Below are 46,326 nucleotides of genomic sequence, written 5' to 3' on the forward strand. Positions count from 1 at the left end.
TCGGCCCGGAATACTGCGGCTCGGGCGGCTGCAACCTCCTGATCCTCCGGCCCGAGGGGGATAGCTTCACCGTCCTCGGCGACGTGACGATCACCCGGGCGCCCGTGCGTGTCCTGACCAGCCGCACCAACGGCCTCCCCGACATCGCCGTCCAGGTCTCCGGCGGCGGCGCCGAGCCGCATGAGGCCCTCCTGCCCTTCGACGGCGCCCGCTACGCTTCCAACCCCACCGTCGCGCCCGCCCGCCGCACCGAAGGGGCCCCGGGCATGGTCGTCATCGCCGAGGATCAGGAAAGCACAGAGCTGAAGCCCGCGCCCTGAGCCGGAACCGCCACGCCTTGACTTCCCTCCCCGTCCGTCCGACCTCCGTCCGATGACGACGCCCGCCGAATCCGAGGACCGCGAAGGCCTGCGCCCGCTGCTGGCGCGGATCTGGCGCGACTATCTCTCGCATCACAAGGCGGCCCTGTTCCTGTCGATGCTGTGTGCGGCCGTCGCGGGCGGCCTCTCGGCACTGACGCTGAAGCTGCTGGAGCCGGCCATAAACGGCCTGTTCCTCAACCAGTCGGCCCCGATGAAACTGTGGGGCGTCTTAGACATCGCCCCGGGTCAGGCTCTGGTCGTCATTCCCCTGGCCATCGTCGGGGTCGCCTTCGTCTGGACCCTGGCCTCGCTCGGTCAGGCGGCGCTGGTGAACCGCCTCGGCCACGGCATCGTCGGCGACATCCAGATCCGTCTGTTCGGCGCCATGATCCGCGCCGACCTGGCCCGCCTGCGCAGCCGACACTCCGGATCTTTCGTCTCCGAGGTCCTGTTCGACGCCAATCTGGTGCGCGAGGCCTTCACCAACGGGGTGGTCAACTACACCCAGCACAGCCTGACCCTGATCGCGGTCCTGGCCGCCATGGCCTTCATCGACTGGCGACTGACGGCCATCGTCCTGCTGGGCGTGCCCCTCATCACCCTTGTCCTGCGTCGCTTCTCCAGGCGAACGAAGAAGGCCACCACCGGGGCCATGAAGGAGACCGAGACCCTCTCCACCGCCCTGATGGAGAACCTCGACGGCGTCCGCCTCATCAAGATCGAGAACCGCGAGGCCGCCGAGGAGGCCCGCGTGGGCGAGGTCGTCGCCCGCCGCCAGCGTCACGTCATCAAGTCCGCCGACAGCCGCGCCTTCGCCGGTCCCTTCAGCAATCTGGTGGCCATGATCGTGGTCGCCGCCGTCATGGCCTACGCCGGATGGCGCGCCCGCGACGGCGGCATGAGCGTGGGCGCCTTCGCCGCCTTCATCGGCCTGCTGATGGCCGCCGGCCAGTCCCTGCGTCAGGTCACCAACCTCCAGACCGTGATGACCGAGGGGCTGACGGCGGCGCGTCGCCTGTTCGCCTCCCTCGACATCCAGCCCGAGATCCGAGAGGCGGCCGCCCCCGCCCCTGTGCCTTCCGGCGCACTCACCATCGCCCTCGACCACGTCAGCTTCGCCTACGCCCCCGCAGCCGAGGGCGGCGCCCCGACCCTGTCGGACGTCTCCCTCACCGTCGCGCCCGGAGAAACCGTGGCCCTGGTCGGCCCCTCCGGCGGCGGCAAGTCCACCATCCTCAGCCTCCTGCCGCGCTTCTACGACGTGACCTCGGGCGCCGTGACCCTGAACGGCCAGGACATCCGCGGCCTTCGCCTGCACGACCTGCGCGACCGCATCGCCCTGGTCACCCAGGAGCCCTTCCTGTTCGACGACACCATCGCCGCCAACATCGCCTATGGCCGCCCCGGGGCCACCCCGTCCCAGATCGAGGCCGCCGCCGCCGCCGCTGCCGCCCACGACTTCATCACCGCCCTGCCCGAGGGCTACGCTGCCCGCGCCGGCGAGGCCGGTCTGCGCCTGTCCGGCGGCCAGCGCCAGCGTATCGCCATCGCCCGCGCCTTCCTCAACGACGCCCCCATCCTTCTGCTCGACGAGGCCACCTCGGCTCTCGACACCGAGAGCGAGGCCCAGGTCCAGGCCGCGCTTGAACGGCTGATGCAGGGGCGCGCCACCCTGATGATCGCCCACCGCCTGTCCACCGTCATGAACGCCGACCGCATCTATGTGATCGAGGCCGGGCGCGTGGTCGAAACCGGCCGCCACGCCGACCTCGTCGCCCGGGGCGGCCTCTACGCCCGCCTGGCGAAGCAGCAGTCGCTGGACGGCGACCCCGTCACGGTCACGACCGTCGCATGAGGCCCCTGCGTTCATGAGACCTCTGCGCAATCCGGTCATCCAGACCCTCATGGCCAATCTTCTGGCCGTCTGGATGCGTTTCTGCGTCGCCACCATCCGCTGGACGCATGAGAACGAGAACGTCGCCGAACAGGTCTGGGCCGACGGCGGCCCGGTCATCTGCGCCTTCTGGCATTCCCGCATCAGCCTGACCCCGGCCTGCTGGCCGCAGGAGCGCGCCCAGAAGGTTCGCGCCATCGTCTCCCTGTCGCCCGACGGCCAGTTCATCGCCCGCGCCATGGACAAGGTCGGCTTCCCGTCCATCCGGGGCTCCTCCGCCAACAAGGACAAGGCTGATCGCGCCAAGGGCGGAACCGCCGCCCTGCGTGACGCCCTGCGCCAGCTCAAGACGGCCGGTGTCGCCGTCACCCCCGACGGCCCCCGCGGCCCCATGCGCCAGATGGGCGACGGCGTGGCGGTCATGGCCAAACTGTCGGGCGCGCCGGTCCTGTTCATCGGCCTGTCCTGCAATCCGGCGGTCCGGCTGGGCAGCTGGGACCGCGCCGTCCTGCCCCTGCCCTTCGGACGCGGCGCCATCGTCTGGGACCTCGACCGCTACCCCGAGGGTCTCTCGACCGATGAGGCCACCGCCCGCTGGACCGAACGCCTGACCGCCGTCGAGGCCCGCGCCGACGAACTGACCGGGCTGGAACGGATTTGAGCGTCCGATGCTGAGCCCCGCCCTCGCCCTCTATCAGCTCGCCACCCGGCTGCTGGAACCGCTGGCCCCGCGCCTGCTCGACCGCCGCGCGGCCCAGGGCAAGGAGGACCCGGCCCGCGTCGACGAACGGCTGGGCCTCGCGGGCCTCGAGCGTCCCGAGGGCGACCTCGTCTGGCTGCACGGCGTCAGCGTCGGCGAGACCCTGTCCCTGCTGCCTCTGGTGGAACGCTTCCGCCGCAACCGCCCCGACCTGACCGTCCTCGTTACCTCGGGCACCGTCACCTCAGCCGAGCTTCTTGCCCGCCGCCTGCCGCCGGGCGTCATCCACCAATATGCGCCGGTTGATGGCCCGGCCGCCGTCGCCGCCTTCCTCGACCACTGGCGGCCGTCTCTGGGCGTCTTCGTCGAGAGCGAACTCTGGCCCAACCTCTTGACGGCGGCCCGGGCGCGCGACGTCCCCCTGGCCCTGGTCAGCGCCCGCATCACGGAAAAGACCGCGTCCGGCTGGTCCCGGGCGCCCGGAATGGCCCGACGGCTTCTGGCCTGCTTCGATCTGGTCCTGCCCCAGGATCCCGCATCGGCCGACCGACTGATCGCTCTGGGCAGCCGGGTGGACGGTCTGGTCAACCTCAAGCTGTCCGGCGAACCCCTGCCCCATGACGCCGCCGCCTTCAGCCGCCTCAGCGCCGCCATCGGCGACACCCCCGTGATCGTCGCCGCCAGCACCCATGAGGGCGAGGAGATCGCCCTGACCCGCGCCCTCGACGTCCTGCCGACCCACGGCCTGCTGATCCTCGTCCCCCGCCATCCCGAACGCGGTCCCGCCATCGCGGCGGCGCTCGAACAGGCAGGCTATCGCCTTGGCCTGCGCTCGCGCGGCGACGCCCTGACCGAGGACACCGGCGTCTATGTCGCCGACACCCTGGGTGAACTCGGCCTGTTCCTCAGACTGGCCGACGTGGTCGTCATGGGCGGCAGCTTCGCCCCGGCCCTCGGCCTCGACCCTGTCGGCGGCCACAACCCGCTGGAGCCCGCGCGTCTGGGCAAGCCCGCCATCACCGGCCCCGACGCCTCCAACTGGCAGGCCGTCGCGGCCCTGCTGCACGACTCAGGCGGGCTTGTCGTGGTCCAGACGCCCTCAGACCTGCCCGCTGTCGTCGCCCCCCTGCTGGCCGATCCCGCCGCCGCCCAGGCCATGGGCGACCGCGCCCGCCGCGCCGCCGTCGACGCCGGCGCCGGCCTCGACCGGCTGTGGGAGGGTCTGACGCCGTTGTTGCCCGTCCCGGCGGCCCGCCGATGAAACTCAACACCCCCCGCTGGTGGTATGAGCGCGACAGCAACCACGCCCGCGTCACCCGCATCCTGCTCAAGCCCGCTTCCTGGCTCTGGGCCGCCGTCACCGCCCGGCGCATCGCCCGCGCCACGCCCTTCGATCCGGGCGTCCCCGTCATCTCGATCGGCAACCTGACCATGGGCGGCTCGGGCAAGACCCCGGTCGCGCGCGAGGTCCTGCGCCTGCTGCACGGCGCCGGCGTCTCCGCCCACGCCCTGTCGCGCGGCTATGGCGGGCGGCTGGAAGGGCCCATCCGCGTCGATCCCGCCGCCCACACTGCCGCCGACGTCGGCGACGAGCCCCTGATGCTGGCTCAACAGGCGCACGCCTGGATCGCCCGCGACCGCGCCGCCGGGGCCCGCGCCGCCGTCGCGAACGGCGCAGCGGCCCTCGTCCTCGACGACGCCCATCAGAACACGGCCCTGAAGAAGACCCTCAGCCTCGTCGTCGTGGACGGTGAGACCCGTAGCGACGAATGGCCCTTCGGCGACGGCGCCGTCTTTCCCTCCGGCCCCATGCGCGAGCCGCTGAAGGCCGGTCTGGCCCGCGCCGATGCGGTCGTCATCCTGCTGCCGAGCGACCTCGACGCCGCCGATCCCGAACTGGTCGCGACCTTCGGCGACCTGCCCGTCTTCATCGCCCGCCTGACCCCCGACGGCCCGCCGCCACCCGGCCCCCTGGTCGGCTTCGCCGGCATCGCCAAGCCGTGGAAGGTCGAACGCAGCCTCATCGCCGCCGGCGCCGACCTGAAGGATTTCATCCCCTTCCCCGACCACGCCGAACTGAAACCCGCCGACATCGCCTTCCTGACCGACCGCGCCGCCCTCCACGGCGCCGCCTTGGTCACCACGGAAAAGGACTGGGTCCGGCTCCCGCCCGAATGGCGCGCGCGCGTGACCTCATGGCCGGTGACGGCGCGGTTTGAGGATGAAGGCAGGTTCGCGGTTTTCCTGGGCCGCGCCTGAATCCCACCTGTGCCTTCGCGCAAACGAACGGCAAAGACGGAAATCCTCATGCGCCAGCAACGGGCTCAACGCCGAAGGCTCTTATGATCTGCTGGTCATCCAAGCCCCGCCTACGCGACCAATCGATCAAATATTCGGCTTCGTGCCAATCCAGCGCCTTGTCGGGATGAAGTAAGCCGACCAAGAGACGGAAGGCGTATTTTCGATCATCGTAACCCGCATCGATCTTCGCCCATAAATCTCGAAGAGCGTCCCTCCGATTCGCATCGCCTGTGCCCTCCGTGGACGACAACACCAAATCTTCTTCCACCGCTATGTCGGTCAGTTGGGAGAATATGGCGCGAATGACGTCATGGCTGCGCGGATGGATTTGACCGTCTTCGATGGATTCGATCAATCGGTCGGCGTCACGAGAGGCTTCCATGCTCATCGCCTAGCTTGTCGTCCGGCCCCTCAATCCGGCCGCACCACCTGCCCGCCCTTCATCACGAACTTCACCCGTTCCAGCTCGGTCACGTCCGTCAGCGGATCGCCCGACACCGCGATCAGATCGGCGGGCATCCCGACCGCCAGCCGACCGGCCTCGTCCGACAGCCGCAAATGGCTCGCCGCATTGACCGTGGCGGTCTGGATGGCCTCCAGCGGCGTCAGCCCGGCCCGGACCAACAGGGCGAACTCCCCGGCGTTGTCGCCATGGGCCGAGACGCCGCTGTCGGTGCCGAAGGCGATGCGGACGCCGCCCTCATGCGCCCGGCGCGCCATGTCCAGCATCTTGGGCCCGGCTTCGAGGGCCTTGGCCGTCTGGGCCGGTGTGAAGAAGTTGTTCGGCCCCGAGGCGATCCGGTAGACGAAGTCCCCCGCCATCAGGGTCGGCACCAGCCAGACGCCCTCGCGCCGCATCAGCCGGATCGACTCGTCGTCCAGATAGGTGCCGTGCTCGATCGAATCGCCCCCGGCCCTCAGGAAGCTGTTGATGCCGTCGGCGCCATGGGCGTGGGCGGTGACCTGACGGCCCATCTTGTGCGCCGCCTCGACGATCCCGGCCAGTTCGGCGTCCGAGAACTGCTGGCCCAGACCCGCCGCCGTGTTCGACAGCACCCCGCCCGTGGCCGTGATCTTGATGATGTCCGCGCCCGATCGCACCGACAGCCGCACCGCCCGCATGCAGTCCTCCGGCCCCGAGCAGATGTTCTGTCCCGAGAACAGGTGCATCACGTCCTCGCGGTAGCCGTTGACGTCGCCGTGCCCCCCATGGATCGACACCCCGTCGCCCGCCGCGATGATCCTCGGTCCCGGCACGTCGCCGCGCCGGATCGCGTCGCGCAGGGCGAAGATCGATTCCCCCGTCGCCCCCAGATCGGCCACGGTGGTGAAGCCGGCGTTCAGCGTCTTCCTCGCGTTCCGCGCCCCGATGAAGGCCTGATCCGCATTGGACTGCGTGACCCCGTCCAGCCGCGAGTTCGGGCTCTGCTCGCCGGTCAGATGCACATGGCTGTCGATCAGTCCCGGCAGGACGAAGGCGGTCCTCAGATCGACGACATCCCCCTCTCCAACGAAGCCGTCGCGCACTTCGACGATCCGGTTCCCCTGGATCACGAGAGTTTTATCGCGTTGCACCCGGCCGGTGGACGGATCGTCCAGAAGCCGCCCCACTTGCACGAACGTGGTTCCCGTCTCGGCCGAAACCGGCGCACCCGCCGGGCTTTGCGCCGATACCGCTCCGGCGAAGCTCAGCCCCGCCAGCGCCCCAATCCATGCCCAAGCCTTCATCGTCAGCCCCCTGTTTGCTCCGCTGCACCATAGCCGACAATCGCCCCGCGCCTAGCGGAGGTTGAAACCCGCGTTCCGATCAGGGACAACCGGACCACGGGGACAACGGCAGTAAAGGCACGGCATGCGGCTTTCGACGGACGCGCTCTCGCGGCGAGGACTCATCCTCGGCGGCTCGGCCCTTCTGGCCGGCTGCGCGACAGGTGGAGCGGCCACGCCGCCGACGGCCCTTCTCGCCGAAACCTCGCCCGTCGCCGCTCCGGCCGCGCCTCCGCCCCCTCCGCGCATCCAGACCGCCCAGACCTTCGCCCCGCCGCCGCTGGATCCCTATCGCCAGGTCCGCCCCGAGCTCATGCAGCGCGCCATGGCCGCCCTCGACATCCATCATCGCCGTGTGCCCCTGCGCGACCGGATGTACATCGTCGACTTCCAGAAATTCTCCGGCGAGGAGCGGCTGTTCGAGGTCGATCTCATCAGCGGCCAGGTCATGGCCTTCCGGACCAGTCACGGCCGCGGTTCGGACCCCCAGCATTCCGGCTACGCCCGCAACTTCTCCAACACGCCGGACAGCTACATGTCGTCGCTGGGCGCCTACGCCACCGCCGGCGCCGGCTGGGGTTCGCAACAGGGGCCGAACGTCCTGCTGGACGGCCTCGACTATTCCAACGACAAGGCGCGCGACCGCGCCATCATCGTCCACGGCGCCGACTACGCCGACCCCGCCTTCCTGGCCCGCGAAGGCAAGCTCGGCCGCAGCTACGGCTGCTTCTCCACCGCCCACACCGACCTGCCGATGCTGCGCGAACGCATGGGCGAAGGCCGCCTGCTGTTCGCCTACACCTGAGGCCGCGCGCCGACCGCGCTCAGCGGTTCAGGGCTCGCCAACCAATGTCCGACCGGCAGAACCCGCCCGGCCAGTCGATCCCAGCGATCGCCGCATAGGCCCGCTCCCGCGCATGTTCGATGTCGTCGCCCTCGGCGCAGACGCTCAGCACCCGACCGCCCGCCGCCGCCAGCTGACCGTCGTCGCGACGCTTCGTCCCGGCGTGGAACACCTGGACATGCGGGCCGAAATCCTGCTCCGCCCCCCGGATGATCGACCCCTCCAGCGGGCTGTCGGGATAGCCCTTGGCGGCGAAGACCACGCAGATCACCGTCTGCGGCTTGAACACCGGCGGCGGCAGGTGGCTGACGTCCCCCCGCGCACAGGCCAGCAGATAGGGGACGATGTCCCCGTCCAGCCGCATCATCAGCACCTGGCATTCCGGGTCGCCGAAGCGGGCGTTGAACTCCACCACCTTCGGCCCCTCGGCCGTCATCATCAGCCCGGCGTAGAGCACCCCGCGATAGGGCGCGCCCTCGGCCGCCATCCCCGCCAGCGTCGGCCGGATCACCGTGGCCTCGGCCGTCGCCACCACGGCGTCCGACAGCACGGGCGCGGGCGAATAGGCGCCCATGCCGCCGGTATTCGGCCCGGTGTCTCCGTCGAAGGCCCGCTTGTGGTCCTGGGCCCCGCCGATCAGCACGGCCTCCTTGCCGTCGCACAGGGCGAACAGGGAGCCCTCCTCCCCGTCCATGAACTCCTCGATCACCACCCGCGCCCCGGCCTGGCCGAAGCGCCCACCCAGCATCCGCTCGATCTCGGCCTCGGCGTCCTGACGGTCCGGGCTGATCGCCACCCCCTTGCCCGCCGCCAGACCGTCGGCCTTGATGACATAGGGGGGCTGGAACGACGCCAGCGCCGCCTTGGCCGAGGCCACGTCCTCATGCACGCCGTATCCGGCCGTCGGAATGCCGTGCCGCTGCAGGAAGGCCTTGGAAAAAGCCTTGGAGGTCTCCAGTTGCGCCGCCTTGGCCGTCGGCCCGAAACAGGGAATCCCCATCTCCGCCAGCCGGTCCGCCAGACCCGCCGCCAGGGCCAGCTCCGGCCCCACGACGACCAGATCGGCGTGGATCTCCCGCGCTAGGGCCGCCAGCCCCTCGGCGTCGTCCGCCTTGACCGGGCGCAGCTCGCCCAGCTTTTCCATGCCCGGGTTTCCGGGCGCGATGACCAGCCGTCGCTTCAACGGCGACTGGGCGATCTTCCAGGCCAGGGCGTGTTCGCGGCCGCCGGAACCGACAAGCAGGATGTTCATGCCCGCCGAATGGCCGTGCGACGCCCGCCGGTCAAGCCGCCGAACTCACAGCAGGGCGGAAACCACATAGACCAGCACCCCCAGCATCGCGATCACGCCGATCACCAGCCACGGACTGATCGCGGGCCCGTCGGCGCGCCGTTGCAGGTCGCGTTCTCTTGGATCGCGGTCGGCGGGGTCGGTGTCGGGCGGATCGGCCATGACATCGCAACGGGCCGTGACGCCCACTGTTCCCTTCGCATCCGCGTCACTTTGGCCCTAGATGGGGGGAATGAGCGACGACTCCTACATCTTCGAGGGCGATACCCCTTCCGAGCCTGCGCGCGACAACAACCCGCCCCAGTCCGTCTCCGAACTGGCCTTCGCCCTCAAGCGCACGCTCGAGGACCGCTTCGGCCACGTCCGGCTGCGGGGCGAGATCTCCAAGGTTAATCACCACGCCTCGGGCCACGTCTATCTGACTCTGAAGGACGACAAGGCCGCCATCGACGGCGTGGTCTGGAAGGGCTCGGTGCGCGGCCTGGGCGTGCGACCCGAGGCCGGGCTCGAGGTCATCGTTACCGGCAAGATTACCTCCTACCCCGCCCGCTCCTCCTATCAGATCGTCATCGAATCCATGGAGGCCGCCGGCGCCGGAGCCCTGCTGGCCCAACTGGAACGGCTCAAGGCCAAACTGCACGGCGAGGGCCTGTTCGACCCGGCGAAGAAGAAGCCCATCCCCGCCTTCCCCGCCACTATCGGCGTCATCACCAGCCCGACCGGCGCCGTCATCCGCGACATCCTGCACCGCATCGCCGAACGCTGGCCCTGCCGGGTCATCGTCTGGCCCGTGGTGGTCCAGGGCGACGCGGCGGCGGGTCAGGTCGCCAACGCCATTCGCGGGTTCGACGCCCTGCCAGAAAGCAAGACTGGGGGTTCAGGCCCCATCCCCCGCCCCGACCTGCTGATCGTTGCGCGAGGGGGCGGCTCGGTCGAGGATCTCTGGTGCTTCAATGACGAGGCCCTGGCCCGCACGGTCGCGGCGGAGCGCATCCCGATCATATCCGCCGTGGGGCACGAGACCGATACCACTCTGATCGACTTCGTCTCCGACCGCCGCGCCCCGACACCGACCGGCGCCGCCGAGATCGCCACCCCGGTGCTTTCCGACCTCAGGTTCGCCGTTTCGGACCTCGACCGCCGCCTCGACCGCGCCGGCGCCCGGCTGCTCGACGACCGCCGCACCCGGCTTCGCGCCGTCGCGCGCGGCCTGCCCGCCCGGCCGGAAGAACTGGTCGCCATGGCCCAGCAGCGGCTGGATCACGCCTCCAGCCGACTGGCGTCCGGCCTGCACCGCAACACCGCCCTGCACGAGCGGCGGCTGGCGACCGTCGGTGGGCGGTTCTCGAAGGGCTTGCTGGACCGGGCCGTCGAACGGCGCGGCGACCGGCTGTCCGCGGTCGGCGCCCGGCTGGCCCCGCCCCTGCTGTCCCGCCTGAACCGGGCCGAGGACCGGCTTTCAGGTCTGGCGCGCGCGCTCAACAGCCTCAATCCAAAGACGCCCAAGCCCGGCTTCGCCCGCATCGACGACGCCGAGGGCCGGATGATCACCTCCGCCGCCGCCCTCGCGCCGGGCCAGACGGTCAGCCTGGTCTTCCCCGACGGCGCGCGCGGCGCCCGGATCGACGGCGGCGCAAACCTGACAATCGCAGGTTCAAATCCTGCTCCCACACCCAAACCCATGCCGAAGCCCAAACCCGCGCCGCTGGATCAGGGCGACCTCTTCTGACCCCTCGCCCGGACGGCGCCGCCGCGCTATCCTCGGGCCATGACCCTGACCCCTCCCGTCGGCCAGCCCGCAACGCTCCACTTCGGCGACGGCGAGTTCGTCGTGCTCCGGCCCGGCGACCATGTGGTCTGCGCCGTCTCCGGCCGCCGAATCCCCCTGACCGCGCTGCGCTACTGGTCCGCCGAGCGTCAGGAGGCCTATGCCGGGCCGTCCGAGTTCCTCAGCCGGGCGTCGGACGCGGCATGAGCCTGACCCGGCGCGGGCTGTTGGCGGCGGCCGCCGCCTGGCCGGCTTCGGCGATGGCGCGTACGGAGGCCGACCTCAGCCTCAGCGGCCGCTGGGTCCAGGGCGGTTTCATCCTTGGGCGCACGACGCCCCGCGCCGAGGTCCTGGTCGATGGAACCCCGATGACCGCCGCCTCGGACCATGGCCTGTTCGTCGTCGGCCTGGATCGCGACGCCGCGGCGTCCACCGAGATCGCCGTCCGTTCGGGCGGCGCCACGACCCGGCGCACCGTGAACGTCGCCGCCGGAACCTTCCCCTCGACCCGGGTGGACGGCCTGCCGCCGTCCACCATCGCCCCGTCCGATCCCGCCCTGCTGGCCCGCATCCAGCGTGAGGCCGCACTGAAAACCGCCGCCTTCGCCAGTCGCGACCCCGGCGACGCCTTTTCCTCCGGCTTTATATGGCCGCTGGAGACTTATCGCATCTCCAGCGCCTGGGGGGCGCAGCGGGTGCTGAACGGCACGCCCGCCCGGCCCCATTACGGCATCGACCTGGCTGCGCCGCGCGGGACGGCGATTCGCGCCCCCGCCGCCGGCCTGGTGGTCCTGGCCGAGCCCGACCTGCATTTCGAGGGCGGCCTGACCCTGATCGACCACGGCCAGGGCCTGGTCAGCGCCTATCTGCACCAGTCCGCCCTGGCGGTGTCTGACGGACAGCGGGTGCGCCAGGGCGAGACCATCGGCCGTGTCGGCTCGACCGGCCGCGCCACAGGCCCGCATCTGTGCTGGCGGATGAAGTGGCGCGACCGCAATCTCGACCCTTCATTGATGGTCGCAACCCCGATTCCGGCCTGAATTCGGGCCGCCGGGCCGCCGGCTTGGTGTGAAGTTGAGCGGGACGCCTATGCGCGTCTAAGCTGTTCTGATACTTCGCTTATCGCTAACGCTGGATTCAAGCTCCCCCCATGGCAGGCCTCCATTCCGTCAACGTGCTGCTGGTCGATGACAACCAGCACATGCGGGCCATCACCTCTGCGATCCTGCAGTCGGCGGGCATGCGCAATATTCGCGAGGTCGCCGACGGCGCCGCCGCGCTCGAAAGCCTGCGCGAGCACCCCGTCGACCTGGCCATCGTCGATTTCAACATGTTCCCGCTGGACGGGGTGGAGTTCACCCGCCTGGTCCGCAACAGCCCGGACAGCGCCAACCCCTATCTGCCGATCATCATGATGACCGGCCATTCCGAGCGAAGCCGCGTCACCGAGGCGCGCGACGCCGGCGTGACCGAGTTCGTCGCCAAGCCGATCACGGCCAAGGCCGTCTTCGACCGCATCAAGGCGGTGATCCTCCGGCCCCGCCCCTTCATCAAGGCCGACACCTACTTCGGCCCGGACCGACGACGACTGAAGGTGCAGGGCTACAGGGGCCCCTTCCGTCGCGCCGATGATCCCAGGCCCGAACCGGCCGCTCAGCCGGCCGAGGTCTCGACCGGCCCGGACTCCATCACCATCTGATAGACCCGGTCGGGCCATCGCTTGTGGACCCAGAACCAGTCCACCGGATGCTCGCGCACCCGATCCTCCACGAAGCGGTTGGCGGCCTGGATTCCCGCCAGCACCGCCTCCGTCTTGTCTTCCCCCTCGACCTCGATCGGTTCATGGGCCGTGACGCGGAACCGCACCCCCGGCAGACGCACCACCGACAGGGGCTGCATCACCGTGCCGAACTTCAGCGCCAGTCGCGCCGCGCCCGGCGAGGCGTTGACCGGCTGGCCGAAAAACTCGACCTCCGGCCCCTGGTTGTACTTCTGGTCCACCAGCAGGGCGATGGAATCGCCGCGCTTCATCCCGGCCATCAACTCCCGCGTGCCGTCGCCCTTGGGCGCGAACAGACGGATGCCGTAGCGCTCCCGGCTCCTGCGGATCAGGGCGTCGACATGGGGGTTGTTGGCCGCGCGATAAGTCACCTGGCACGGCACCCCCGCCGCCATGATGACCGCCGCCATCACCTCGAAATTGGCCAGATGGCCCGAGATCAGCACGACCGGCTTGCCGCTGTCGCGGATGGCGTGCAGCCGCTCCATGCCGACCACGTCCACCCGGCCGCCCTCGGGCGTCAGCCGGTCCATCACCGCCAGCTCGGCGAAGGTCCGCCCCGTCTGGTCCCACTGGTCGATCGCCAGCCGCTCCCTCTCGGCCGGATCCATGTCGGGGAAGGCGATCATCAGGTTGCGCCGCACCGTCCTGTGCGTCCCCGTCAGCGGCCCCAACGCCTTCAGCAGCCCCCCGCCGAAGGCCGAGGCCCGCTCGACCCCCAGCAGGCGCAGAAAGGCGAACAGGGCCGAAAACGCGACAGCCTCGATCCGCCAGACGATCCTCTGGCCGACCGAAACCGCCGGCTTGTCGCCCTCACCAAGCAATCGTCAGCCCGCCGTCGACCACCAGGGTCTGGCCGTTCACATAGGAGCCGGCCTTCGAGACCAGATAGACGGCCGTCCCCGCGATCTCGTCCGGCTGCCCGATACGCTTCATGGGATTGGGCTCCACGGTGACCTTCAGCACCTCCTCATTCTCCCACAGATAGCGGGCGAAATCCGTCTGGATCAGGCCGGGCGCGATGCAGTTGACCCGCACGTTCGACGGTCCCCACTCCACCGCCAGGTTGCGCGCCAGTTGCATGTCCGCCGCCTTGGAAACGTTGTAGGCGCCGATCAAGCTATTGCCCCTCAGGCCCCCGATCGACGAGATCACGACGATGGCCCCGTCCTTCCGCTCCACCATCTGCGGCCCGACCATCTGGCACAGCCAGTGGTTGGCCAGGACGTTGTTGTGGAAGATCTTCTCGAACTGCTCGTCGGCGATCCCGCCCATCGGTCCGGCATAGGGATTGGTCGCGGCGTTGCAGACCAGAATGTCGATCTGGCCCCATTTGGCGTTGGTCTCGTCCACCAGCCGCTGCAGGTCGTCCTTCGACGCGATATTGGCCGGAATCGCCATGGCGCGGCCCTCGCCGTACTTGGCATTGATCGCCTCGGCCACTTCATCGCACGGCCCGGCCTTGCGCGACGAGATCACCACCTTGGCCCCATGCTCGGCCAGTCGTTCGGCGATCGCCTTGCCGATGCCCTTGGACGAGCCCGTGACGATCGCGACCTTGCCGCTCAGATCGAACAGTTCCATGCCTTCTCTCCCCAGATAGAATCCCTGAACCGGACCCATGCCCGGCGTCTGATTTTTTGCGTTGCACCCAAATAAGCCCGAGCGGGGCGTCAGGACAACGCTGACGCCGCGTCAATGGCGGCTTTTCATCCCCGACCGCCCGTCGGTCCGGCCAGATAGGCCCTAGCCGAAGCCCAAGGATCAGCCGATACTCGGCCGATTCCACAGGGGCGGTCGGCGCCGCCCCTTCCCCCGGAGCGACATGAGACAGCTCACCACCGGCCTGCTGTTCTTCGGCTACCTCTTCCTTGCGATGACGGTGGGCGCCTTCGTCTGGCGTCTGGGTCTGGGCCTGGGCGCCGGCTTCGCCTCGACCCTGGGGGCGCTGGGCGTCATCGGCGTGGTCCATGCGATGCTGAGCCAGTCCAGCCAGCGCCAGGCCCTGCGCGCCGAGATCGGCGCCGTGCGTCAGGCCCACCGCCTCCTGGCCGACGCCATGGAGCAGCAGCAGGTCACCCTGGGCGAACTGGCCGAGGCCATCCAGAACGGCGCCCTGAACACCACCGAGGAGCTGACCGGCGAGGTCCGCATTCTGGAGGGGCTGATCCAGCAGATGAGCGAGTCGATCGACGAGCGGCTGCGCATCGTTCCCATGGCCGCCCCCGACAGCGTCGAAAGCCGCCACCGTCAGCAGTCGAACCTGCTGCTCCAGACCGTCCACGACGCCCTGACCGACAACCGCGTCGACCTCTATCTCCAGCCGGTCATGTCCCTGCCCCAGCGGCGGACCGTCTTCTACGAAAGCTTCACCCGCCTGCGCGACGAGACCGACCGGGTCATGATGCCGGCCGAATACCTGTCCGCCGCCGAAAGCGAGGGTCTGGTCCCGGCCATCGACAACCTGCTGCTGTTCCGCTGCGCCCAGATCGTGCGCCGTCTGGCGCGTCAGGATCGCAAGGTCGGGGTCTTCTGCAACGTGGCCCTGTCGTCGCTCGGCGACGAGACCTTCTTCCCCCAGTTTCTGGATTTCCTCAGCCAGAACCGCGACCTGAACCAGGCCCTGATCTTCGAACTGGGCCAGGCGACGTTCGACGCGCGCGGCGCGGTCGAGGCCCGCAACATGGCCAAGCTGGCCGACCTCGGCTTCCGTTTCTCGATCGACAAGGTCCAGACCCTCGACCTCGACTTCGCCGACCTGCAACGGTCCGACGTCCGCTTCGTCAAGGTGGCCGCCGACCTCCTGATCGAACAGCTGCTCGACATCGACGGCGCCGCCCCCCTGCCCTCCCTGCCCGACATCCAGGCCGCCGACTTCGCCGGCCTGACCCGCCGCTACGGCATCGAGGTCATCGCCGAAAAGGTCGAGAGCGAACGCCAGATCGTCGACATCCTCGAACTCGACGTCGCTCTGGGCCAGGGCCACCTCTTCGGCGAACCCCGCGCCATCAAGGAACAGGTCCTGGCCGAAACCGACCCCCCGGCGGACTTCATCCGCTCCACCCTGCGCAGCGCGGATCAGCGCCGCCGGTTCGGGTAGGGGCGTCGGGTTTCGACCGGCAGGGCAAGGACTGCTATCGACCCAAAGCGGACTTCCTTCAGATGATCTGGCGCTACGCCTTTTGGGTTCCGATTTCGGCCAGCCAGTCGCTCAACAGATCGTGCCGAATGGGCCCCTCGGAAAGAGCGATCTCTGGCTCAATGTCGGCAGGAGGCACATCTGAGGGCGGATAGCCGTAGCGCTCCCGGAACAGGCGATTGAAGTGGCCCATAGATGTGAAACCGTAGCTCCACGCGACCTCGGCGATAGAGAGTTGCATATCCCGGCGCCGCCTCAATCCGTCGCGAGCGTGGTGCAGGCGACGATCTTGGATGTAGCGGTTTACCCCTCCGATCCCCTCGAACGACCGGTACAATGTCGCGCGAGATACGCCGGCGGCTACGGCGGTTTCCGCCGCGCCGAACGTGACCTCCTTGGCCCTCACCCGGGCCTCGATGAAATCTACGGCTAAGCGACGCACCGATCCATATACGGTCGAGATCTCGGGGGCGCCGATTGGCGTTTCTATGCCCGCTACCCGCCCGACTACCAGCAGCAGAGACTGGATCGCGGAGTCGAGCGCAGCCTCCGTCAGCTGATCTGCTTCCTCGATCAGAACCTGCATCAGACCCTTCACCAGGCGAACGCCGGGCAGGTCCGGCGACAGGATCCGGCCATGCATATCCGGACCGAGTAGCGGAGGCGGCGCGAGGTTGCGTGGAACCATGATCGACATCAGGTCGACGGCCTCGAGCCGTGTGGAGGACAGCCGCCCGAAATCCCGGAATTGAAGCGCCCCCGGCTCCGCCCGGGCCTCTCGCCCATCGTATTCCCCCACTGTCGCTGCCCGGTTGATGACAAGGTTCAGACCGTCGATCTGGGATTTCTTAAGCAGGGCGGAGCCCCGGCTCAGGGTCTGACGGACCGAGCGGCCCGTCCCTACGCCGCCTACCGCGCTTAGAATGCTACGGGTGTGGTTGAAAAAGTTCGCCTGATCCTCGTCGCTGATGCCGGACACTTCGTAGATGTCGGCCATGCCGATCATGTAGCGTTCGAGCGCGTCCGGCAGAGTGGCGGTGGAAACATCCCAGGCAATCATGCGGGGGTACAGCAAGCGAACTCCGGGATCACTGGACTGAAGCGTGAGCCGTCGGCGTAAGTGCGACATTGGCGACACGATTGCAAACAGCGTGACCGTCAGCGCCCAAAGCCACAGCCTTCGTCTCACGCTGTTGAGACGCAGAGAAGTTCCCTGCCTGCGAGGCGGATGGCATCCGCACAATTCGGGGCACGAGGTCGGCGGCAGGTCGGCTCGCTCGCTATTTGAAGGTTTGGAATGTTGAGGAAAGCAGCCCTTTCGCTGGCGGCGGCGATACTTGTTGGATCGGCTCTGCCGGCGGCGGCTCAGAACGTGGTGCTGAACCCCAGCTTCGAAGCGCCCGTGCTGGCGGATGGTACTGTTCAGCAGAACTTTGTCGCCGGATGGTCCGGGACAGTCTCAGGCGCCAATAACTACGGGATCTTGCGGAATCCCTCGCTGATTGTCGCTCAGGACGGATCCAACCTCGCCTTTATCAATGTGGATCCCGGTCAAACGAAGGGCCTCGTTCAGACCCTCGGCGCCGTGTCGGCCGGCGAGCGCTACGACGCCAGCGCATGGTTCGGCTGGCGCACTGACAACGCGAACGTCGCCAACGTCGCTATTCAGCTATGGCTCGGCGGCTCCGTGGTTGGGGGCGATATTTCGGGCGGCGTGTTGGTCGCTTCCAATGCGCCGAGCCTGGTTCAGGGAGCCTGGGTACAGGGAACGACGACCTACACCGCTTCGCCGGCGCAAGCGGGTCAGGTTCTGCGCATCCGTTTGGCCACGACGAGCGCGGGCGGCGCCCAAACCAACTTCGACGACGTCAGAGTCGCCCGGACAGCGCCTGCACCGGTCCCCACGATGACCGAGTGGGCGTTGATCCTGTTCGGAACGATCATGGCGGGTGGTGCTGCGCTTTACATCCAGCGTCGTCGTCAGTGCGTCTAGTCGACGTATTCTCACGATCCGACGGCCTCGCCAGCGATGGCGGGGCCGTTTGCATGTCTGCTTTCCACCCTTAGCCGACCCTTGGAACGTCTGCTCCCACCCCACACGCTCCACCCCCTCCACATCCCGCCCCACACCCGCTACACCCGCCCCCATGACCCTCCCCCACGCCCTGACCGGCCTCGGCGAGATCGCCGGGGACTATGACATCCTGCTCTGCGACGTCTGGGGCGTGATCCACAACGGGCGCGAGAGCTGGCCCGAGGCGTGCGAGGCCCTGACCCGGTTCAACCGGGATCATGGTCATGTCGTCCTGATCTCCAACTCCCCCCGCCCGGCCGCCGACGTGGTGGCGCAGCTGGACGCTCTGGGCGTGCCGCGCGACAGCTGGCGGGCCTTCGTCACCTCGGGCGACGCCACCCGGATGGAGCTGGAACGCCGCGCCCCCGGCCCGGCCTGGATCATCGGCCCCGACCGCGACGCCCCCCTCTACGCCGGCCTGCCGCTCCAGCGGGCGACGGGCGCCGCCGACGCCGCCTTCATCTCGGTCACCGGCCCCTATGACGACACCACCGAAACGCCGGAGGACTATCGCGAACGCCTGACCCCGGCGGCCGAGGCCGGGCTGGAGCTGATCTGCGCCAACCCCGACCGCATCGTCCAGCGCGGCGACCAGATCATCTATTGCGGCGGCGCCATCGCCGACCTTTATGAAAGTCTCGGCGGCCGGGTCGTCATGGCCGGCAAGCCCTTCGCCCCCATCTACACCCTGGCCCTGAACGAGGCCGAGCGCCTGCTGGGCCGACCGGCCGACCGCTCGCGCGTGCTCTGCATCGGCGACGGCGTGGTCACCGACGTCCTCGGCGCCGCCGAGCAGGCCCTGGATTGCCTCTTCATCGCCCAGGGCATCCACGGCGACGCCGCCAAGGGCCCGGACGGCCGCCTCGACCCGGCCCGCGCCGCCGAATTGCTCCGCGCTGAGACGACCTACGCCCGCTACGCCGCCCTGGACCTGGTCTGGTAGATCGCGGTGGCCAAATCGCGCCCCTGCGGCTAATCAGCCCTGATGAGCGAACTGGTCCAGAAACACCCCTCCGGCGGCTACATCCTCGAGGAACTGCATACCGGCATGTACGCCGTGAAGGACGTGCTGGTCACCGAGGACCGCATCGGCCAGTTCGCCGAGGCGTCGGACGACTTCAACCCGGTCCATGTGGACGAGGCCTTCGCGGCCAAGACCGCCTATCGCGGCCGGATCGCCCACGGCCTGCTGTCGGCCTCCTTCGGCTCGGCGGTGGTCGGCACCATCCTGCCCGGCGCCGGCGCCATCTATCTCAGCCAGACCCTGGCCTTCCACAAGCCCGTCCGCATCGGCGACGTCGTCCAGGCCCGGATCACGGTCTCGGCGGTGGATGAAGCCTCTGCCCGCGTCGTGCTGAAATGCGAAGGCTATGTCGGCGACGAGCTCATCATGGACGGAGAGGCGACCGTCCGCGTCCCCCGCCGCCGCCGCCCCGCCAGGGACTGATCCCCCATGAGCCATCCGGCATGAGCGGCCCGACCGTCCAGATCATCCATGGCTGGCATGACCTGCCCGCCGACCTGCGCGGCGCCTCGGCCGCCGTCGGCGCCTTCGACGGCGTCCATCTGGGCCATCAGGCCGTCATCCGTCAGGCTGTCGAACAGGCCCGGGCGCTCGGCGTCCCCGCCGCCGTGGTCAGCTTCGACCCGCATCCGCGCCGCCTGTTCCAGCCCTACGCCGCCCCCTTCCGCCTGATGACGCCGGACCAGATGGCGCGCGCCCTGGGCCCGCTGGGGGTGGAGCGCCTCTATCTGCTGCCCTTCGACGCCGGGATGGCGGCCATGTCGGACCACGACTTCGCCGCCGACGTTCTGTCGCACGGTCTGGGTCTCAGGCACGTCGCCGTCGGCTTCGACTTCACCTTCGGCAAGGGCCGCTCCGGTTCGCCCGAGGCCTTGGCCCGCTATGGCGAAGACCTCGGCTTCACCGTCTCGGTCACCCCGCGCCGCGATGACGAGGGCGGGCTGAAGCTCTCCTCCAGCGCCGTGCGCGAGGCCCTCAGCGCCGGCGACATGGCCCGCGCCGCCGTCATCCTGGGCCGCCCCTTCGCCATCGAGGGCGAGGTCGTCCACGGCGACAAGCGTGGCCGCGTCATCGGCACGCCCACAGCCAACATCTCGCTCGGCGACTACCAGCGCCCCCTCTACGGCATCTACGCCACCCGCACCCGCCTCCCGGACGGTCGTGTCTTCGGCGGCGTCGCCAACCTGGGTGTCCGCCCCATGTTCGAGCTGGAAACCCCCCTGCTGGAGGCCTGGCTTTTCGACTTCTCCGGCGACCTCTACGGCCAGACCGTCGAGACCGACCTCGTCGCCCGCCTGCGCGGCGAAATGAACTTCGACGGCCTCGACGAACTCAAGGCCCAGATCCAGATTGACGCCGCCCGGGCGCGCGACGTGCTGGCTCAGTCGGCCTGACTGACGTCTTCACCGAAGGCGGTCGTGACAGCGGCGTCGAGCTCCGGGATGAGATCGTCATAGACGACGAGTTCGTCGTCAAACTTGGTCATGATCAGGCGCGGGTCCGCCCCGGAGTTCTCGAACACATCGACCCTGTCGGCCTCGCCCAGGAACCAGGCGAACTGCTCGAAGGATCGCGTCCATCTGGCCCGAATGCGATCCTCGGGCACGTCATGGCCGCCCTTGATGACCCTGATCCGCACACGTTCGACGTTCAGATCGGGGTCCCCCAGAAACACGAAGATGAGCCGGATCAGAAAGCCGTGCGCCCGGGCCGTCTCGACCAGGGCGCGATACTTGTCCGTCGACAGCACCGTCTCGACCCCGACGGTCTGATGAGCGTGGACCGAGGCATAGAGCCACTTCTCGATCCTTTTTACCGATTCCAGATTGGCCTCGCGGAGCGGCAGGTCTTCCTGGTCCTTGATGCGCTTCGTCAGTTCGTCAGGATTGATGATCCAGATCGACCCAGAAGGTTCTTCCGCCGAGAGCCGCGAATAGATGGTGCTCTTGCCCGACCCGTTCGGTCCGGCGACGATCCACAGCGTCGGGCGATCAGGACCGCTTGGCCGGGACACCCGACGACGTTCCGATCACGCGCTTGTTCTCACGACGCGCGGCTTCGACGTTCTTGCTGAAGACGTAGAGCAGGTCCTCCCCGAACGTCGGACTGTTGGCGTCGATGGCGCGGATGGTGACCTTCTGACCATCCGCATCGGTCACGCGCCGCAGGGTCACGCCCTTGGGCTTCTTGCCCGCGCGGAGGCTTCCCTCGAACCGCTGGATGGTGATGTCGGTCATGGCCGGACAAATATCGGCCCGGACGTCGCCGTTGGCAAGCTCACCCGCCCCGCGCCACGATCGACTTGATCAGGGTGTCGTTCAGCGACTTCCCATTCGCGTCGATCACGTCGACGACCCGCCACATCGGCCCTTCCTTGATGAGTTTCAGCGTCTGGCGCGTGGTGTCGCCCGCATTGGTGAACGCCACCGCCGCGTCCGCCGTCCGCTCGCCCGTCGAGGTCACCGCCAGCGAATCCAGGGTGAAGACGCCCTGATCCTGACAGTCGCAGATCGGGTCGTGGTTCAGCGCCGGAACCTCGCCCCCGTTGCGTCCCCTCGCCAGATTGCTGTCCGTGATGATGGCGGCGTTCAGCATCCGCGAATAGATCGGGTCCTGCCCCGGCGCCGGCGGCGTCTCCTTCGGCCCGCCCGCCACATAGACCGCATAGAGGGCTCGCACGAAGGGCTCCGGCCCCTCGGCCGCCGCCGCATAGATGGCCTCCCGTCCGGGCGGCAGGGGCGCCTCGGCCGTGGTGTCAGCCGCCTTGTCCTTCTCGCCCGGCGAACAGGTGGCGGTCGCGACGGCCAACAGGGCCGCTCCGATCAGGCTGGCGTGGCGCATCGCGAGTCTCATTGGGCGTTCTCCCTTTCCCCGACTATCGGAGCGTGCGGGATGCCGCGCAAGCCGCGATCAGACACTGGCGCACGCGCCTCCGCGTCTGCTAGACCGCCAGCATCATGGCCTTTCGCGTCCCCCTTCGCCTGATTTCGATTAGCCGCCCGGCGTAACCCCGGGCCCGGGGCTCGTCCCTGGGGCCCCCGCTGCGCCGGGATCGACATCTCTCAGACCGCGAACGACCACTCCAGACGCCGAGACTTCCCATGGCCGACGCCCCGACCGAATCCCCTGCCACCGACACTCCTTCCGGCCGCGACTACCGCGACACCGTCTTCCTCCCCGAGACCCCCTTCCCCATGCGCGGCGGCCTGCCGCAGAAGGAGCCCCTGATCCTCGAACAGTGGGGCGACCTCTACGCCACCCTGCGCGCCGAGCGTCAGAAGCAGAACGCCCCCCTCTTCGTCCTCCACGACGGCCCGCCCTACGCCAACGGCGACATCCACATCGGCCACGCCCTGAACAAGACGCTGAAGGATTTCGTGGTCCGCAGCCGCTTCCTGCTGGGCTATGACGTCGACTACGTCCCCGGCTGGGACTGCCACGGTCTGCCGATCGAGTGGAAGATCGAGGAGCAGTTCCGCGCCAAGGGCCGCCGCAAGGACGAGGTGTCCAAGGACGAGTTCCGCCGCGCCTGCCGCGACTACGCCGGAACCTACATCGACCTGCAGCGCGAGCAGTTCAAACGCCTCGGCGCCGTCGGCGACTGGGCCAACCGCTACGCCACCATGGACTTCACGGCCGAGGCGGCTATCGTCGCCGAGTTCCACAAGTTCAAGAACTCCCACCAGCTCTATCGCGGCTCCAAGCCGGTGATGTGGTCGCCGGTCGAGCGTACCGCCCTGGCCGACGCCGAGATCGAGTATCACGACCACGTCTCGCCGACGATCTGGGTCAAGTTCCCGGTCACGGGCATGTCCGACAGCCACCCGGACGACCTCCTGGCCTTCCGCACGGCCACCCCGTCGATCGTCATCTGGACCACCACCCCCTGGACCATCCCGGCAAACCGGGCGATCTCCTATGGCCCCGAGATCAACTACGGACTCTATGAGGTCACGGCCCTGGTCGAGGGTCTGGCCTTCGAACCCTGGGCCAAGCCGGGCGACCGGCTGATCGTCGCCGACAAGCTGGCCGAGGAGGTCTTCAAGGCCGCCAACATCGCGGCCTGGACCCGCATCTACGACATCGACCCGTCCGGGCTGGAATGCGCCCACCCCCTGGCGGACCTCGACCCCGGCTACGGCTTCTCCGTGCCCCTTCTGGCGGGCGATCACGTCACCGATGACGCCGGCACCGGCTTCGTCCACACCGCCCCCGGCCACGGCGCGGACGACTATGCGGTCTGGCTGGCCCATGGTCATCGCGAGGTGCCCGACACCGTCGATCCGGACGGCGCCTACTACGACCACGTCCCCCTCTTCGGCGGCCTCAAGGTGCTGGAGACCGAAGGCAAGAAGACCGGCAAGTTCGGCCCCGCCAACGGCGCGGTCATGGACCGTCTGATCGAGGCCGGAACCCTGCTGTCATGCGGCCGGCTGGAGCACTCCTATCCTCACTCCTGGCGCTCCAAGGCGCCGGTCATCTTCCGCAACACCCCCCAGTGGTTCATCCGCATGGACGAGCCGCTGAAGTCGGGCGACACCCTGCGCGAAACGGCCCTGAACGCCATCGACGCCACCGCCTTCCACCCGGATCAGGGCCGCAACCGCATCCGCTCCATGGTCGAGAGCCGCCCCGACTGGCTGGTCAGCCGCCAGCGGGCCTGGGGCGCCCCCCTGGCCATGTATGTCGACAAACAGACCGGCCAGCCCCTGCACGACCCCGAGGTCGACGCCCGCATCGTGGCCGCGATCCAACAGGGCGGCGCCGACGTCTGGTTCACCGCCGATGACGCGGCCTTCCTCGGCGTCCACGACCCGGCCCGCTACGAGAAGGTCGAGGACATCCTCGACGTCTGGTTCGACTCCGGCTCGACACACGCCTTCACCCTGGACCCTCGCCTGCCGGAAAACGGCTACACGGGCGACCGCCCCGCCCACTGGCCCGCCGACCTCTATCTGGAGGGCTCCGACCAGCACCGCGGCTGGTTCCAGTCCTCCCTGCTCGAGGGCTGCGGCACGCGCGGCCGCGCCCCCTACAAGGCGGTCCTGACCCACGGCTTCACCCTGGACGAAAACGGGGAGAAGATGTCCAAGTCGCGGGGCAACACCACCGACCCCCTGACCATCATCAAGGAGAGCGGCGCCGACATCCTGCGCCTCTGGGTCTCTCTGGTGGATTCGTCCGAGGACCAGCGGAGCGGCAAACAGATCCTCCAGACCACGGTCGACGCCTATCGCAAGCTCCGGAACACCGTCCGCTACCTGCTGGGCGCCCTGAACGGCTTTACCGAGGCCGAGCGGATCACCGACTACGACCAGTTCCCGCCGCTGGAGAAGTTCATCCTCCACCGCCTCTGGGAACTCGACGCCCAGGTGCGCCAGGCCTACGCCGAATATCGGTTCCAGGACGTGGTGCGCCCGGTGCTGGAGTTCTGCTCCGGCGACCTCTCGGCCCTCTATTTCGACATCCGCAAGGACAGCCTCTACTGCGACCGCCCCGACAGCGTGAAACGCCGCGCCGTCCGCACCGTCATGGACGAGGTCTTCAACCGCCTCACCGCCTGGCTCTCGCCCCTGACGCCCTTCACGATGGAAGAAGCCTGGACCACCCGCTTCCCCGATGCGGGGACCAACTGCGCGCGGGTTATCCCGGAGACCCCGTCGGAATGGGAGAATACGGCCGAGGCGGATCGCTGGTCACGCATCGACGCGGTTCTGTCGACCGTCAACGACGCGCTTGAAACGGCCCGCCGCGACAAGCGGATCGGCGGCGCCCTGGACGCCTGGCCCGTGGTCACCGCCCCGGCCGAGCTCCTCGCTCCGTTCGACGGTCTCGACGCCGCCGAGGTCTTCCGCACCTCGGGCGCCGAACTCGTCACGGGCGGCGACGCCGTGTCGGTCGAGGTTCGGGTCGCCGAGTTCCCCAAATGCGCCCGCTCCTGGCGCCGCGTCCCCGACGTCGGCTCCGACCCCGCCTACCCCGACCTCTCCGCCCGCGACGCCGACACGGTCCGCTGGCTGGACGCGCAAAAGAGCTGATCCGACTTCCTTCTCCCCTCGTGGGAGAAGGTGGCCCGGAGGGCCGGATGAGGGGGTGGTTCAGCCATCCCTCATCCCAACCGCCGGGTCCGCATCGGGCGCCCCCTCATCCGTCTCGCTTCGCGAGCCACCTTCTCCCACGAGGGGAGAAGGGATTCCGTGCGGGTTCACCGCTCACACCCGTTGATCCGCCACGCCTTTCCCCGATCTCGCCGCCGCGAACCATCACCCCTCGCAAACCGTCGCATACTACCCCCGCTTCACCGCACGGGAGGGCCGTCGGCCGGCGACCTGCGGGCGGTGGAGGCGATGCAGCGGGGGCAGGCGTTCATACGTCTGTGCTCGAAACCCGACGACGGTCGCGGCAAGGGTTCGTCCCTCCCGCACAGGCCGCCGCCGGGTCCGGGAGGGCCGAGGGGGTTACTCAGGCCGTTCCGGGGATCAACCACGCCGGTTGACCCGCCCGCCGGGGGCTTAAGCGGCTAGGCGCGAACAGCGCCGCCTACCGCTGCTCCCGTCCAGGCATCGTGCGGAGCGTCAGACCCTGCCGAAGACGGTCACTACAACCCCACAGACCGGGCGAGGCCCGGCGCTCCGCCCCTCCCACGAACTTCAGGTCCGCGCCGTGAAGCCGAACACGCTTGTCCGCTTCGTCCTCCCCGTTCGCCCTTGCGAATGGGGAGGTGGCGCGGCGCTCCTTCAGGGCCGTGACGGAGGGGGCGACCGGGTCTCAACCTCCAGACCACCCCAAGGACCGCCCCATGCCCAAACGCAAAACGGGCCGGGGATCGCTCCCCGGCCCGTCCTGTTTCTCGCGAAGAGCGAAGAACCAGACTTACTTGATCTGGATCTTGGCGCCGGCTTCTTCCAGCTTCTTCTTCACTTCTTCGGCGACTTGCTTCGAGACGTTCTCGACCACGTTGGCCGGAGCGCCTTCGACCAGGTCCTTGGCTTCCTTCAGACCCAGGTCCGAACGGACGCCGCGGACTTCCTTGATCACGTTGATCTTCTTGTCGCCGCCGTCGACCAGGACAACGGTGAACTCGGTTTGCTCTTCGGCGGCTTCAGCCGGAGCAGCGCCACCGCCGGCCGGCATGGCCATGGCGACGGGAGCAGCAGCGGAGACGCCCCACTTTTCTTCGAGCAGCTTGGACAGTTCAGCGGCTTCGAGAACGGTCAGAGCGGACAGGTCTTCGACGATTTTGGACAGATCGGCCATTTGTCAGTTTTCCTTCGGAGGATGGGTTTCAGTAGAGAGATGCGGAGATGGAAAGGACGAGGCTTACGCCGCTTCCTTGGTCGCATAGGCGTTGAACACGCGGGCCAGCTGACCGGCGGGCGCTTGCAGCACGCCGGCGATCTTGGTCGCGGGCGCGTTGAGCAGGCCGATGAGTTGGGCGCGGACTTCGTCGAGGGTCGGCAGCTTGGAGAGAGCCTCCACGCCCTTCTGATCGACGACGGTTTCGCCCATGAAGCCGCCGACGATCACGAACTTGTCGTTGCTCTTGGCGAATTCAGTGGCGACCTTGGCGGCCGTGCCGGGGTTTTCGGCATACGCGATACCAACGGGGCCCTTGAACAGGGTGTGGTATTTCGAGCCTTCCTCGGCCTCGAGCGCCTTCAGCGCCAGGCGGTTCTTGACCACCTTGAATGCGCCGCCGGCGGTACGCAGCCGGCCACGCAGGTCTTCCATTTCCGCAACGGTCAGACCCAGGTTGTGGGTCACGACCACGCTGCCGGCGTCAGCGAACACGCCCTTGAGCGTCTCGATCGACTCGGCCTTTTGTGCGCGATCCATTGCGGTCTCCAGTCTAGGGTTCGCCGCCGGGCTTATTCCCGACGCCGATATGGCCGTTGCGCCTTGCATCGCTGCAGGACGTTCCGGCCGGTCGTATTGTCCGAAGGAAGAAACCGACGCCGTCGTCCCGACAGGCGGGCAGATCGGGTCCGGTTCGCATCCCCATCTCCCCACGGCGCCAGAGGGCTCTCTGACAGTTACGGCAAGGGTGACCCCCTCGCCCCGAAGTTCTCGGACAGGCCCGCCATGACCGGGGTCACGACGGAGAAGGCGCGCTCTTACCTGCCATGCCCGGGAAAATCAACCGCGTCGGCGTCAATCCCTCGGGCCGGCGCGGAAATGCGGCGCCGCCGCCACCGCCCGCGCAATTCGAGGCGATCCGCAAGCGGAGCATTGACCGCCTCGCGCGTCGGCGCACATTACCGAAAATCCACGTTTGACGCCGAGCCCGCCTTGTCCGACCACCCGCTGTCCAGTCTTCAGGGCGAACAGGCCGACCTCCTCCGCCAGGCCAGCCAGGCCCTCGCCCGTCAGGACGCGCGCGGCGCCCTGGCCCTGATCGACCGGGCCGACGCCATGGGCCCGACCCACAACGGCGCCCTGAACCGGTCTCTGGCCCTGCGTCTGCTGGGCGACTTCGCCGGCTCTCTCGCCCAGGTCGATCGCGCCCTTTCGATGCAGCCCTACGACTTCATCGCCCTTCTGGCCAAGGGCGCCCTGCTGGAGAAGCTGGGCAAGCCCAAGGCCGCCGTCGCCTCCTACAGGAACGCCCTCAAGATCGCCCCGACCCGCGACCGCTGTCCCCCGGCCCTGCTGGCCCAGATCGATTACGCCTCGGACCTCGTTCAGCAACACGCCGAGGCCCTGCGCGACCATATGAAGGCCGAGGTCGAGGCCGTCGCCGCCGACCTGGACCCCTACACCCGCGAGCGGTTCGACGAGGGGCTGGAGATCTACGCCGGGCTCAAACCTGCCCCGAAGCAGGAGCCGATCCTGCTCAACTACCCGCGCCTGCCGGCCATCCCCTTCTACGACCGCGCCCTCTTCCCCTGGCTGGAGACGCTGGAGGCCGGCACGGACATGATCCGCGCCGAGCTCGAGGCCCTGATCGCCTTCGAGTTCGACCGGTTCGCCCCCTACATCAACTATCCGCCCGAGGCGCCGGTGAACCAGTGGGGCGCGCTGAACCACTCGCACGACTGGTCCGCCCTCTTCCTCTGGAAGGACGGCCAGAAGCAGGAGGAGGTCTGCGCCCGCTGCCCCGGAACCACGGCCCTGCTCGAAAGCCTGCCGATGGCGGACCAGCCCGGCTTCGCCCCGACCGTCACCTTCTCGGCGCTTCAGCCCCACACCCACATCCCGCCGCACACCGGCTCGGCCAACATCCGACTGCTCTGCCACCTGCCGCTGATCCTGCCCGGCCCCGCCCGCTTCCGCGTCGGCAACACCACCCGCGAATGGAAGATGGGTCAGGCCTGGGTGTTCGACGACACCATCGAGCACGAAGCCTGGAACGACGCCGACGCCCTCCGGGTCATCCTCATCCTCGACGTCTGGAACCCCTTCCTGGCCGAGGGCGAGAAAGCCATGATCACCGCCATGATGCAGGCCCAGCGCCGCTTCATGGCGGAATAGAGCGAAATCGGTTGAGTTGGACGCAGTCCAACTCGGCTCAGATTTCGCTCCAGCATCTTCCTGGCTCCAGCCTCAGCCGATGAAAGGATCGGGCGACCAGGCGGCGGCGAAGTCGCGGATCAGCCGGGCCAGGTCGGGCTCATGCACAGAGGCCGCCGCCGCCTCGGGCGACATCCAGCGCCGCTCCCGCTCCGCCTGCTCGGGCCAGGCGCCGAGCTGGATCAGCACCTTCAAGGGATAGACCGCCACCAGATAGGCGCGCTCCTCGCCCCCCCTCAGCCGTTTCATGTACCGGAAGACGCCGATGGCCGCCGTCTTGATCGAGCCCTGGACCCCCGCCTCCTCCATCGCCTCGATGGCGGCGGCCTCGGGATCGGTCTTGCCGACCATCCGCCCGCCCTTGGGAATGACCCAGCGCCGGGTCTCGCGCGAGGTGATCATCAGGATCTGCAAGCCGCCCTCGCTCTCGCGCCAGGCCAGGGCCGCGACCTGCCGGGTCTCCGACCGCGCCGATCGCCGGGCCGACGGGCTCATCGAAACGCCCTGCCCATGCCGAGGGGCGCGAACTGCAGACGCGGCGCCTTCCCCTTGAGCATCGAACCTTCCCGAAAGGCGACCAGAACCGCCCCCTCAAGACGGGATCGCCGCGCCTGCGTCAACCCGTCCGTGCACGTACAGTCCCTTGACCGCGGCCTTTCAGTCGCCCGGGGCGGCGCGCATCTGGGCCTTCATCTCGCGCAGTTCCTCGGCGCTGCACTTCAACTGGTCGCAGACCACGACCGCCATGTCCGACAGGATGGCCGGCATGGCGGCCTGAATGGCCTCGGACATGCGCGGCCCGGCCTCATAGCTCTTGGCGATCAGGGACCGCCCCAGATCGCTTTCGTAGAAGGCCACCAGCCCCCGCAGCTCCTCGACGGTAAAGATGTCGGCATAGACCGGCGCGATCGCGTCGAACAGCTGAGGCATCATGCGGCGCATGACCTCGTTCATCGCGGCGCGATAGTCGGCGACTTCCTGGCCGGACAGGCCTTCCAGTTCGTCGTCCATGAAGCTGTTGACCATCTGGCCCATCATCTCGCCCATCTGCTCGCCCTGGATCAGGGTGATGAACCGATTGGCCAACTGCATCTTCAGCGCCGCATCCTTGCTGGACGCCGCAGGCGGGGCGGCCGGGGCGGTCGTCTGCGCCGCAGCGGGACAGGCGAACGACAGCAGCGCCGCCATGAGGACGAGACAGAAACGACGCATGCGAGCACCCCGGGAAACGATGATCCCAGGATCGCCGGTTCACGCCCGCCGCGCAACCGACAACGAAAACGGCCCCGGAGATCGCTCTCCGGGGCCGTCTTCAACTCAAACTCAATCCGATCAGGCCAGCGAGGCCGGATCGACCTTGAAGCCCGGGCCCATCGTCGACGACAGGCTGATGCGCTTGATGTAGGTGCCCTTGGCGCCGGCCGGTTTGGCGCGGTTCAGGGCGTCCACATAGGCCTTTACGTTGGCTTCGAGGGCTTCCTGGGTGAAGGAGACCTTGCCGATGCCGCCGTGGGCGATACCGGCCTTCTCGACGCGGAACTCCACGGCGCCGCCCTTGTCGTCCTTGACGGCCTGGGCGACGTTCGGGGTCACGGTGCCGACCTTGGGGTTGGGCATCAGGCCGCGCGGACCCAGCACCTTACCCAGACGACCCACGAGGGCCATCATGTCGGGGCTGGCGATGACGCGGTCGAAGTCCATCAGGCCGCCGTTGATCTGCTCGTACAGATCCTCGGCGCCGACGTATTCCGCGCCGGCGGCGCGGGCTTCATCCGCCTTGGCGTCCTTGGCGAAGACGGCGACGCGGACGTCGCGGCCGGTGCCCGACGGCAGGTTGACCACGCCGCGGACCTGCTGGTCGGCATGACGCGGGTCGACGCCCAGGTTGACGGCGATCTCGATCGACTCGTCGAACTTGGCCTTGGCGTTGTCCTTGACCAGCTTGATGGCGTCCGAGAACGCGATCAGCTCCTGGGTGACGCCGGTGCGGGCTTTTTGAGCCTTGGTTTGCTTGGCCATGTGCTTAGCCCTCCACCACTTCGAGGCCCATGGCGCGAGCCGAGCCTTCGATGATCTTGGCCGCCGCGTCGAGGTCGTTGGCGTTCAGATCTTTCATCTTCTTCTCGGCGATCTCGCGCAGTTGGGCCTGCGTGATCTTGCCGGCGACTTCACGTCCGACCAGCTTGGAGCCGGACTTCAGGCCCGTGGCCTGCTTCAGGTACCAGGTCGCCGGCGGCGTCTTGGTGATGAAGGTGAAGCTCTTGTCCTGATAGACGGTGATGACGGTCGGAAGCGGGGTGCCCTTGGCTTCCTTCTCGGTGCGCGCGTTGAACTCCTTGCAGAAGCCCATGATGTTGACGCCGCGCTGACCCAGTGCCGGGCCGATCGGGGGCGAAGGCGTTGCGGCGCCCGCGGGCACCTGCAGCTTGATATAGCCGAGGATCTTCTTGGCCATTGGTCTCTCCTGTGAATGACCTCGAACCTAATCGAGGCCGGTGAGCCGTGGTCTGGCATGGCTGCCTCCCACGGATTTATGCGAGCGAGCCCGCACCGCCCTGTTCAGAGCGAGGCGCGCGTGTAGCAGAGGGCCCGCCCAAACGCAAACGGCGGCCGGAAGGCCGCCGTCGCAAGTCGTTCGGGGTGTCGAAGCCTCAGGCCGCGACCTTCTCCACCTGGCTGTATTCCAGATCGACCGGGGTCGGGCGGCCGAAGATGGACACGGCCACACGCAGGCGGGCGTTGTCCTCGTCGACGCTCTCGACCTGGCCGTCGAAGCTGGCGAACGGGCCGTCGATGACCTTGACGGTTTCGCCGATGTCGAAGCGGATCGTGGGCTTGGGACGCTCGACGCCCTCTTCCACGGCGCCGATGATGTTCTGGACCTCACGTTCGGAGACCGGCAGGGGCTTGGTGCCGCCCGCGGCGCCGAGGAAGCCCGTGACCTTGGGCGTGTCCTTGACCAGGTGATAGGCGTCGTCGGTCAGCTCCATCTTCACCAGCACATAGCCGGGGAAGAATTTGCGTTCCGAGTTCACCTTGCGGCCGCGACGGATCTCGACGACGTCCTCGGTCGGAACCAGGATTTCGGAGAAGTTGTCTTCAAGCCCACGCTGCTTGGCCTGGTCGCGCAGATGCTGGGCGACCTTCTTCTCGAAGTTGGAATAGGCGTGGACGATGTACCACTTGTGCCGGGGATTGGCCGCCGGCTTGGTGTCGGGCGCTGCATCGGTCATGTGCGCGTCTCCTTTTCTTGAGGTCAGCCGAGGGCCAGAAGCCAGGTGGAGATCTTGGCAAGAACGAAATCCACGATCCAGAAGAACACGGTCGCCAAGGCCACCATGATGAAGACCATCACCGAGGTGATCCAGGTCTCCTTGCGGCTGGGCCAGACGATCTTGCGGGCTTCGGCCTGAACCTGCTGGAAGAACTGCGGGATCGAAGTCTTCTTCTTGGGCGCGGGCGTATCGACCGTGACGGTCTGGCCGGCCGGAGCCGCCATGGCCTTGGCGGACGCCTGGGCCTTCGCAGCGATCGAGGGCCGTTTGCCCGGAGTCTTGGCCTTGGCCATCAGTTGCTCTTCAAACGATTTGTCCTGTCGCCGCAGATAGGAAGTCCTATCCGTCGGCGACAGGGGAAAATGGCAGGAGTTGGGGGACTCGAACCCACGACCCCCGGTTTTGGAGACCGGTGCTCTACCAGCTGAGCTAAACTCCTAGGTTCCGGACAAAACGACAACGCGCCGGAGGGCGCGCCCCCAGGCGCGTCGGCTTCGCCAGAGCGGGGGCTTTAGCAAGAGGTCGGGACCGAAGCAAGGCCGAGAACGGCGCCGGCGCAGGGCGAAATCGCCTTGCCGTATCGGTGGAACGTCATCTTAACCGCCGCCGCTCATCCTGCCCCCTGATCAGCGAGCGTGGGGTTAGCGTCGTTCAGTGGAGTTGCACCTTGCCTGATATCAGATCCACACCCGGTTTTCTGTCCCGCTTCCTGCGAAGCCGTCGCGGCAATGTCGCGATGATGTTCGCGCTCGCCGCCCCGGTCGTGGCCTTGATCGTCGGCTTCGGCATCGACCTGACGCGGCACCAGGCGGCTCGCGTGGCGGCCCAAAGCTCCGTCGACGCGGCCATTCTCGCCGCCGCCGCCTCGGGCATCCGCGATCTCGACGGCATGAAGACAGTGGTCGAATCCTATCTGCGCGCGAATGCCGAGCCCGGCGTCCAGCAGGTCAATCCCGGCTACACCGTCACGGTCACCCAGGAGAACGCCACACAGATGAAGGTGACGTTGAGCGGCGACGTGAACGCCTTCTTCGGCGGCCTGATCGGCATGGCCAAGATGCCGGTCAACGTCAGCGCCGTGGCCGAGCGTGGCGCGGCCGACGCCGTGGAACTGGTCATGGTGCTGGACAATACCTGGTCCATGTCGGCCTCGGCCGGGGGCGCCACCCGAATCGAGGCGCTTAAATCCTCGGCCCGCATCCTGACCAACGCCCTGATGACCGAGGACGTCGACAATGTGCGGATCGGCGTCGTGCCCTATGCCGAATACGTCAATGTCGGCACCGCCAATCGCTCGGCCGCCTGGCTGAACGTTCCGGCGGACTATTCGACGACCTCCACCCCCGCGCCGAAGGTCTGCACCCAGGTTCCGGTGACGACCACGACCTGCACCGGCGGCGTGCAGGGCGTTTGCACCCGCTATCGGGACGGCGTGCCGGAGACCTATTCCTGTTGGACCACTGCACAAACCTGCACAACAACACCTGTGGTTCCAGCCCGGACCAAGGAAAGCTGCACCGGCGGCGGCAACCCCGTAACCACCAACTACCGCTGGTACGGCTGCGTCTATTCCCGCAACTCCGGCTCCCTGCGCCTGAACGACACCCGCCCGGAGGTGAGGTACACCGGCTTCCTGGGCACCAGCCAGACCTGCCTCAACCCTATCCTGACCCTGACGGACCAGAAGTCGACGGTGATCAGCGCCATCAACGGCCTGATCATCAATGTCGGCAGCTACAAGCCCGAAACCCATATTCCGTCCGGCCTGATCTGGGGCGTCAACGTCCTGTCACCGACGGAGCCCTTCACCCAGGGCCGGGCCTACAGCGAAGGCAATCGCACCCCGCGCAAGATCCTGGTGCTGATGACCGACGGCGAAAACACCCTGCGCTACAACGCCGCCGACGGCCGCCACCTGGCCCTGTCGACCAACGCCACGACGGCGGCGAGCCAGAAGTCCGCAACCAACAAGGACGTCGCCGACATCTGCGTCTACGCCAAGAACCAGGGCATCGAGATCTACACCGTCGGACTGTCGGTTCCCTCGGAGACAGCCCGGTCCATGCTGCGGACCTGCGCCTCCGGCGACGATCACGCCTTCGACGCCACCGACAGCGCGTCTCTGGAGGCGTCCTTCGCCGGCATCGCCGCCTCGATCAACGCGGTGCGGCTGGTGAAGTAGCCGTCAGGCGGGAGCAGGTCCCCTGCTCCCGCCCCTCGACCAAATCAGTTGTCGTACTGGGCCGCGATGGCGTCGCGCTCGTCTTCGGGCTTCACGAGCTGTTTGAAAATCAGCTTGTCGATACGGCGGTCGTCCATGTCGACCACCTCGACCTCGAACCGGCCGAGCTGCAGGACCTCGCCCTCGTCCGGCACCCGTGACAGGTGGTGCAGCACCAGACCGGCGACGGTGTGGAAGCCCTCGGTCTCGCCGAAATCCTCGCCCAGTTCGTCGGACAGCTCTTCCAGATCGGTCTGGCCGTCCACCAGCCACGACCCGTCCTCGCGCTGGCGGATATAGGCCTCGGCCTCGTCGTGGCCCTCGTCGAAGTCGCCGGCGATCATTTCCAGAAGGTCCGTGGCCGTGACCACCCCTTCAAAGGCGCCGAATTCGTCCACCAGGAAGGCCATATGGACCTTGGACGCTTTCAGGATTTCCAGCGCCTTCAGAACCGAGGTCGACTGCGGGATGAAGGCGGGGGTCTGGATCAGGGCCTCGATGTCGAACTTGCCGGTCTCCAGCAGGCTGTCCAGCAGGTCCTTCTTGTGCACGACGCCCAGCGGATTATCGACGTCGTTCTCACGCGCCACGACGATGCGCGAATAGGGGCAGGTGCGGATTTCCTCGCGGATGACCTTGTCCGGGTCATCCAGAGCGATCCAGAACACCTCATGGCGCGGCGTCATGGCCACGCGGATCGGTCGATCGCCCAGACGCAGGATCTCCTCGATCATCGTCTGCTCTTCAGGCTCGATCAGACCGGCCGAAGTGCCCTCGGCGATCATGGTCTCGACCTCTTCCTGCGTCACGTCGGAGCCGTCACGATCCTTGATCCCCAGAACCTTCAGAATGCCCGAGGTCGAGGCCGTCAGCAGCAGGACGAAGGGCTTCAGCACGATGGCCAGGGTCGAGATCGGACCCGCCATCTTGGCCGCGACCGATTCCGGGAAGATCAGGGCGATCCGCTTGGGCACCAGTTCGCCGACGATCAGCGACACATAGGTGATGAGCACGACGACCAGGGCCGTGGCGAAGAATTCGCTATAAGGCGCGAAGGCCGGGAAGGCCGCTTCGAGGATCCGGTCCAGCTCGCCCGCGATGGTCGCCTGACCATAGGCGCCCGCCAGAATGCCGATCAGGGTGATGCCGACCTGGACCGCGGAGAGGAAGTGGGTCGGCTCCTCCGCCAGCTTCAGGGCTGCGCGCGCCCCGCGATCCCCTTTTTCCGCCCGGCTTTGAAGCTTCGACTTGCGAGAGGACACAACCGCGAGTTCGGTCATGGCGAACAGGCCGTTGAGCACCACGAGGAGCAGGACAACGACGACAGCGATGAGAAGCATCTAGGGGGGTTAGGGGAGCAACGCGGCGCAACAGTCGGCGTCCGCCCCCAAGCCCTTAGCGGAACGCGCTCGATTCCGCCACGGATTCCTTGATTCCGCCCGCGACGGCGGGTTTCAGCCGCCCGAGCGCCCGGCCTCGACCGAACTATAGGCCCCGGACCGACCCGGTTCCGCCGTCGCACAGGCGGACATGCCGATCAGGGTGCCGATAAACAGGCCGATGTGCAGGGCGCGTCGCATTTGGTTACCAAATCCTTAACAGATCCGGCTTCCTTGGACACCGTCGTTAACCAGGCGGCAATCCCCCTCCCCGTCGGGGCGATGACCGCGATGTGGATATTCAACCCGGCGGGGAACCCGGCTCCGGCTCGGCGCCCTTCTCGACGATGATCGCCTCGGCCCGGCGGCCGAAGAAGCCGAAGTTCGCGCCGATGGAGCGGTGAAGCGCGCGCATCCTGCGCCCCAACGCCCGCGCCACCCGCCACACCACCCAGATCGACAAGAGGATCGCCAGCGGGACAAGCAGCGGGGCCAAAAGCGCGAGCCCCGTCAGAACCACGGCCCAGCCGTCCTCCGCGACGCTGGCGACCGGATTGCCGACCCCGGCGGTCGAGACGGTCACGGCCGGACGCGTCACCGCCTTGGCGCCGTGACCCAAGAGGGCGACGGGCGCCGCGATCAGGGCCAGAAGCGGCGCGATGGCCGGGTCGGCCCCGCTGAACGAGGCCATGACCAGAACGGCGGCCAGCGCAGGTCGCACGGCGGTCATGACCACATCGACCGCGCTGTCCACGGCCGGGATCTTGTCCAGCACCAGCTCGAAGACCACCGCCACGGAAAGGGCGATCAGGGCGGTGTTGGATTCCAGCCAGGCGAAGCCCTCGCCGAAGTTCACCCCCAGCAGATGAAACCGCGACAACACCGCCACGATAAGCAGGGGCAGAAAGGCCCGCAGCCCCGTCGCTGCCGCCAGTCCCAGCCCAAGGCACAGGGCCATAACAATCCCCAGGGGCCCGCTCTGGCCGATCTGGCTCCAGACATTATCCATCAGCCGGCGGACTGACGCCCGGCGATCAGCTGGACCTGCACAGTCTCCCCCGTCACCGCCTTGGCCGTCCAGCGCGTGCCGACGCCGCCACGCACGATCGGGGTGCAAAACCGACCCGGCATGGGCACCGGCCGCCGCTGGCTGAGGCAGACGCGGCCGTCGTCCACGCGCCAGACGCCGCTGTTCATCCCGCCGCGTCGCCCCTGCCCCTCGTATCGGCCGCCGCGCTGCAGCCAGAGCCGGGCGGTGCGTCCGTCGGGATAGGTCGAGACGAGGGTGTTGCCGAAGGCGGGCGCCAGGTCGGCTTCCCCGGGCGGCGTGGCCTGCACAGCGAGCCAGAGACTGAAAACCGTCATTGCGATCATGGACTTCCCTTCCCTGCGAACAGGAGACGCCGCGGAAGGAATGTCGTCAATCGAAGACTTGGACGGCGCCGACGGCCGTTCAGTCCGCGCGGAACTGCAGCTCCGCGAGGCGGGCGTAAAGGCCGCCCCGGGCGATCAGGCTGGAGTGGTCGCCCTCCTCCACCACCTTGCCGTCCTCCATGACCACGATCCGGTCCGCGCGCAGGACGGTGGCCAGCCGGTGGGCGATGACCAGGGTCGTCCGGCTCTCCATCGCCTGATCGAGAGCGACCTGGACCAGCCGCTCATTCTCGGCGTCCAGCGCGCTGGTGGCCTCATCGAGCAGCAGGATCGGCGCCTCGCGCACCAAGGCCCGGGCGATGGCCACTCGTTGACGCTGACCGCCGGACAGGCCCTTCCCGCGCTCGCCCAGCGGGGTGTCGAACCCTTGGGGCAGCGCCTCGATGAAGCTCAGGGCCTGGGCCTCCTCCGCAGCGGCGCGCACCTCTGCGTCTGTGGCGTCCTCACGGCCGAAGCGGATATTCTCGGCGGCCGACCCGGAGAACAGGGGCGCCTCCTGGGACACCCAGGCGAAGCGGCTGCGCACCTCTGCGGGTTCGGCGGACCGCACATCGACCCCGTCTACCGACACAAGGCCGGCCTGCGGGTCATAGAAGCGCAGCAAGAGCCGGAAGACGGTCGACTTGCCCGCCCCCGACGGGCCCACCAGGGCCACGGTCTCGCCCGGACGCACGGTCAGGGAGAATCCCTTCAGCGCCGGCAGGTCCGGGCGGCCCGGATAGGCGAACTCCACCGCCGACATGGACACCTCGCCGCGCGGCGGGCTGGGCAGGACCGAGGGCGTCTCGGGCGCGGCGATGCCCGGCTCGACCTTCATCAGCTCGTCGATCCGCTCCATGGCGCCGGCGGCCTTCTGGACGTCGCCCCAGCTTTCGCCGAGCGCGCCCACGGCCCCGGCCACGAAGACCGACAGCAGGACGAACTGCAGCAGCGCCCCCGGGCTCATCGTGCCGGCCAGCACGTCCTGGGCGCCCAGCCAGAGCACCAGGGTCACGCCGCCGAACATCACCACGATGATGAAGGCCGTCATCAGGGCCCGGGCCTTCATCCGCGTCAGGCTGGCCGAAAAGGCGGCCTCGACCGCGTCGCGGAACCGCGCGACCCCGCCCTCGACCCGGCCGAAGGCCTGGACCGTCTCGATGGCGTCCACGCTTTCTCCGGCAAAGCCCACGGCGCCCGCGAATCGATCCTGCGACGCGACCGTCAGCTTTCGCACCCGCCGCCCGAACAGGAAGATCGGCCCGATCAGCAGCGGCGCGATCAGGACCACCAGCCCGGTCAGCTTGGGACTGACGAAGAACAGCATCCCGACCCCGCCCAGCAGGGTCAGGAAGTTTCGCAGCGCATAGGAGACCGAGGTGGTCAGCAGGGTCTCGACCAGGGCGATGTCGGTCGTCAGGCGCGACAGCACCTCTCCCGTCCTCATCCGGGCGAAATAGGCGGTGTCGAGGGCCAGGATGCGTCCAAACAGCTCGGCCCTCATGTCCGCGATCATCCGCTCGCCGGTCTTGGTGACGTAGAAATAGCGAACGGCGGTGGCCAGACCCAGCACCAGGGCGTTGGCGCCCAGAACCAGGAACCACAGATCGATGTGACGCCCGCCGTTCTCGAACCCGTGGTCGATGGCCCCGCGCGCCGTGGCGGTCAGTCCCAGCGAGGCGGCGGTCGATCCCAGAAGCCACAGCAGGGCGAAGATCGCCGTCAGCCTGTGCCGGGCCAGATAGGGAAACAGACGTCCCAGAGGCCGCACGTCGCGGCGTTTCGCCCGACGCTGGCCCGCCTCTCCCATCTGTTCGATCAGGAGGGCGCCGGCGCCCGGGCGCCCTTCGGCGACGGGCATGTCCTGGGCGGGCGGCAGATGCGTCATGGCGCGCCTCTTGCCCCGGAACGCCCCCCGGTGTAAACGCCGCCGCTCATTCCCGCCCCCAGCTGGCGGGTTTTCTCATTTCCACGTCGCCCAAGCAGCGAGGTTCCGCGAACCGAGCGTTGGCGACACTCAACAAAACGCGCACAGACGGTCGGCATCGTCACCGCGCAGAGACCGGACGACGACCATGAAAGCGGACACGCACCCCGACTACCACTTCATCACCGTCACCCTGACGGACGGCTCGACGTATCAGACGCGTTCGACCTACGGCAAGGAAGGCGATGTGCTGAACCTGGACATCGACCCGTCGACCCATCCGGCCTGGACCGGCGGCAACCAGCAGCTGCTGGACCGCGGCGGCCGCGTCTCGCGCTTCAACAACAAGTTCGGCGGCTTCATCAAGAAGTAGGCCCCGCGGCCGGCGTCGACTGCGGCGCCACAGCCTGCGACATAGTGATCACGGAAGGCGCCGGTCCCATGACCGGCGCTTTTTGTTTGTCCCGAACGTCGATAACATGGGCCCTGCCCGGCGGCGCGATGTGTGGCGCGGTCTTCGCGGGGCCTGGAAGGCTAGAGCTACCACGATGAATCGACGGCAACTGGGTTTCGGCATCGCCACGACGGCACTGGCGGCGGCCGGACAGGCGCAGGCCCAATATCGGCGTCCGACGCCGCCCGCCCCCGCGCCGCAGCAGCGGCCGGCGGATATGCGAGCGATCTTCTCCGACCAGCTGTCGCGCCTGCCGGCCGCGCAGCAGAACGACGTGCGCGCCTTCTACGAGATGAACGCCTGGCGGCCGGTCTGGAACCCGCAACGGATCCGGGACCTGACCGCCGTCGCCCGCAAGGCCGAGAACCACGGCCTGGCGCCCAACGACTTCTTTGACTTCGTCGGCCTGGCCGCCGATCCGGCCAGCGCCGAGGTCCGCACCACGGCCGCGGCCCTGGAGTACGCCCGCACCCTGGCCGAAGGCCGCGTCCGGCCCGAGACGGTCGAGGAGTTGTGGGAGATGGAAAAAAACCGGGTCGATCTGCCCGGCGGCCTCACCAACGCCCTGTTCAACAACCAGATCGTGGCCTGGTTCGACGGTCTGGCGCCGAACGACATCGGCTACACCAACCTGTCGGCTGGCTATCTGCGCTACACCCGCCTGATCCGCGACGGCGGCTGGCCGACCTTCCGCCAGGGCGGCTCGATCGAGCCCGGCACCAGCGACGCCCGCATCACCTCCCTCATCAAGCGTCTGGTCGCCGAGGGCGATCTCAGCGCGTCCGCCGGGGCGCGACTGACGGCGCAGGGCGTCGCCTATGGCGATGAACTCCAGACGGCGGTGCGCGGCTTCCAGTCGCGTCATGGGCTTCTGGCCGACGGCCGCATCGGCGCCGCGACCCAGCGCTCGCTCGGCGCCTCCGCCGAGGACCGCGCCCGCCAGATCGCCCTGAACCTGGAACGCCGCCGCTGGCTGAAGCGCACGCTCAGCCCCGAGCGGATCGAGGTCAACACCGCCGCCGCCATCATGGTCTACTGGAAGGACGGCAAGCCGGTTCACTCCAACCGGGTGGTCGTGGGCTCGCCCGAGAACCAGACGCCTAGCCTGGAAAAGCCGTTCGCCTCGGTCGTGGCCAATCCGCCCTGGTATGTGCCGGCCGGCATCGCTCGGCGCGAGATCCTGCCGCGCGGCCCCGCCTATCTGGCCGCGCAGAACATGTATATTTCCAACGGGCAGGTCATCCAGCGCGCCGGTCCGACGGCCGCCCTGGGCTATGTGAAGTTCGAACTGCGCGACAGCTACGCCATCTTCCTGCACGACACCCCCAGCAAGGGCGCCTTCAACCTGGCCACACGTCAGCGCTCGCACGGCTGCGTCCGGGTCCAGAACGCGGTCGAGTTCGCGCGTCTGCTCCTGTCGCCGAACCCGGACCTTCTGGGCGAGTTCGACGAGGCCCAGACCACCCGCGAGACCAAGCGGATCCAGACCGGCCGCGAGATCAGCGTCCGCCTGCTCTACTGGACGGCCTTCGTGGACGGCCAGCAGCGCGTCGCCTTCCGCGAGGATGTCTACAAGCGGGATCAGAAGCTGGCCGAGGCCCTGGGCATCGCCGTCAAGCTGCCCGACGTGGTCGCCGACGGCCCGTCCGACGCCAACGACGTCGGACCGTAAGGCCGATCAGGAACGGAAGGCCGCTTCCAGCAGGCCCATCTGGCTGAGCACGGGGTTGATCTCGGTCTCGGCCGGGGCGTCCAGATACATGCGGCGATCCAGGTAATAGACCCGGTCGTGCAGCTTCTCGGCGCGCACCATGAACTCGATCAGGCCGATCGGCAGTTCTGAATTGGAGGCCTCGGCCGCCGGGAGACGTTCGGCCAAGCGATAGCGAGGATCGCAGGCGGCCTCGGGCGTCATGTCGCCCTCGCGCACGGCGCGTTGGACCAGCAGCCAGGACGCCACCTGCATCAGACGGGTCGTCAGCTTCATGCTCTCGCCCGCATAGGCCAGGGCGGTGGCGCGCGACAGCAGCTTGGATTCGCGGCGACCGTCTCCGTCCAGCCAGGCGGCGGCCTCCTCCACCAGATCCATGCCTTCCTGGAAGGTGCGCTCGAACAGTTCGGAGCGCGCGAAGTCCCGCACCTCCCCCGCACGGGACCGACCGACAGACTGTTGTTCGCCGCTTGTCATGGACTCGATCATACTCAAGGACGCCGCCTCAGTCCGCGTCTCGCCCCACATGGCGCGACGTCTCCGTTCGGTTCGTCTGCAACGCCCATGCCATGACGCCTCACGCGCGAAAAGAGCAGAGGCGTCTCCCTCACCGGCTGAACCCTGCCCGTTTCACGCGAACCACGCCGCCAGAGCGCGTCCTCATCGGAAGTTGAACAGGGCGTCGGCCGCGTTTTTCTTGTCCTGTTTTCCCGAAATGGCGCGTTTCGACCGTTCGATCTCGGCGTTCAGCGTCTCGATCCGCTCGTTCAGTTCGTCGACGGAATAGAGGTCGAGGTCTTCCCGCGTCAGGGCGGTCAAATTGGCCCCGCGCGTGGGACGGGGCTCCAGATCTTCAAACGTCACGACAGCCTCCTTCTGGCCAGGACAGGGTCCGACCGCTATCTCAACGCCTCCATACGGACGATTGCAAGGCGAGCGAGATGCGGGTCATCGAGATCACAGGCGGCGTCGGCCCCGCAGAGGCCCTGGTTCCCGCCGAACGCGCGGACCCTCAGCCGGCGCCGGGACAGGTGCGCATCCGCGCGCGCGCCGCCGGTGTGAACCGGCCCGATCTGCTGCAGCGTCAGGGCGCCTATGCCCCGCCGCCCGGCGCCTCCGACATCATGGGGCTGGAGGTGGCGGGCGAGATCGATCTGATCGGCGAGGGCGTGACGGACTGGAAGACCGGAGACCGCGTCTGCGCTCTGCTGGGCGGCGGCGGCTATGCCGAATACGCCGTGGTGGACGCCCGGCACGTCCTGCCGATCCCCGACGGGCTGGATGTCGTCCAGGCCGCCGCCCTGCCCGAGACGGTCTTCACCGTCTTCGCCAATGTGTTCGAGGCGGGCGGGCTGCAGGCCGGCGAGACCCTGCTGGTCCATGGCGCGACCAGCGGCATCGGCGTGACCGCCATCCAGATGGCCAGGGCCGCCGGCGCGCGAGTCATCGCCACCTCGCGCGGGGCCGACAAGGCCGCCGCCGCCCTGGCCCTGGGCGCCGACATCAGCCTGGACGCCACGACCGATGACCTCAAAGCCGCCATCGCCGAGGCGGGCGGCGCGGACGTGGTGCTGGACATGGTCGGCGCCGACTATGCCGAGTTGAACCTCGGCGCCCTCAAGCCCGGCGGTCGATGGGTGGTGATCGCCACCCTGACCGGGGCCCTGGCCAAGGTCGATCTGCTGAAGCTGATGCTGAAGCGGATCGTCCTGACGGGCTCAACCCTGCGCGCGCGGCCGGCGGACGAGAAGGCTCGACTGACGGCCGCCGTTCGAGAGACGGTCTGGCCCTGGGTGGCGTCAGGGCAGGTTCGCCCCCGAATCGAGGCGACCTTCCCGCTCGAAAACGCAGCAGCCGCCCACCAGAGGCTGGAGGGCGGCCGCCACGTCGGCAAGATCGTGCTGACGGCCTGAGAGGCCTGCTGGCCGAGGCCTACCAGCCGCCCCGCACAGGACGCATGGACGAGATCCGGTCGTTAAAGCCGCTGTCGCCGAGGTTGCGGACATCGCCCCGGAAGATCTGGCAGTTGCCCCGGAAATTGCTGTCGGTGCAGACCTCCCAGGCGCCGCGCATCTCCATCGAGCTGATCTTGTCGTTCAGGTTGGTGGAGGAGAGGTTGTAGACCTCGCCCTGGAAGGTGGCGCGTTCACCCCGGAAGTTGGAGTCGCTGTAGACGGTGATCGAACCCCGGCCGTTGTTGCCGCCGCCCCAGCCACCGCCGCCGGAGCCCCAACCGCCGCCGTTGCTGCCGCTGCCGCCGTTGCCGCCCCAGCCACCGCCGTTGCTGCCACTGCCGCCATTGCCCTCCCACTGGCCGCGTTGGCTGCCGCAAATCAGAAGACCGTTGTCGTTGGCGATATCGGCGCCGCCACAACGGCTGATCTCCAGCGAACTGGCGCGACGGTTGCGGCCGATGTCGCGGCAGCTGGCGTATAGGCGGCTGCCCCGCACGGAGATGTCGTTGCAGCTCGACTGATAGCTGCCTTGCGGGGCGCGGCCGCCGCCGCTGCCCCAACCGCCGTTCTGGGCCGCCGCCGGCGCCGACGGCGCCACGACCGCTGCGACCGCCGCGGCAATGAGAATACGATTGAACATCCTGGCCTCCCCAAGAAGATGATGACGCGCCCGGCGTCGATGAATCCTTATCTCGCCTCGAACCTGAACCTTGGCTGTATGACGCCGTCATGAAGCCGACGGACAGCGTTTCCTTTTGCACCAAATGGGACTATAGCGCCACTATCGCGCCCGGCCGAAAGGTCGGGCGCCGCTGTATCCAGAGCCCGGTTTCGGGCCAAATAATCCGGGACGAACGCCCATGACCGACATCCTCATGCCCAAGGCCACCGCGGTCTGGATGGTGGACAACACCTCGCTGACCTTCGAGCAGATCGCCGATTTCTGCGGCCTGCATCCGCTGGAAGTGCGCGGCATCGCCGACGGCGACGTGGCCCGCGACATCCGCGGCGTCGATCCGATCACCGGCGGCCAGCTGACCCGCGAGGAGTTGGACAAGGCCCAGGACAATCCCGACTACCGCATGAAGGCCATCGTCAGCCGCCACGCCGAGTTGCTGAAGTCGGCCAAGCCCCAGCCGAAATACACCCCGGTTTCGCGTCGTCAGGACCGCCCGGACGCCATCGCCTGGTTCGTGCGCAACCACCCCGAGGTCACCGACGCCCAGATCGCCAAGCTGCTGGGCACCACCAAGTCGACCATCGAGAGCGTGCGCAACCGCACCCACTGGAACAGCCCCAACATCAAGCCGGTCGATCCGGTGACCCTGGGCCTCGTCGGGCAGCTGGCCCTGGACGATCTGGTCAAGAAGGCCGCCGACAAGAAGCACAAGGACGACCTCAAGAAGGGTGGCGGCACCATCCAGCCGGTCGAGCCCGAAGTGGTCGAGGAGGAGTTCGTTCCCGAGGCCCGCGAGCGTCACGTGGCCGAGCCCACGGCGGAATCGGTCTTCGGTACGAAGAACTGATCGATCCCGGCCGCTAGAAACGACGACGGCCCCGGGATCGCTCCCGGGGCCGCTTCAATTCTACTGACCTTGGGGGCCCCGGCTACCCTGCCCGGGCCTCCAGACTGGTGATCTCCTCCTTCAGTCGGAGCTTTCTCTGCTTGAGCTCCCTGACCTGCAGCGTGTCCACGGACGGGTGGTGAAGCTCCCGCTGGATCACTTCATCCAGCTGCCGGTGCCGATTTCCCAGTTCGCGAATACGAGCTTCGATGGTCATGGCTTGCGCCTCCATGTCTAAGGGACGAGGGTAGTGAGCGCCCGGATTGACGGTCTGTGGAATCACGATTCGGTGACGTAAACCGGCGTTCACCAAACCGCCCGTCTCGCCGGACACATCGCAGGCTGACCCCCGAATAGGACCCTATTGTGAACGGAGCCGCAGGAACCCCCGCCGGACCCCCTGACCGCATTGTCGTGGGCGTATCGGGCGCCTCAGGCGTCATCCATGGGGTGCGGGTGCTGGACGCCCTGCGCGAACTGGGGGTCGAGAGCCATCTGGTGGTCACCCGCGCCGCCCTGCTGACTCTGTCTCAGGAAACCGATCTGACCCCCGACGACCTGACGGGGCGCGCCGATGTGACGCACCGTCTGACCGACGTCGGCGCCTCCATCGCCTCGGGCTCGTTCAAGACGATGGGCATGATCGTCGCCCCCTGTTCGGTGCGGACGATGGGCGAGATCGCCACGGGCGTGACCTCGACCCTGCTGACCCGCGCCGCCGACGTCATGCTCAAGGAGCGGCGGCGGCTGGTGCTGATGGTGCGCGAGACCCCCCTGCACCTCGGCCATCTGCGCACGATGACGACCCTGACCGAGATGGGCGCCGTCATCGCCCCGCCCCTGCCCGCCTTCTACGCCAGACCGAAATCCATCGAGGAGATGGTGGACCAGTCCGTGGGTCGGGCGCTGGACCTGTTCGGCCTGGACTGGTCGCCGGTGAAGCGCTGGGACGGGCTGAAGGGCCCGGCGACGACACGGAATGATCCATCGGAATGAGCGATCAGGGTTTCTGGGACTGGGCGGTCGCCGCCTACGGCGCGCCAGGCGTGGGCGAGGCCTGTCTGCACCTGCAGGATGCGCTCGGTCACAATGTTCCGCTGCTGCTCTGGGCGGCCTGGACCGCTCGCACGGGCCGACGCCCGGACGAAGACGACATCGAAGCCGCTTGCGACCTCGCGCGGGGTTGGTCGAGCACGACGGTGGAGCCGCTGCGCGGCGTCCGCCGCACTCTCAAAATCGCCACCGTCGATATCGCCGACGCCGACCGCCTGGCCTTGCGCGAACAAGTCAAGGCGATTGAGTTGCAGGCCGAACGGGTGCTGATGAACGGCCTTGCGACCCTGGCCCCCGCCCCGGCGAGATCTCCGCGCCCGGCCATCGACGCTCTGGCTGAGGTCGCACGCGCATGGAGCGGCGTCGTGCCCCGTCCGGCCCTGATACAGCTGGCCGAACGCCTTCCGACCTGACCGCGATTCCGCTATGCTCCGACCGTCCGGGACGCCTTGCCACCATGAATGACGACGATCCTTTCCTGACCGAGGAAGAGCTGGCCCTCCATGCCGAGGTCAAGCTGCTGCGCCAGGAACACGCCGACCTCGACGCCTCCATCGAGGCCCTGAGCCACATGCCCCTGCCCGACCAGCTCCTGATCGCCCGGCTGAAGCGCAAGAAGCTGCTGCTGCGCGACGAGATCGTCCGTATCGAGGGCCGCATCCTGCCCGACATCATCGCCTGAGGGGCTGCTGATCGGCGGGCTGGCGGTTGGGCTCGAAAATAGCTATATTTATAGCCATAATCGGAGTTTGATCATGGCTGCCTACAGTGTCGCCGAAGCCAAGAACACCCTGCCGCGCCTGCTCGACAAGGCGATCGAGGGTGAAAAGGTCATCATTACGCGCCACGGGAAACCTGTCGCCGAAATCCGCTCCTTGCCGACGACGAATTGGGACGAGCGCAGGGCCAGAATGGTGGA

53 protein-coding genes and 1 tRNA gene are annotated in these 46,326 nt (G+C 68.1%); 26 read left to right on the plus strand and 28 right to left on the minus strand.

The genetic code is table 11. The features are described 5' to 3' along the window. The 5 genes from ACT6QK_RS06030 to lpxK all read left to right on the plus strand — a co-directional run. A partial coding sequence (locus ACT6QK_RS06030) for a hypothetical protein (protein ID WP_444596913.1) occupies positions 1-320 on the plus strand: 320 nt, incomplete at its 5' end. Positions 321-372: 52 nt separating this feature from the next. Further along, positions 373-2,217, plus strand: a complete 1,845-nt coding sequence (locus ACT6QK_RS06035; protein WP_444596914.1) for an ABC transporter ATP-binding protein — start codon at positions 373-375, stop codon at positions 2,215-2,217. Between the two features lie 13 nt (positions 2,218-2,230). Next, the gene (locus ACT6QK_RS06040; protein WP_444596915.1) at positions 2,231-2,917 is read left to right on the plus strand and encodes a lysophospholipid acyltransferase family protein; all 687 of its coding nucleotides are present in this window, start codon (positions 2,231-2,233) and stop codon (positions 2,915-2,917) included. Between the two features lie 7 nt (positions 2,918-2,924). Then, the gene (locus ACT6QK_RS06045) at positions 2,925-4,217 is read left to right on the plus strand and encodes a 3-deoxy-D-manno-octulosonic acid transferase (RefSeq protein ID WP_444596916.1); all 1,293 of its coding nucleotides are present in this window, start codon (positions 2,925-2,927) and stop codon (positions 4,215-4,217) included. Then, complete coding sequence (lpxK, locus tag ACT6QK_RS06050; RefSeq protein ID WP_444596917.1) at positions 4,214-5,215, plus strand: tetraacyldisaccharide 4'-kinase; 1,002 nt, start codon at positions 4,214-4,216, stop codon at positions 5,213-5,215. Before ACT6QK_RS06045 ends, lpxK begins: the two co-directional genes overlap by 4 nt. Positions 5,216-5,261: 46 nt before the next feature. On the opposite strand, the gene ACT6QK_RS06055 is transcribed toward lpxK, so the two are convergent. Then, a complete protein-coding gene (locus tag ACT6QK_RS06055; RefSeq protein WP_444596918.1) occupies positions 5,262-5,645 on the minus strand; it encodes a hypothetical protein in 384 nt (127 codons plus the stop codon). A gap of 23 nt (positions 5,646-5,668) precedes the next feature. Further along, positions 5,669-6,985 (minus strand): amidohydrolase family protein, encoded by a 1,317-nt coding sequence (locus tag ACT6QK_RS06060; protein ID WP_444596919.1) that lies wholly within the window; start codon positions 6,983-6,985, stop codon positions 5,669-5,671. Between the two features lie 124 nt (positions 6,986-7,109). On the opposite strand from ACT6QK_RS06060, the gene ACT6QK_RS06065 reads away from it, so the two are divergent. Then, on the plus strand, positions 7,110-7,829 hold the full coding sequence (locus ACT6QK_RS06065) for a murein L,D-transpeptidase catalytic domain family protein (RefSeq protein WP_444596920.1): 720 nt from the start codon (positions 7,110-7,112) through the stop codon (positions 7,827-7,829). A gap of 19 nt (positions 7,830-7,848) precedes the next feature. On the opposite strand, the gene purD is transcribed toward ACT6QK_RS06065, so the two are convergent. Continuing rightward, positions 7,849-9,120 (minus strand): phosphoribosylamine--glycine ligase, encoded by a 1,272-nt coding sequence (purD, locus tag ACT6QK_RS06070; protein ID WP_444596921.1) that lies wholly within the window; start codon positions 9,118-9,120, stop codon positions 7,849-7,851. Between the two features lie 45 nt (positions 9,121-9,165). Further along, on the minus strand, positions 9,166-9,321 hold the full coding sequence (locus ACT6QK_RS06075) for a hypothetical protein (RefSeq protein WP_444596922.1): 156 nt from the start codon (positions 9,319-9,321) through the stop codon (positions 9,166-9,168). A gap of 70 nt (positions 9,322-9,391) precedes the next feature. On the opposite strand from ACT6QK_RS06075, the gene xseA reads away from it, so the two are divergent. The 4 genes from xseA to ACT6QK_RS06095 all read left to right on the plus strand — a co-directional run bounded on the left by xseA (position 9,392) and on the right by ACT6QK_RS06095 (position 12,626). Beyond that, positions 9,392-10,888, plus strand: a complete 1,497-nt coding sequence (gene xseA / locus ACT6QK_RS06080; RefSeq protein ID WP_444596923.1) for an exodeoxyribonuclease VII large subunit — start codon at positions 9,392-9,394, stop codon at positions 10,886-10,888. A gap of 39 nt (positions 10,889-10,927) precedes the next feature. After that, positions 10,928-11,134: a DUF2093 domain-containing protein gene (locus ACT6QK_RS06085; RefSeq protein WP_444596924.1), complete on the plus strand. Its 207-nt coding sequence runs from the start codon at positions 10,928-10,930 to the stop codon at positions 11,132-11,134. Continuing rightward, a complete protein-coding gene (locus ACT6QK_RS06090; RefSeq protein ID WP_444596925.1) occupies positions 11,131-11,967 on the plus strand; it encodes a M23 family metallopeptidase in 837 nt (278 codons plus the stop codon). The genes ACT6QK_RS06085 and ACT6QK_RS06090 overlap by 4 nt, the downstream gene beginning before the upstream one ends. A gap of 110 nt (positions 11,968-12,077) precedes the next feature. Then, a complete protein-coding gene (locus ACT6QK_RS06095; RefSeq protein WP_444596926.1) occupies positions 12,078-12,626 on the plus strand; it encodes a response regulator in 549 nt (182 codons plus the stop codon). Here the strand turns inward: ACT6QK_RS06095 and ACT6QK_RS06100 are convergent. Both ACT6QK_RS06100 and ACT6QK_RS06105 read right to left on the minus strand, forming a co-directional pair. Next, entirely contained in the window at positions 12,581-13,531 is a 951-nt protein-coding gene (locus ACT6QK_RS06100) for a lysophospholipid acyltransferase family protein (protein ID WP_444596927.1), read from the minus strand. The genes ACT6QK_RS06095 and ACT6QK_RS06100 overlap by 46 nt on opposite strands. Continuing rightward, on the minus strand, positions 13,521-14,291 hold the full coding sequence (locus ACT6QK_RS06105) for an SDR family NAD(P)-dependent oxidoreductase (RefSeq protein ID WP_444596928.1): 771 nt from the start codon (positions 14,289-14,291) through the stop codon (positions 13,521-13,523). Before ACT6QK_RS06105 ends, ACT6QK_RS06100 begins: the two co-directional genes overlap by 11 nt. A 241-nt stretch (positions 14,292-14,532) precedes the next feature. Between ACT6QK_RS06105 and tipF the strand changes: the two genes are divergently transcribed. Then, positions 14,533-15,807 (plus strand): flagella assembly cyclic-di-GMP phosphodiesterase TipF, encoded by a 1,275-nt coding sequence (gene tipF / locus ACT6QK_RS06110; RefSeq protein WP_444596929.1) that lies wholly within the window; start codon positions 14,533-14,535, stop codon positions 15,805-15,807. 73 nt (positions 15,808-15,880) lie between these two features. Here the strand turns inward: tipF and ACT6QK_RS06115 are convergent, their stop codons facing one another. Then, positions 15,881-16,921: a helix-turn-helix domain-containing protein gene (locus ACT6QK_RS06115; protein WP_444596930.1), complete on the minus strand. Its 1,041-nt coding sequence runs from the start codon at positions 16,919-16,921 to the stop codon at positions 15,881-15,883. Positions 16,922-17,143: 222 nt separating this feature from the next. On the opposite strand from ACT6QK_RS06115, the gene ACT6QK_RS06120 reads away from it, so the two are divergent. The 4 genes from ACT6QK_RS06120 (at position 17,144) to ACT6QK_RS06135 (ending at position 20,338) form a co-directional block, all read left to right on the plus strand. Further along, on the plus strand, positions 17,144-17,839 hold the full coding sequence (locus ACT6QK_RS06120; protein ID WP_444596931.1) for an IPTL-CTERM sorting domain-containing protein: 696 nt from the start codon (positions 17,144-17,146) through the stop codon (positions 17,837-17,839). A gap of 154 nt (positions 17,840-17,993) precedes the next feature. Next, the gene (locus tag ACT6QK_RS06125) at positions 17,994-18,863 is read left to right on the plus strand and encodes a TIGR01459 family HAD-type hydrolase (protein WP_444596932.1); all 870 of its coding nucleotides are present in this window, start codon (positions 17,994-17,996) and stop codon (positions 18,861-18,863) included. A 42-nt stretch (positions 18,864-18,905) separates the two neighbouring features. Further along, complete coding sequence (locus ACT6QK_RS06130) at positions 18,906-19,367, plus strand: MaoC family dehydratase (protein WP_444596933.1); 462 nt, start codon at positions 18,906-18,908, stop codon at positions 19,365-19,367. 20 nt (positions 19,368-19,387) lie between these two features. Beyond that, positions 19,388-20,338, plus strand: coding sequence for a bifunctional riboflavin kinase/FAD synthetase (locus ACT6QK_RS06135; RefSeq protein WP_444596934.1), 951 nt, complete (start codon positions 19,388-19,390; stop codon positions 20,336-20,338). On the opposite strand, the gene ACT6QK_RS06140 is transcribed toward ACT6QK_RS06135, so the two are convergent. From ACT6QK_RS06140 to ACT6QK_RS06150, 3 genes are read right to left on the minus strand one after another with little or no spacing between them, the layout of a single operon-like run. Then, positions 20,326-20,958: an AAA family ATPase gene (locus ACT6QK_RS06140; RefSeq protein WP_444596935.1), complete on the minus strand. Its 633-nt coding sequence runs from the start codon at positions 20,956-20,958 to the stop codon at positions 20,326-20,328. The genes ACT6QK_RS06135 and ACT6QK_RS06140 overlap by 13 nt on opposite strands. Beyond that, positions 20,936-21,181, minus strand: a complete 246-nt coding sequence (locus tag ACT6QK_RS06145) for a hypothetical protein (RefSeq protein ID WP_444596936.1) — start codon at positions 21,179-21,181, stop codon at positions 20,936-20,938. The genes ACT6QK_RS06140 and ACT6QK_RS06145 overlap by 23 nt, the downstream gene beginning before the upstream one ends. A gap of 40 nt (positions 21,182-21,221) precedes the next feature. Next, the gene (locus ACT6QK_RS06150; protein WP_444596937.1) at positions 21,222-21,797 is read right to left on the minus strand and encodes a DUF3828 domain-containing protein; all 576 of its coding nucleotides are present in this window, start codon (positions 21,795-21,797) and stop codon (positions 21,222-21,224) included. A gap of 248 nt (positions 21,798-22,045) precedes the next feature. Here ACT6QK_RS06150 and ileS point away from each other — a divergent pair, with 248 nt between their 5' ends. Beyond that, on the plus strand, positions 22,046-24,982 hold the full coding sequence (ileS, locus tag ACT6QK_RS06155; RefSeq protein ID WP_444596938.1) for an isoleucine--tRNA ligase: 2,937 nt from the start codon (positions 22,046-22,048) through the stop codon (positions 24,980-24,982). 835 nt (positions 24,983-25,817) lie between these two features. Here the strand turns inward: ileS and rplL are convergent. Then, positions 25,818-26,201: a 50S ribosomal protein L7/L12 gene (gene rplL, locus ACT6QK_RS06160; protein WP_444596939.1), complete on the minus strand. Its 384-nt coding sequence runs from the start codon at positions 26,199-26,201 to the stop codon at positions 25,818-25,820. A gap of 63 nt (positions 26,202-26,264) precedes the next feature. Further along, entirely contained in the window at positions 26,265-26,780 is a 516-nt protein-coding gene (gene rplJ, locus ACT6QK_RS06165) for a 50S ribosomal protein L10 (RefSeq protein ID WP_444596940.1), read from the minus strand. A 453-nt stretch (positions 26,781-27,233) separates the two neighbouring features. Between rplJ and ACT6QK_RS06170 the strand changes: the two genes are divergently transcribed. Then, the gene (locus ACT6QK_RS06170) at positions 27,234-28,415 is read left to right on the plus strand and encodes an aspartyl/asparaginyl beta-hydroxylase domain-containing protein (RefSeq protein WP_444596941.1); all 1,182 of its coding nucleotides are present in this window, start codon (positions 27,234-27,236) and stop codon (positions 28,413-28,415) included. 72 nt (positions 28,416-28,487) lie between these two features. On the opposite strand, the gene ACT6QK_RS06175 is transcribed toward ACT6QK_RS06170, so the two are convergent. From ACT6QK_RS06175 to ACT6QK_RS06205, 7 genes are all read right to left on the minus strand, one after another. Further along, the gene (locus ACT6QK_RS06175) at positions 28,488-28,949 is read right to left on the minus strand and encodes an NUDIX hydrolase (protein ID WP_444596942.1); all 462 of its coding nucleotides are present in this window, start codon (positions 28,947-28,949) and stop codon (positions 28,488-28,490) included. A gap of 162 nt (positions 28,950-29,111) precedes the next feature. Next, the gene (locus tag ACT6QK_RS06180; RefSeq protein ID WP_444596943.1) at positions 29,112-29,666 is read right to left on the minus strand and encodes a DUF2059 domain-containing protein; all 555 of its coding nucleotides are present in this window, start codon (positions 29,664-29,666) and stop codon (positions 29,112-29,114) included. Between the two features lie 120 nt (positions 29,667-29,786). Next, the gene (rplA, locus tag ACT6QK_RS06185; RefSeq protein ID WP_444596944.1) at positions 29,787-30,473 is read right to left on the minus strand and encodes a 50S ribosomal protein L1; all 687 of its coding nucleotides are present in this window, start codon (positions 30,471-30,473) and stop codon (positions 29,787-29,789) included. 4 nt (positions 30,474-30,477) lie between these two features. Beyond that, positions 30,478-30,909 (minus strand): 50S ribosomal protein L11, encoded by a 432-nt coding sequence (rplK, locus tag ACT6QK_RS06190; protein WP_304937300.1) that lies wholly within the window; start codon positions 30,907-30,909, stop codon positions 30,478-30,480. Between the two features lie 196 nt (positions 30,910-31,105). Further along, entirely contained in the window at positions 31,106-31,687 is a 582-nt protein-coding gene (nusG, locus tag ACT6QK_RS06195; RefSeq protein WP_444596945.1) for a transcription termination/antitermination protein NusG, read from the minus strand. 23 nt (positions 31,688-31,710) lie between these two features. Then, on the minus strand, positions 31,711-32,022 hold the full coding sequence (secE, locus tag ACT6QK_RS06200) for a preprotein translocase subunit SecE (RefSeq protein WP_444596946.1): 312 nt from the start codon (positions 32,020-32,022) through the stop codon (positions 31,711-31,713). Between the two features lie 70 nt (positions 32,023-32,092). Next, a tRNA-Trp gene (locus ACT6QK_RS06205) sits at positions 32,093-32,168 on the minus strand. A gap of 228 nt (positions 32,169-32,396) precedes the next feature. On the opposite strand from ACT6QK_RS06205, the gene ACT6QK_RS06210 reads away from it, so the two are divergent. Next, a complete protein-coding gene (locus ACT6QK_RS06210; protein ID WP_444596947.1) occupies positions 32,397-33,911 on the plus strand; it encodes a pilus assembly protein TadG-related protein in 1,515 nt (504 codons plus the stop codon). A gap of 44 nt (positions 33,912-33,955) precedes the next feature. On the opposite strand, the gene ACT6QK_RS06215 is transcribed toward ACT6QK_RS06210, so the two are convergent. From ACT6QK_RS06215 to ACT6QK_RS06235, 5 genes are all read right to left on the minus strand, one after another. Further along, positions 33,956-35,290, minus strand: coding sequence for a hemolysin family protein (locus tag ACT6QK_RS06215; RefSeq protein ID WP_444596948.1), 1,335 nt, complete (start codon positions 35,288-35,290; stop codon positions 33,956-33,958). 114 nt (positions 35,291-35,404) lie between these two features. After that, on the minus strand, positions 35,405-35,530 hold the full coding sequence (locus ACT6QK_RS06220; protein ID WP_444596949.1) for a hypothetical protein: 126 nt from the start codon (positions 35,528-35,530) through the stop codon (positions 35,405-35,407). A gap of 100 nt (positions 35,531-35,630) precedes the next feature. Continuing rightward, positions 35,631-36,338 carry a DUF4126 domain-containing protein gene (locus tag ACT6QK_RS06225; protein ID WP_444596950.1) on the minus strand — a complete coding sequence of 236 codons (708 nt, stop codon included), beginning with the start codon at positions 36,336-36,338 and terminating at the stop codon, positions 35,631-35,633. Beyond that, the gene (locus ACT6QK_RS06230; protein ID WP_444596951.1) at positions 36,338-36,703 is read right to left on the minus strand and encodes a hypothetical protein; all 366 of its coding nucleotides are present in this window, start codon (positions 36,701-36,703) and stop codon (positions 36,338-36,340) included. Before ACT6QK_RS06230 ends, ACT6QK_RS06225 begins: the two co-directional genes overlap by 1 nt. Before the next feature lie 79 nt (positions 36,704-36,782). Next, entirely contained in the window at positions 36,783-38,630 is a 1,848-nt protein-coding gene (locus tag ACT6QK_RS06235) for an ABC transporter transmembrane domain-containing protein (RefSeq protein WP_444596952.1), read from the minus strand. A gap of 187 nt (positions 38,631-38,817) precedes the next feature. Between ACT6QK_RS06235 and rpmE the strand changes: the two genes are divergently transcribed. Next, positions 38,818-39,042 carry a 50S ribosomal protein L31 gene (rpmE, locus tag ACT6QK_RS06240; RefSeq protein WP_444596953.1) on the plus strand — a complete coding sequence of 75 codons (225 nt, stop codon included), beginning with the start codon at positions 38,818-38,820 and terminating at the stop codon, positions 39,040-39,042. A gap of 175 nt (positions 39,043-39,217) precedes the next feature. Next, a complete protein-coding gene (locus ACT6QK_RS06245; RefSeq protein ID WP_444596954.1) occupies positions 39,218-40,795 on the plus strand; it encodes a L,D-transpeptidase family protein in 1,578 nt (525 codons plus the stop codon). A 6-nt stretch (positions 40,796-40,801) separates the two neighbouring features. Here ACT6QK_RS06245 and rcdA read toward each other — a convergent pair whose 3' ends face one another. After that, positions 40,802-41,311: a protease adaptor protein RcdA gene (rcdA, locus tag ACT6QK_RS06250; protein WP_444596955.1), complete on the minus strand. Its 510-nt coding sequence runs from the start codon at positions 41,309-41,311 to the stop codon at positions 40,802-40,804. Positions 41,312-41,494: 183 nt separating this feature from the next. Continuing rightward, the gene (locus ACT6QK_RS06255) at positions 41,495-41,698 is read right to left on the minus strand and encodes a DUF1192 domain-containing protein (protein WP_444596956.1); all 204 of its coding nucleotides are present in this window, start codon (positions 41,696-41,698) and stop codon (positions 41,495-41,497) included. A gap of 77 nt (positions 41,699-41,775) precedes the next feature. Here ACT6QK_RS06255 and ACT6QK_RS06260 point away from each other — a divergent pair, with 77 nt between their 5' ends. Continuing rightward, the gene (locus ACT6QK_RS06260) at positions 41,776-42,747 is read left to right on the plus strand and encodes an NAD(P)H-quinone oxidoreductase (protein WP_444596957.1); all 972 of its coding nucleotides are present in this window, start codon (positions 41,776-41,778) and stop codon (positions 42,745-42,747) included. Between the two features lie 19 nt (positions 42,748-42,766). Here ACT6QK_RS06260 and ACT6QK_RS06265 read toward each other — a convergent pair whose 3' ends face one another. Beyond that, positions 42,767-43,429 carry a beta/gamma crystallin-related protein gene (locus tag ACT6QK_RS06265; protein ID WP_444596958.1) on the minus strand — a complete coding sequence of 221 codons (663 nt, stop codon included), beginning with the start codon at positions 43,427-43,429 and terminating at the stop codon, positions 42,767-42,769. Positions 43,430-43,649: 220 nt separating this feature from the next. Between ACT6QK_RS06265 and ACT6QK_RS06270 the strand changes: the two genes are divergently transcribed. Further along, a complete protein-coding gene (locus ACT6QK_RS06270; protein ID WP_444596959.1) occupies positions 43,650-44,315 on the plus strand; it encodes a DUF1013 domain-containing protein in 666 nt (221 codons plus the stop codon). Between the two features lie 82 nt (positions 44,316-44,397). Here ACT6QK_RS06270 and ACT6QK_RS06275 read toward each other — a convergent pair whose 3' ends face one another. Beyond that, a complete protein-coding gene (locus ACT6QK_RS06275) occupies positions 44,398-44,571 on the minus strand; it encodes a YdcH family protein (RefSeq protein ID WP_444596960.1) in 174 nt (57 codons plus the stop codon). A 149-nt stretch (positions 44,572-44,720) separates the two neighbouring features. Between ACT6QK_RS06275 and ACT6QK_RS06280 the strand changes: the two genes are divergently transcribed. The 4 genes from ACT6QK_RS06280 to ACT6QK_RS06295 form a co-directional block, all read left to right on the plus strand. Next, a complete protein-coding gene (locus ACT6QK_RS06280) occupies positions 44,721-45,350 on the plus strand; it encodes a UbiX family flavin prenyltransferase (protein ID WP_444596961.1) in 630 nt (209 codons plus the stop codon). Next, positions 45,347-45,820, plus strand: coding sequence for a TIGR02444 family protein (locus ACT6QK_RS06285; RefSeq protein WP_444596962.1), 474 nt, complete (start codon positions 45,347-45,349; stop codon positions 45,818-45,820). The genes ACT6QK_RS06280 and ACT6QK_RS06285 overlap by 4 nt, the downstream gene beginning before the upstream one ends. Before the next feature lie 44 nt (positions 45,821-45,864). After that, complete coding sequence (locus ACT6QK_RS06290; RefSeq protein WP_444596963.1) at positions 45,865-46,089, plus strand: YdcH family protein; 225 nt, start codon at positions 45,865-45,867, stop codon at positions 46,087-46,089. A 73-nt stretch (positions 46,090-46,162) separates the two neighbouring features. Next, a partial coding sequence (locus ACT6QK_RS06295; protein ID WP_444596964.1) for a type II toxin-antitoxin system Phd/YefM family antitoxin occupies positions 46,163-46,326 on the plus strand: 164 nt, incomplete at its 3' end.

The sequence above is a fragment of the Brevundimonas sp. genome, from assembly GCF_052436175.1.
Lineage (GTDB): Bacteria > Pseudomonadota > Alphaproteobacteria > Caulobacterales > Caulobacteraceae > Brevundimonas.

What these genes read in the sequence shown, in the direction of transcription:
- ACT6QK_RS06035 (WP_444596914.1), top strand. Translation starts at nt 373, where the DNA reads ATGACGACGCCCGCCGAATCCGAGGACCGCGAAGGCCTGCGCCCGCTG.
- ACT6QK_RS06040 (WP_444596915.1), top strand. Translation starts at nt 2,231, where the DNA reads ATGAGACCTCTGCGCAATCCGGTCATCCAGACCCTCATGGCCAATCTT.
- ACT6QK_RS06045 (WP_444596916.1), top strand. Translation starts at nt 2,925, where the DNA reads ATGCTGAGCCCCGCCCTCGCCCTCTATCAGCTCGCCACCCGGCTGCTG.
- lpxK (WP_444596917.1), top strand. Translation starts at nt 4,214, where the DNA reads ATGAAACTCAACACCCCCCGCTGGTGGTATGAGCGCGACAGCAACCAC.
- ACT6QK_RS06055 (WP_444596918.1), bottom strand. Translation starts at nt 5,645, where the DNA reads ATGAGCATGGAAGCCTCTCGTGACGCCGACCGATTGATCGAATCCATC.
- ACT6QK_RS06060 (WP_444596919.1), bottom strand. Translation starts at nt 6,985, where the DNA reads ATGAAGGCTTGGGCATGGATTGGGGCGCTGGCGGGGCTGAGCTTCGCC.
- ACT6QK_RS06065 (WP_444596920.1), top strand. Translation starts at nt 7,110, where the DNA reads ATGCGGCTTTCGACGGACGCGCTCTCGCGGCGAGGACTCATCCTCGGC.
- purD (WP_444596921.1), bottom strand. Translation starts at nt 9,120, where the DNA reads ATGAACATCCTGCTTGTCGGTTCCGGCGGCCGCGAACACGCCCTGGCC.
- ACT6QK_RS06075 (WP_444596922.1), bottom strand. Translation starts at nt 9,321, where the DNA reads ATGGCCGATCCGCCCGACACCGACCCCGCCGACCGCGATCCAAGAGAA.
- xseA (WP_444596923.1), top strand. Translation starts at nt 9,392, where the DNA reads ATGAGCGACGACTCCTACATCTTCGAGGGCGATACCCCTTCCGAGCCT.
- ACT6QK_RS06085 (WP_444596924.1), top strand. Translation starts at nt 10,928, where the DNA reads ATGACCCTGACCCCTCCCGTCGGCCAGCCCGCAACGCTCCACTTCGGC.
- ACT6QK_RS06090 (WP_444596925.1), top strand. Translation starts at nt 11,131, where the DNA reads ATGAGCCTGACCCGGCGCGGGCTGTTGGCGGCGGCCGCCGCCTGGCCG.
- ACT6QK_RS06095 (WP_444596926.1), top strand. Translation starts at nt 12,078, where the DNA reads ATGGCAGGCCTCCATTCCGTCAACGTGCTGCTGGTCGATGACAACCAG.
- ACT6QK_RS06105 (WP_444596928.1), bottom strand. Translation starts at nt 14,291, where the DNA reads ATGGAACTGTTCGATCTGAGCGGCAAGGTCGCGATCGTCACGGGCTCG.
- tipF (WP_444596929.1), top strand. Translation starts at nt 14,533, where the DNA reads ATGAGACAGCTCACCACCGGCCTGCTGTTCTTCGGCTACCTCTTCCTT.
- ACT6QK_RS06120 (WP_444596931.1), top strand. Translation starts at nt 17,144, where the DNA reads ATGTTGAGGAAAGCAGCCCTTTCGCTGGCGGCGGCGATACTTGTTGGA.
- ACT6QK_RS06125 (WP_444596932.1), top strand. Translation starts at nt 17,994, where the DNA reads ATGACCCTCCCCCACGCCCTGACCGGCCTCGGCGAGATCGCCGGGGAC.
- ACT6QK_RS06130 (WP_444596933.1), top strand. Translation starts at nt 18,906, where the DNA reads ATGAGCGAACTGGTCCAGAAACACCCCTCCGGCGGCTACATCCTCGAG.
- ACT6QK_RS06135 (WP_444596934.1), top strand. Translation starts at nt 19,388, where the DNA reads ATGAGCGGCCCGACCGTCCAGATCATCCATGGCTGGCATGACCTGCCC.
- ACT6QK_RS06145 (WP_444596936.1), bottom strand. Translation starts at nt 21,181, where the DNA reads ATGACCGACATCACCATCCAGCGGTTCGAGGGAAGCCTCCGCGCGGGC.
- ACT6QK_RS06150 (WP_444596937.1), bottom strand. Translation starts at nt 21,797, where the DNA reads ATGAGACTCGCGATGCGCCACGCCAGCCTGATCGGAGCGGCCCTGTTG.
- ileS (WP_444596938.1), top strand. Translation starts at nt 22,046, where the DNA reads ATGGCCGACGCCCCGACCGAATCCCCTGCCACCGACACTCCTTCCGGC.
- rplL (WP_444596939.1), bottom strand. Translation starts at nt 26,201, where the DNA reads ATGGCCGATCTGTCCAAAATCGTCGAAGACCTGTCCGCTCTGACCGTT.
- rplJ (WP_444596940.1), bottom strand. Translation starts at nt 26,780, where the DNA reads ATGGATCGCGCACAAAAGGCCGAGTCGATCGAGACGCTCAAGGGCGTG.
- ACT6QK_RS06175 (WP_444596942.1), bottom strand. Translation starts at nt 28,949, where the DNA reads ATGAGCCCGTCGGCCCGGCGATCGGCGCGGTCGGAGACCCGGCAGGTC.
- ACT6QK_RS06180 (WP_444596943.1), bottom strand. Translation starts at nt 29,666, where the DNA reads ATGCGTCGTTTCTGTCTCGTCCTCATGGCGGCGCTGCTGTCGTTCGCC.
- rplA (WP_444596944.1), bottom strand. Translation starts at nt 30,473, where the DNA reads ATGGCCAAGCAAACCAAGGCTCAAAAAGCCCGCACCGGCGTCACCCAG.
- rplK (WP_304937300.1), bottom strand. Translation starts at nt 30,909, where the DNA reads ATGGCCAAGAAGATCCTCGGCTATATCAAGCTGCAGGTGCCCGCGGGC.
- nusG (WP_444596945.1), bottom strand. Translation starts at nt 31,687, where the DNA reads ATGACCGATGCAGCGCCCGACACCAAGCCGGCGGCCAATCCCCGGCAC.
- secE (WP_444596946.1), bottom strand. Translation starts at nt 32,022, where the DNA reads ATGGCCAAGGCCAAGACTCCGGGCAAACGGCCCTCGATCGCTGCGAAG.
- ACT6QK_RS06215 (WP_444596948.1), bottom strand. Translation starts at nt 35,290, where the DNA reads ATGCTTCTCATCGCTGTCGTCGTTGTCCTGCTCCTCGTGGTGCTCAAC.
- ACT6QK_RS06220 (WP_444596949.1), bottom strand. Translation starts at nt 35,530, where the DNA reads ATGCGACGCGCCCTGCACATCGGCCTGTTTATCGGCACCCTGATCGGC.
- ACT6QK_RS06225 (WP_444596950.1), bottom strand. Translation starts at nt 36,338, where the DNA reads ATGGATAATGTCTGGAGCCAGATCGGCCAGAGCGGGCCCCTGGGGATT.
- ACT6QK_RS06230 (WP_444596951.1), bottom strand. Translation starts at nt 36,703, where the DNA reads ATGATCGCAATGACGGTTTTCAGTCTCTGGCTCGCTGTGCAGGCCACG.
- ACT6QK_RS06235 (WP_444596952.1), bottom strand. Translation starts at nt 38,630, where the DNA reads ATGACGCATCTGCCGCCCGCCCAGGACATGCCCGTCGCCGAAGGGCGC.
- rpmE (WP_444596953.1), top strand. Translation starts at nt 38,818, where the DNA reads ATGAAAGCGGACACGCACCCCGACTACCACTTCATCACCGTCACCCTG.
- ACT6QK_RS06245 (WP_444596954.1), top strand. Translation starts at nt 39,218, where the DNA reads ATGAATCGACGGCAACTGGGTTTCGGCATCGCCACGACGGCACTGGCG.
- rcdA (WP_444596955.1), bottom strand. Translation starts at nt 41,311, where the DNA reads ATGACAAGCGGCGAACAACAGTCTGTCGGTCGGTCCCGTGCGGGGGAG.
- ACT6QK_RS06260 (WP_444596957.1), top strand. Translation starts at nt 41,776, where the DNA reads ATGCGGGTCATCGAGATCACAGGCGGCGTCGGCCCCGCAGAGGCCCTG.
- ACT6QK_RS06265 (WP_444596958.1), bottom strand. Translation starts at nt 43,429, where the DNA reads ATGTTCAATCGTATTCTCATTGCCGCGGCGGTCGCAGCGGTCGTGGCG.
- ACT6QK_RS06270 (WP_444596959.1), top strand. Translation starts at nt 43,650, where the DNA reads ATGACCGACATCCTCATGCCCAAGGCCACCGCGGTCTGGATGGTGGAC.
- ACT6QK_RS06275 (WP_444596960.1), bottom strand. Translation starts at nt 44,571, where the DNA reads ATGACCATCGAAGCTCGTATTCGCGAACTGGGAAATCGGCACCGGCAG.
- ACT6QK_RS06285 (WP_444596962.1), top strand. Translation starts at nt 45,347, where the DNA reads ATGAGCGATCAGGGTTTCTGGGACTGGGCGGTCGCCGCCTACGGCGCG.
- ACT6QK_RS06290 (WP_444596963.1), top strand. Translation starts at nt 45,865, where the DNA reads ATGAATGACGACGATCCTTTCCTGACCGAGGAAGAGCTGGCCCTCCAT.